We start from the raw sequence: 56686 nt of genomic DNA, 5'->3' as shown, positions 1-56686 counted from the left end.
GACAGTCTGACGCACTCCACCGACAGACGGGGCAATCGGGCGGAAGCAAGCCGAACAGATGTCGGGGTCCGGTTGTCCACAGATTTCGGCCCACCCCGCTGTTAACCGAGTCCAGTGGTCTATAGGTGTAGTGGTAGTAGTAGGGCCTGTGGATACCGTGGATAACCCTGTTTCCGCAGGTCAGGTGCGGTTTTTCGTCCACAGGTCCTGTGGACGTGGAGTGTGGACAACCGGGGCTCGCTGTGGACAGCGGAGCGTTACCCACAGGGCACTCTGAGTATCCACAGGTTATCCCCAGCCCCGTCCCCAGATCATGGACGGGTTATCCACGGGGCCCGGTCAACTTCACGTGACGCCTTTCACACCGGGCGGTGAACAGTCGCTGCACGTTGTCGAACTGTGGATGCAGCTGTGGAGAACCTGGGGATAACCGACCCTTTCCTGGGGACAGGCGGTGGATAACCCATTTGGCGGTCTGACGGTCCGCCAACTGTCCACACCCTGTGGATAACTGTTGTGCACAAGTCCCCAGGCACCTGACCTGCGGGGAAGAGCGTAGCCGCGTCGGCCCTGTGGAGGAATTCTGGATAACCCGGGACTCCCCGGGTTGTGGACGGGGAGAAACCACCCGGTCCTGTGGATTGCCGCTCCACGAGCCCGACCTGTTCGAATTGACGGTCAGATGTTCGGTGCGGCCGCCGGCCTGGCGAAGCGTCGGCTGCCGGGATACTGCCCCGCCGGATCGCATTCCACACACGACAAAGGGGAGCCAGGATCCCTGACTCCCCTTCAACGGGCGCTGCTGCGGCCCGTACGGCTAGCTCTTGATGCGGTTGGTCAGCTCCGTCACCTGGTTGTAGATGGACCGCCGCTCGGCCATCAGCGAGCGGATCTTCCGGTCCGCGTGCATCACCGTGGTGTGGTCACGTCCGCCGAACTGGGCGCCGATCTTGGGCAGCGACAGGTCGGTGAGCTCCCGGCACAGGTACATGGCGATCTGGCGGGCCGTCACCAGCACCCGGCTGCGCGAGGAGCCGCAGAGGTCGTCCACACCCAGCCCGAAGTACGCGGCCGTCTGCTGCATGATGACCTGCGCCGTGATCTCCGGCCCCGCGTCCTCGTCCCCGCCGGGGATCAGGTCCTTGAGGACGATCCCGGCGAGCTCCAGGTCCACAGGGGCCCGGTTGAGGTTGGCGAAGGCGGTCACCCGGATCAGGGCGCCCTCCAGCTCGCGGATGTTGCGGGTGATCCGGGACGCGATGAACTCCAACACGTCGGCCGGAGCGTTGAGTTGCTCCTGGATCGCCTTCTTCCGCAGGATCGCGATCCGGGTCTCCAGCTCCGGCGGGGTGACGTCGGTGATCAGCCCCCACTCGAAGCGGTTGCGGAGCCGGTCCTCCAGGGTGATCAGCTGCTTGGGCGGCCGGTCCGAGGACAGCACGATCTGCTTGTTGGCGTTGTGCAGCGTGTTGAAGGTGTGGAAGAACTCCTCCTGCGTGGACTCCTTGCTCGCCAGGAACTGGACGTCGTCCACGAGCAGGATGTCCATGTCCCGGTACCGCTTGCGGAACGCGTCCGCCTTGCCGTCCCGGATCGAGTTGATGAACTCGTTGGTGAACTCCTCGGAGCTCACGTACCGCACCCGGGTGCCCGGGAAGAGGCTGCGCGAGTAGTGCCCGATGGCGTGCAGGAGGTGGGTCTTGCCCAGACCGGACTCGCCGTAGATGAAGAGCGGGTTGTACGCCTTGGCCGGGGCCTCGGCGACCGCCACTGCCGCCGCGTGCGCGAAGCGGTTGGACGCGCCGATCACGAAGGTGTCGAAGAGGTACTTCGGGTTGAGCCGGGCCGCAGGCTCGTCCTTGCGTGCTCCGCCGGCCGGTGGAGCACCGGGCGGCGCGGGCACGCCGGGGCTCGGGGTGCGCTCGGGCAGGCCAGCGCCCGTGCGCCCGGGGGGACCGGCCTGCGGCCTGGTCTCGGGCAGCAGAGCGCCCGGCTCGGGCTGCCCTGCCGGGGGGCGTGGGGGAGCGGGCGGCAGCCGCCGCGGCGCCGCCGGGCGGGGCCGGTCCTCCGAGGACGTCCCGTAGGCGCCGCCGAACAGGTCGCCCTGTGCGGCGGTGGTGCCCTCCCGGGAGGTCGGCTCCTCGCCGCGGTACGGGGGCTCCCAGCCGCCGGCTCCTTCGCCCTGCCGCTGACCCTGGCCGTGCCAGGAGGGCTGCTCGCCGCCGTACGGAGCGGGCCGCTCCTCATAGCCGGCGGTGTCGTACCGGCCGCGCTCGTAGCCCTGGTCGGGCGCGGGTGCGGACTCGTACGGGCGGCCGTAGCCCGGCGCGGGGTAGGTCTCGGCGGTGGGCCAGCGGCCGGGCTCGGCGGTGGGGCCGCCGTACTCCGGCTCCTCGCGGTAGGGCTGCTGCCATTCCTGGGCCGGCGGCTCGGCCGCGGCCGGGGGTTCGGCCGCGGCCGGGGGTTCGACGGGGGCGGACGTCCCGGCGGGCGGGACGGCGTTGGCGTCCACCATCACCGCGATCCGCACCGGGCGCCCGAACTCACGGCTCAGCGCCTCGCTCAGCTGCGGCAGCAGCCGGCCTTCCAGCACCTGCTTGGCGAACTCGTTGGGCGCCGCGAGCAGGGCGGTGTCGTGCATCATCCACATCGGCTGGGTGCGTCGCACCCACGTCTTGTCCTTGTCCCCGACGCTCGTGTCGTTGACCAGTCGCTCGACGACCCTCGCCCAGACCACGACGAGATCGCTGTTGCTGTCAGCCACTGGTGCACGCTCTCTCGTTCCCCGGATCGGGGGTGTCAAAGGACTCGGGTGCCGGTGGTCCGATCGATGAACAAACCCGACAAGTCCTGCAACGGTAGTCAGCGGACAGAGCTGATTCAAGTTGTTGTCCACAGGCTGTGGGTGAGCCGACTCCGGGTGTGGAGACGGCTGCGGAGCGTTGAACGGGCCTTGTGGCGCTTGGCCAGTATCATGATCGAGAGCTTCCGGAGGCGATCCGGGCGGGCGGTTGGCGACGGTCCGGTTTGACCCTCCACCCCCGTCCCGCGTACCGTAACCAGGTCGAGTTGTCGATGGCCGCTGCCGCATGTCCGCGGGTCCACCCGCTTCCAGAAGGCGCGCAGCACGGGCGCCGTGGATTGCCTCAACCCCCAGCCGACCTGGGACGTTGTGGCCAGATTTCCCACTGAGGGGAGATCGCGCGGACGCACGGTGACGGCCAAGCGATTCCCCGTCATCCTTCGATTCATCCCAGGAGCCCCCGAGTGAGCAAGCGCACCTTCCAGCCGAACAACCGTCGTCGCGCGAAGACCCACGGCTTCCGGCTGCGGATGCGTACCCGCGCCGGCCGCGCCATCCTGGCTGCCCGCCGTGGCAAGGGCCGCAGCAGCATCTCCGCCTGATCCGCGCAGGGTCTGCAGTGCTGCCCTCCGAGAATCGGCTGCGGCGGCGCCAGGACTTCGCGACCGCGGTGAAACGCGGTCGTCGGGCCGGTCGGCCCCTCCTGGTCGTCCATCTCAACAGAGATGGTGAGACCAAGGGGCAGACCGACCGGAACAGCGACTCCCGCCCGCACGTCGCCGAGGGGCTTCCTTCGGCGCGTGCGGGTTTCGTCGTGAGCAAGGCCGTCGGTCCGGCGGTCGTGCGCAATCTGGTCAAGCGTCGGCTGCGTCACCTTGTCCGTGAGCGTCTGCTCCGGCTGCCCGCAGGTAGCCTGATAGTGGTACGCGCGCTGCCCCCTGCCGGGACGGCTTCGTACCTTGATCTCGAGCACGACCTGGATGCGGCGCTTCGGCGGTTGCTCCGGGCGGAGCCGACCGGCAGCGTGCCGACAGGAGCAGGGCGATGAAGTACCTGCTGATGGGGCTGATCAGGCTCTACCAGTGGACCATCAGTCCGCTGCTCGGCCCGGTCTGCCGGTACTACCCCTCGTGCTCGCACTACGGGTACGAGGCGGTGCGGGTGCACGGCGCGGTGAAGGGAACTGGCCTGACCGCGTGGCGCATTCTGCGCTGCAATCCCTGGTCGCCCGGCGGGGTCGATCATGTACCGCCGCGCAAGCACCCGGTCTGGCACCGTCGGTTGCGCGATCTGCTGAGCCCGAAGAGCGGGACCGCCGGGCCTGAGCCGGTGGCCAAGCCCGATGTCCAAGGAGTCTGACCGGTGACCTGGTCCTTCCTCAACCCCCTGTACACCGCGGTGTCCTGGATCATTGTCCAGTTCCACTCGCTGTACAGCCACGTCTTCGACCCGAACGGCGGTTGGGCCTGGGGTCTCGCGATTGCCTCCATGGTGGTCGTCATCCGGATCTGTCTGATCCCGCTTTTCGTGAAGCAGATCAAGGCGACCCGGGCCATGCAGGCGATCCAGCCGAAGATGAAGGCCATCCAGGAGCGCTACAAGAACGACAAGCAGCGCCAGTCCGAAGAGATGATGAAGCTGTACAAGGAGGCGGGTACCAACCCGTTCTCCAGCTGCCTTCCCATCCTCGTGCAGGCGCCGTTCTTCACCGCTCTCTACGGTGTGCTGGCCTCCGTCGCCGACAACAAGCCGATCGGTGTCATCAAGGGCGACCTGCTGAACAGTGCGCAGCAGGCGCACATCTTCGGTGCTCCGCTGTCGGCCACCTTCCTGGGCTCCACCGAGACGAGCGTCAAGGTCGTCACTGCGGTGATGATCATCCTGATGTCGCTGTCGCAGTTCATCACGCAGCGCCAGCTGATGACGAAGAACATGGACCTCACGGTCAAGACCCCGTTCATGCAGCAGCAGAAGATGCTGATGTACGTGTTCCCGATCATGTTCGCCGTGATGGGCATCAACTTCCCGGTCGGTGTGCTGGTCTACTGGCTGACCACCAACGTCTGGTCGATGGGTCAGCAGCTGATCGTCATCCGCAACAACCCGACGCCGGGCAGCAAGGCCTGGGACGAGCGGCAGGCCCGCCTGAAGAAGGCCGGACGGCTCAACCCGGACGGCAGCGTCAAGAAGGCCGGGCTGCTCTCGATCATCTCCGGTGGTGGCGGCGGCAAGAGCGCCGCTGCGACGGCGGAGCAGACGGTGGAGGAGTCCGTTCAGGTCCGCCGCCAGCAGCCGCGGAAGCTGACCAAGGCCCAGCGTCAGCACGCGGGTGTCCACCCGCAGGGCGCCGCCCAGCCGACCAGCCTGACCAAGGAGCCCGAGCCGCAGGATGCGGTTCCGGCGGAGTCGGGTGCCGCGGGCAAGGCGGCCGGCAAGCCGGTGGCCAAGCAGACCCCGGCCAAGCAGACCACGGCCAAGTCGGGCGCGAGGCAGCAGCCGAAGCGAGGCGGGCAGCAGGGCGGCCAGCGGCCGAAGAAGAAGTCCTGACACCGGCCCTGACCGTCGAATGCAGCCGCAGATCTTCGTTCTCGGCCCCACCCGAGGGCCCATCCCCGAAGGAGTCCATCAGTGACGGAAGGCACCACCTCTGCTGTCGAGGCCGTGGCCGAGGCCGAGGCTGCGACCGGCGCGGGCGCCGCTGACAGCCTCGTCTCCCGCCTGGAGCAGGAGGGCGACATCGCAGCCGACTACCTGGAGGGTCTGCTCGACATCGCGGACCTCGACGGTGACATCGACATGGATGTGGAGGGCGACCGTGCCCTGGTGTCCATCGTCGGTGAGGGCAACGACCGCGCCCTGCAGCGTCTGGTCGGCCAGGACGGCGAGGTGCTGGAGGCCCTGCAGGAGCTGACCCGGCTGGCCGTTCACCGGGAGACCGGTGAGCGCAGCCGCCTCATGCTGGACATTGCGGGGTTCCGGGCGCGTAAGCGGTCCGAGCTCGCGGCGCTGGGCACCAAGGCGGCCGAGCAGGCGAAGAGCACGGGCGAGCAGGTGAAGCTCCGTCCGATGACGCCGTTCGAGCGCAAGGTCGTCCACGACGCCGTGGCCGCGGCAGGTCTGCGCAGTGAGTCGGAGGGCGAGGAGCCCCAGCGCTGTGTGGTCGTGCTGCCGGCCTGACGCCGGAGGCGGTCTGCCGACCGACCCCGTCCGCTTCGTGCGGGCGGGGTCGTCGTCCCTTCGGGGGTCGGGCGGGTGGGGGCGGCGAGTGTCACATGTGCGGTGTTTCACGTGAAACATGGCTCACGTGAAACAGTGAGGAGTGCGGGTCGGTGGAGACGGTGAGCGGAGAGGCTGAGATGGACACGGACGGCGTGGCGACCGAGGGCACCCCGGCGGAGGGTGGGCCCCAGGGTCTGCCCGATGTGCCGGCCGTGGCGCAGGAGATCTTCGGGGAGCGTCTCCCGGCGGCCGTGCGCTACACCGAGCTGCTGGCGACGGCGGGTGTGCAGCGTGGGCTGATCGGCCCGCGCGAGGTGCCCCGGCTCTGGGACCGCCATGTGCTCAACTGCGCGGTGCTCGCCGAGCTCCTTCCGCCCAACGCCTCGCTGTGCGACGTCGGCTCCGGGGCCGGACTGCCGGGTATCCCGGTGGCCATGGCCCGGCCGGACGTCTCGGTGACGCTGCTCGAGCCGCTGCTGCGGCGGACCACCTTCCTGGAGGAGGTGGTCCGGGAGCTCGGTCTGGACAATGTGACGGTGCTGCGCGGCCGCGCCGAGGAGATGGTCGGCAAGCTCTCGGTGGACATCGTGACCGCCCGGGCGGTGGCTCCGATGGACCGGCTGGCCGGCTGGGGTCTGCCGCTGCTGCGGCCGTACGGGCAGATGCTGGCACTCAAGGGGGACACGGCGGAGCAGGAGCTGGCGGACTCGCGTTCGGCGCTGACCAAGCTGGGTGCCGTGAAGTGGTCGGTGATCTCGGTGGGCGAGGGGACTCTGGAGACCTCGACCCGGGTGGTCCGGGTCGAGGCGGGCGAGAGCCCGGGCGGGGTGCGGGCGGCGACCCGGCGGGCGAAGGCGGCGAGGGCCGGCCGGACGGCCAAGCCGGGAGACGGCGGCCGGGCCGGCGGTCGCCGACGGCGCTGAGCGAACGGCGGTACGGAGAGCGGGTGGTCCTCGGACTGCTCGCTCTTCGGCATTTGTGCTGCTTACAGGCAGTCGGAGTGTCGCACCGTCAGATTTCCGACATTGCGGGCATGGTGTTTCACGTGAAACGTCGCTCCCTGCTTTCTGGCAGTTTCGATCAGCGGCTCCGCCGCGGGCTCCACCGCATCCGGGCGGCGACTGTTGCCGCTCCGGTTTCACGTGAAACACTGACCCCCATGCAGGACTCGGAGACCATCGACCAGATCGATGACACGCCTATCGCGCGCGCTGCCCAGGCCGCAGTGCAGGCCATCGGGCGGGCCGGCGAGGGGCTGCCCAGACCGGCCGCAACACGGGTGATCGTGGTGGCCAACCAGAAGGGCGGGGTGGGGAAGACCACCACGACCGTCAACCTGGCCGCCTCACTGGCCCTGCACGGGCTGCGTGTCCTGGTGGTCGACCTCGACCCGCAGGGCAATGCCTCCACCGCGCTCGGGATCGACCACCACGCCGAGGTGCCGTCGATCTACGACGTCCTGGTGGAGGGCAAGCCGCTCGCCGACGTGGTGCAGCCGGTCAGGGACGTCGAGGGGCTGTTCTGCTGCCCGGCGACCATCGACCTGGCGGGCGCCGAGATCGAACTGGTCTCGCTGGTGGCCCGCGAGAGCCGGCTGCAGCGCGCGATCGCCGCGTACGAGCAGCCGCTCGACTACATCCTGATCGACTGCCCGCCCTCGCTGGGGCTGCTGACGGTCAACGCTCTGGTCGCGGGGCAGGAGGTGCTGATCCCGATCCAGTGCGAGTACTACGCGTTGGAGGGGCTGGGTCAGCTGCTGCGCAACGTCGAGCTGGTCCGTGCGCACCTCAACCCCACGCTGCACGTCTCCACCATCCTGCTCACCATGTACGACGCCCGTACCCGGCTGGCTGCCCAGGTGGCGGAGGAGGTCAGGACGCACTTCGCCCAGGAAGTGCTGCGGACGGCCATCCCGCGCTCGGTGCGTATCTCCGAGGCGCCGAGCTACGGGCAGACCGTGCTCACCTACGATCCGGGTTCCACCGGTGCGCTCTCCTACCTGGAGGCGGCGCGTGAGCTCGCGCTCCGGGCAACTGGGGTGGAGGGCCTCGGCGCGGACGGCGTCGGTGTGGACGGCCTCGGTTCGGAGGGTCTCGGCTCGGTGGGGCAGCAGCGGGGCGCGAGTGGCGCTCCGACTGCCCCGATGGCACAGCACGGCACGATGGAGGACAACCGGTGAGTGGTGGGCGCAGAGGTCTGGGACGAGGGCTCGGGGCACTGATCCCGGCGGCGACGCCTGCCGCAGGTCCGGGTGCGGCCACGGTGGCTCCGGCCCGTACGGGCGGGGCGCCGGCTGTGGTGGGCGTCGGCGGGTCGTCGCCCGCGGCCGTGCCGCTGCTGCCGACGGACCGCGGCACGGTGGCGGCGAAGGTCGCGGCCGAGAGTGTGCGGGAACTGTCCGGTCTGCCGGGGCGGAGCGTCCTGGAGGCTGCGCTGGCCCCGGTCGAGGGTGCCCGGTTCGCCGAACTCCCGCTGGACTCCATCACCCCGAACCCACGGCAGCCGCGTGAGGTCTTCGACGAGGACAAGCTGGCCGAGCTGGTCGCCTCCATCAAGGAGGTGGGCCTGCTGCAGCCGGTGGTGGTCCGTCAGGTCGGTGCCGAGCGCTTCGAGCTGATCATGGGCGAGCGGCGCTGGCGGGCCTCCCGGGAGGCCGGTCTGGAGCTGATCCCCGCGATCGTCCGGGCCACCGAGGACGACAAGCTGCTGCTGGACGCACTGCTGGAGAACCTCCACCGCGCGGAGCTCAATCCGCTGGAGGAGGCGGCCGCGTACGACCAGCTGCTGCGGGACTTCTCCTGCACCCACGACGAGCTGGCCGACCGGATCGGCCGCTCGCGCTCGCATGTCTCCAACACGCTGCGGCTGCTGAAGCTCTCCCCGGCGGTGCAGCGGCGGGTGGCGGCGGGCGTCCTGACGGCGGGCCACGCCCGTGCGCTGCTGGGTGTGCCGGACAGCGAGCGGCAGGACCAGCTGGCCCGCCGGATCATCGCGGAGGGGCTCTCGGTGCGGACCACCGAGGAGATCGTCGCGGTGATGGACCAGGACGAGAAGCCGCAGCGCTCGGCGGGCCCGAAGGCCGGCAAGCTGCTCTCCCCGGCCTTCAACGACCTGGCCGGACGGCTCTCGGACCGCTTCGACACCCGGGTGAAGGTCGAGGTCTCCCAGCGCAACGGGAAGTTGGGCAAGGGCAAGGTGGTTCTGGAGTTCGCCTCGGTGGAGGATCTCAACCGGATCCTGGACAGTCTGGCGCCCGGCGAGGAGGGCCTGCGGCTGTCGCAGAGCTGAGCGGGGCGATGACTCCGCCAGGTAGGTGCATGTTTCAGGTGAGCGCTGTTTCACGTGAAACATGCACCTACTGTGTTTTGGGAGGAAGCTCGGTGGTGACGCCGCTCGGGGCTGAGGCAGCTCGGGGCTGAGAAGGAGGTGCCGGACGTGGGACGCAGGATCGCTCCGCTGACGCTGGACAACCTTGCGGATCTCCCGACGACCTGCCGCGCCTGTGTGTTCTGGGAGCTGGACCCCGTGAGCGCCAAGGCCGCGGTGGAGTCGGGAAAGCCGGAGCTGGAGAAGGAGAGCTGGATCTCGGCGGTGCTGCTGGAGTGGGGCTCCTGCGGCCGGATCGTCTACGTGGACGAGATCCCGGTGGGCTATGTGCTCTACGCGCCCCCCGCGTACGTGCCGCGCTCACAGGCGTTTCCGACCAGCCCGGTCTCCCCGGACGCGGTGCAGCTGATGATCAGCCGGGTGCTGCCCGGGTACCAACGGCAGGGGATCGGCCGGGTGTTGGTCCAGACGGTGGCCAAGGACCTGGTCGGCCGGGGCTTCAAGGCGATCGAGGCCTTCGGGGCGGTGGGCCGGGAGATCCCGAGCTGTGTGCTGCCGGCCGACCATCTGCTGGCGGTGGGCTTCAAGACGGTCCGGCCGCACCACCGCTACCCGCGGCTGCGTCTGGAGGCGCGCACCACACTCTCCTGGAAGGGTGATGTGGAGGTGGCGCTGGAACGGCTGCTCGGCGGGGCGCGCAAGGAACCGGCGCTGCGTCCCTTCTGAGTCCGGCCGCAGGCGAGGCTGCGGCCGATCTGACCGCTGAGGGAAGAGACGGACTGAGGCGGGCCCCCGATTGGATCGGGGGCCCGCCTCAGTCGTCGTACCGTCGGCCGATGCCTAGATGAAGTCGGCGAGCTCGCGGAGCAGCGCGGCCTTCGGGCGGGCGCCGGTGATGGTCTTCACGACCTCGCCGCCCTGGTAGACGTTGAGCGTCGGGATCGAGATCACGTTGTAGGTGGCCGCGGTCTGCTGGTTGGCGTCGACGTCCAGCTTGGCGATGGTGAGCTTGTCGCCGTGCTCGGCGGCGATCTCCTCGAGGATCGGGGCGACCTGGCGGCAGGGGCCGCACCAGGTGGCCCAGAAGTCGACCAGGACGGGCTTGTCGCTCTTCAGAACCTCGGCATCGAAGGTCGCGTCGGTCACAGTGATGGTGGCGCCGGCCACGGGAACTCCTAAGGGTCACATACGAGGTGGTACCTGGCGCGAGTTCGTCGGCTCGGCACCTTTGGGGTGGACAACAACCGGGAGGGCTGTTCTGTTTCGGCGGGGGCGGCTGTTTCACGTGAAACAGGCTCAGCCGAGCTGTGTTTCACGTGAAACAGCGAACAGCCGCCCCCGAGGGTTCGGGGCTGGTGCTCAGACCGCCACGACGGCGGCCTGGGCCTCCAGGTCGGCCAGCGAGGCCAGGTAGCGCTCGGCGTCCAGAGCGGCGGAGCAGCCGGTGCCCGCCGCGGTGATCGCCTGGCGGTAGGTGTGGTCGACGACATCGCCGGCCGCGAAGACGCCCGGGATGTTGGTGCGGGTGGAGGGCGCCTCGACCTTGAGGTAGCCCTCGGCGTCCAGGTCGAGCTGGCCGGTGAAGAGATCGGTGCGCGGGTCGTGGCCGATCGCGATGAAGAGGCCGGTGACGGGCAGCTCGCGCTTCTCGCCGGTGGTGGTGTCGCGGAGGGTGACCCCGGTCAGCTTCGGGTCGCCGTGGATCTCCTCGACCGCGCTGTCCCAGGCGAAGCTGATCTTCGGGTCGGCGAAGGCGCGCTCCTGCATGGCCTTGGAGGCGCGCAGGGTGTCGCGGCGGTGGATGACCGTGACGCTGCGGGCGAAGCGCGAGAGGAAGGTCGCCTCCTCGAGCGCGGTGTCGCCGCCGCCGACCACGGCGATGTCCTGGTCGCGGAAGAAGAAGCCGTCGCAGGTGGCGCACCAGGAGACCCCCCGGCCCGAGAGCGCGTCCTCGCGGGGCAGGCCCAGCTTGCGGTGCTGCGAGCCGGTGGTGACGATCACGGCGCGGGCCCGGTGGACCGTGCCCTCGGAGTCGGTCACGGTCTTGATGTCACCGGTCAGGTCGACGGCGACGATGTCGTCCGGCACGAGCTCGGCGCCGAACCGCTCGGCCTGGGCACGCATGTTGTCCATCAGCTCGGGGCCCATGATGCCTTCCCGGAAACCGGGGAAGTTCTCGACCTCGGTGGTGTTCATCAGGGCACCGCCGGCCGTCACCGCTCCCTCGAAGACCAGAGGCTTGAGGGAGGCTCGGGCGGTGTAGAGCGCAGCCGTGTACCCGGCGGGGCCGGAGCCGATGATGATCACGTTACGGACGTCGCTCACTGCATCTCCTGGTTCGCATCGCGACCCGCACATTGGCGGGGAGGGCGGTCCTGCTCCGCCGCCCGGGACAACGACTCACCAGTGTCGCTCATTCCCGAGCCTCCGTGCAGCAGGCGCCCGCAGAGTGGGCCGGGGGAAGGGGCGGGGAGAGGTGGCGAGTGGGACGGGGCAGTCAGTGGGTCGGGACGGTGCGGTGAAGCAGGACGGTGGCGCCCGGGCAGTCGGGGGTCACCAGGTAGACGTCGACCTGGCCGGGCTGGTCCGCGAGCGGGTACACCAGGGCGGTGACGGCCTCCGTCCCGTAGCGGCCGGAGCCGACGGCGAGAGGTGTCTCGGTGGTGTGGCCGGTGGCGGCGGGGAGGCAGCTTGGCACCTCGGTGCGGGCGGCGGCGCTGGAGTCTCCGGTCCTGGGCTGGACGCCGTAGGTCTGGGCCTCCGGGGTGGGCTTGGCGGCGGAGAGCAGTTGCCGGATCTGTTCGCCGAGGTGGTCCTCGCGGTAGACCGGGCCGCCCTGGGCGAGGGCCGGGTGCTGCTTGGCCACGCCTCCGTTGGCGGCCGTGGCCGTCGCGTCGCCGCCGCCTCCGGGGTGGCTCTGCTGGACCACCAGCACGCCCAGCGTGAGGGTCGCGGCCAGAGCCGCCGCACCCAGGAGGATGCGGCCACGCCTCCGTCGGCGCCGACCGGGGCCGCTGCCGGTGAGGGTGCCGGGGCCGGTGGAGTGGGTGGTGCGGCTCGGCGGGGCGGAGACGGCGTTGCGGGTCAACCGGGCGGCCTCGACGGGTGCCGCCCCCACCGCCAGGGCGGCGTCGATCCGCTCGGCCACGTCGGCCGGCATCGGGGGAGTCTCCGTGCTGCTGAGGAGCTCCCGTACCTCGGCGAGGGCGGCGTAGGTGTCGGCGCACTCCGCGCAGTCGGCGAGGTGCTGCCGGAGGGCCGGGAGATCAGCCGGGTCGGTGAGCTCCTCGGAGAGGTCGGCCAGCAGGTCGATGCCGGGGTGCGGGTCCGAGCCGTCGGCGGTGGGCCAGGAGGGGGTGCGGGACGTCATCGCGAAGTCACATCTCCTTCCAGGACCTGACGGGGGAGCTTGGAGCCCTCTCCTGGGACGGCGCGGGTGCCGGGTGGGTTCCCCGGCTCGCGGGGCGGCGGTGCTGTTTCACGTGAAACAGCGCCGTCCGGTGTTTCACGGCCGTCCGGTGTTTCACGTGAAACCGACGTGCCGCCGTCCGCCCGCAGGTGACGTACGAGCGGCAGCAGCTTGGCCCGGCCTCGCGCACAGCGGCTCTTGACGGTGCCGACCGGCACCCCGAGCAGCTCGGCCGCCTCCGCAACGCCGTACCCCTGCATGTCGACCAGGACCAGCGCGGCGCGCTGCTCGACGGGGAGGGTCGCGAGGGAGGCGGTGATCTCACGCTGGAGCTCCGCCCGGACGACCACGGCCTCGGTCGGCTCGGCGCTGCCGAGCGCGGAGTCCAGGTGCTGCGGGTTCTCGTCCAGCGAGCCCGCCTGCCGGCCGGCGGCGCGGCGGGCCCGGTCGAGGCAGGCGTTGACGACGATCCGGTGCAGCCAGGTGGTGACGGCCGACCGCCCCTGGAAGGTGTGGGCGGCGCGGAACGCGGACACCAGCGCGTCCTGCAGGGCGTCGGCGGCCTCCTCGCGGTCGCCCAGGGTGCGGAGCGCGACGGCCCAGAGCCGGTCGCGGTGGCGGTGGACGAGGACACCGAAGGCCTCCGGGTCACCGGCGGTGTGCCGGGCCATCAGCTCGGCGTCCGATCGCTCCTCCGCCATGTCCACCCCCTCGCGCGGTCGGGTCAGCCCGTGACCTTGATCTCGGCGATCTGACCCCGGTAACGGCCGTCCCCATCCTTGGGGATGCTGGTCAGCCAGATCAAGAGGTAGCGCGTGGTCAGCGGGTGCTCGGGGTTGAGGTCGACCTCGGTGCCCGAGTTCTTGGCGACCGCCGTGCCGAGGCTGTTGAGTCCGGACTTGCTGACCGGGGGAGCGGTTGCGTCCTTGGGCGCGGCCCGCAGTTCGACCTTGGTGTTCCCGAGGAACTGCACATGGACCGAGCCGACCTGCTGCACCGAGCCGAGGTCGACCAGGAGGCCGGTGCCTTCCTTGAAGGAGCCGCCGAGGTCGTCGTTGTACGCCGAGGTCTGCCAGACGGTCGCGGGGTCGCCGTCGATGGCCCGGGCGGCCTCCTCGGCGTGCTCCGGCCCGTCCCCGAGCGCGTTGAACTGCTGGACGCCGGCGATCGTGAGCGGGTGGCCGGGCACTGCGACGCTCGGCGCCGAGGAGGTCTGAACGGTCCCGGGGTGGCTGGTGGCCTTGTCCTTGGAGCCGTTCAGGTGGGTGACCAGCTGCCAGGAGGCGACGCCGATGGCTGCCAGGGCCACGGTCGAGGCGGTCCACTTGAGCAGCCTGCGCATACGGCGGCGCGGCCGCGGCCGGACCTCGGTGGCGAGCGGGGCGGGGGGAAGCGTCTGGGTGGGGTGGGAGTGGGTGGAGCGGGTCTGTGCGGCCCGGGGCGGGGTGTAGCGGGGCGGGGTGAAGGCGGGCGGTGCGGGCGGCTCGGGCTGACGGATCTTCGGCATCAGCGCGATCGCCTTGGCCAGCTGCTCGGGGCTGGTGATCGGGTTCTGGTGGTGCGGCGGGTGCTCGCACAGGGCACGTGCGGCGATCTCCGAGAGACCCTTGTGGACGCCCGCCTTGACCTGGTCGGGGGGCACACAGCCGAGGCTCCTGGGCAGCCCCTGGAGGTCGTACCGGTCCTCGGGGTACGGCCAACGGTGCGTCAGCGCCGCGTACAGCAGGGCGCCGATCGCGCGGGTGTCGGCAACGGCGGCGGCCTCGTCGGGGAGCCCTCGGAGTGCGGCCTCGACGGCGATGCCGTTGATCCGGTACTGGCCGGTCTCGGTCCGCAGGACGCACCTGGGGGTGAGGCGCAGGTGGGCCTGGCCGCGGCGGTGCGCGGCGGCGATGGCGTCGGTGACCTGACGTGCCATCTGGTAGGCGTTGTAGGGCTCCATGGGCCCGTCGGCGAGCAGCTGCGCCAGATCGGTGGCGCCGGGGAGCCACTCGCGGATGACGTAGACCAGTTCGCCCTCCTGCACGGCATCGAGGACCTGCACGAAGCGCGGGTCGCCGAGCAGTGCGGCGGCCTTGGCCGCGGCGAGGACCGACTTGGCCCGCTGGTGCCCGGCTGCGAGCAGGTGGACGCCGACGGCGCGGCGGAGCTTCTCGTCGACGGCGCGCCAGCTGCTGAAGGTCTCCGCCTGGGTGATGCACTCCTCCAGGCGGTAGCGGCCGGCGATCTTGTCGCCGCTGTGCCGGAGCGGCGCCGGCAGGACGACCGGGAGGGCGCCGGTGTCCGGGTCGGCGGGGGCGAGCTTGTCCAGTGCCTTGTCCAGAGCCTTGTCCGGGGTCTTGCCGGCGGCCGGGGACGGGGCCGATTCGGGGGTGGCGGACTTCTTGGCGGCGGCGCGTCCGGCGGCTCCGGCGGCCAGCTCGGCGGCGATCTCGGTGGCCGAGAGCGGGGCGGTCGCCTCGGCGGGTTCCTCCGGGTCGGCCGTTTCCCCGGCTTCGACGTTCTCTTCGGTGTCGGTGTCGGTGTCGGTGTCGGTGCCGGTGCCGGTCGCGGTCTCGGTCTCGGTCTCGGGGTCGGCGTCGCTCGCGGCCTTGATCTCGGCTGCGGCGGCGTCCTCCGGGTCCGTCTTCGCGCCCGTGGCCTCCTCGACGTCCATGGCGTTCTCCGCGTCGGTGGCGTTCTCCGCAGGGGTGTCCCCCGGAGCATCTCCCGGAGTGTCCTCCAGGGCGTCTCCCGGCTGGTCGTCCGGTGTGTCGTCCGGGATGTCTCCGAGTGCCATGGCCAGTGCCGCCTCGTCCGCCACGGACGTGTCGACAACTGCCTTGGTGCCATCAGCCACCGTGGTCCTGCCTCCCCTTGTATCGCCCCGGTTCCCAGAAAGTCGGCAGGAGGCCCAGCCCCTCGGGGCAGAGTCGTGCCAGGACAATTGTGCCCACCTTTCCTCCCCTGGTACGACCGCTGAGCGGGTCGACTGGTTGCCTGCCGGTGTCCGGCAAGGGCTTCTGCCTGCGGCTGGGCCGGAATCGACGGCGATCGCCGACTCCGGCCCGGGGTCCGCCACCTGAGGGAGCGGGAGATCATCGGTGGATCCTGGTTGACGCCAGGTCAGTCTGCAGCAGGGAGAACGGCTCAGCGGCCGAGCCGGCTGCGCACCATCCCGATCATCGCGTTGAGCTCCTCGATCCGCATCCTCCTGGCGATCACCACGAAGACGGCCAGCTGCAGCCCGCCGGCCACGAGCAGTGTGATGACGCTGCCCGACCAGCCTTCCACCTGCCCGTTGACCAGCAACGCGGCTCCGATCCCGACCGCCGCGGCGGGCACCGAGGCGATGGCGAGCCGGACGTACGTCTTGGCGATCCGCTTGGTGTCCAGCCCGCCGATCTTCGCCTTGAGCTTGGGAACCGCCACGGCCACGCCCACCGCGTAGGAAGCGCCGTAGCCGAGCGCCATACCGGTCACCGCCCACTGGGCGGGAAGGACCAGGTAGCAGATCACCGCGGTGCCCGCCTGGCAGACCGCGACCCACACGGTGTTGGAGAACGGGGTGCGGGTGTCCTCGTACGCGTAGAAGCCGCGCAGCAGGACGTACTGGACGGAGTACGGGATCAGGCCGAGCGCGAAGGCGGAGAGCATGAAGCCGACCGCGGTCGTCCCGTGCGCCACCGCGCCGCCGTTGCCGAGTCCGTAGATCGCGCTGCCGATCACCGGGCCGAGGGCCAGGAAGAGGAACGCGGAGGGCACGATCGCGACGGCCGAGGTGCGCAGCCCGTACGAGAGATCGTCGCGGACGGCTCCGGCGTCGGCGTCGGCGGCGGAGCGGGAGAGCCGGGGGAGGACGGCGCTCATCACCGAGACGGTGATCACGGCCATCGGCAGCTGCCAGATCAGCAGGGCGTTGGAGTAGGCGGCGAGGCCGACGCCCAGGTGCCCGGTGGACTCTGCGGCCGCGCCGGCGGCGGTGGCGAGCTGGGTGACGACCAGGTAGCCGGCCTGGTTGGCGAGGACGAAGAGGAAGGTCCACTTGGCGAGCCGGGCGGCCTTGCCGAGGCCGTGGCCGCGCCAGTCGAAGCGGGGCTTGAAGTGGAAGCCGGAGGCCCGCAGGTACGGGATCATCGCCAGCGCCTGGACGGAGAGGCCGAGCAGGGTGCCGATGCCGAGCAGCCGGATGCCCTCGGGCGAGACGGTCTCCGGGGTGACCTCGCTGTGCTCGAAGGTGCCGAAGACCCAGATGTACATCCCGAAGGTGAAGATCACCACGATGTTGTTGAGGACCGGGGTCCACATCATGGCGCCGAAACGGCCGCGCGCGTTGAGAATCTGACCCATCACCACATGGACGCCCATGAAGAAGATGGTCGGCAGGCAGTACCGGGCCAGTGCCACCGTGGTGTCGGCGCTCTCCGGGTTCCGCATCAGCGAGTGCGAGATCAGCTGGACCAGCAGCGGGGCGGCGACCACCGCCACCGCGGCGACCCCGGCCAGGCCCGTCATCACCAGGGTCAGCAGGCGGTTGGCGTAGGCCGTGCCACCGTCCTCGTCGTGCTTCATGCTGCGGACCAGCTGGGGCACGAAGACGGCGTTCAGCGCGCCGCCGCCGATCAGGATGTACAGCAGGGTGGGCAGGGTGTTGGCGGCGTTGTACGAGTCGCCCATGGTGCCGACGCCGATGGCGGCGGCGATCACCATCGTGCGGAGGAAGCCGGTGCCCCGGGAGACCAGGGTGCCCGCGGCCATGATCGCGCTGGAGTTGAGCAGGCCGGCGACCTTGCCGGCGCCACCCCCGCCGTTGGTGCCCGGCTCGGCGGGCGCGGGCTCGTCCGGCACGGAGACCGCCGGGGGCACCTGCACGGCCGCCACCTGAAGGTTGGCCTCCTCCTCGGAGAGCGGCGGGTCGAACTCGATGGGCGGGACGAAGGGCGGCTTCTCGGACGGCTCGTCCGGCTTCCGGGTGCTGAGCAGGGCATCCACGCCGACGTACTCGGTGGTCTCGGTGTTCCACGGCGAGCCCTCGCGCACCCGCTCGGTGCCGGGGGCCTCGGGGGCGTCGGAGCCGGTACCCATGCCGGCCCAGCGGGGTGCTGGGGCGGTCAGGCTGGGCTCCGGGTGCTCGCTCGGCTGCTCCTCCGGGTGGCCGTTCGGCTGAGGGGGTACGGCGGGTCCCGCCGCCCGCAGGCCGTACGGGTCCTGGTCGGCAGAGCTGCCGTAGGGGTCGGCGGCGTACGGGTCCTGCGCGTAGGTGTCCGCCACGTACCAGTCGGCGGGTGCGGGGTCCGCGGGTTGCGGACCGCCCGTGGGGGCGGCTCCGGCGGCGCGGTCGTCCGCCTGGCTACGGCCCTGGCCCCTGCCCTGTGCTCGCTCCTCGCGCGGCCCGCTCATGCCACCTCTTCGATGCTCGGGATCGGCTGCCCTGGCGGGGCGTCCTCAGTGACCCACCTTCTCATCACCGGCGACCCGATCCTCGGCATCTGCGGCGCTCTCCGGGTCCGAGTCGGCCTCCGTTCCGGGGGCGTCGACCGGGCCGGGCACGGCGTCCGCGGTAGTGTCCGAGCCGGCGTCCCCGGCGGTGTGAGAGCCGGAGTCGACGTCGGTCTCCGAGCCCGCGCGCGAGCGCGCGTCCGAGCCGGATTCAGTGTCGGCGTCCGCCTCCGGGTCCGAGTCGTCCGGGTCGACGGACCGCTTCTTGCGCTGCAGGTAGAAGCGCGCCGCGGCGAGCAGGATCAGCACCACACCGCCGCCGATCACGTACAGCACGCCCTGGGTCACCGAGGTGACCTCGACGGTGAACGACACGGCCTTGCCGTACGGCTGGGGGTCCGGCCCGGTGGTCCAGAGCTGCGCGGTCATCTGCACCGGGCCGTTGCTCTGCGCCTTGGCCGGGAAGCGCAGGGTGCGGCTGGTGGTCGCGTCGAGCACCACCGTCTCCGGCAGACCGACCACGTCGAGGCGGTTCAGCTGGCCCGAGGTGAGCCTCAGCTGCAGGTTGCCGACGGCCTGGTTCAGGTCGTTCTTGACGCTCACCAGCAGGGTGCCGTTGTCACCTGGGAGAGTGATGACGCTCTTGGCCGGGACCTTGACCGCGGAGATCAGGTTGTCCAGGTACTCCTGCACCCCGGCCCGGTACGCGTTGCCCGCGCTCGCTTTGTCGCGCCACCCGGTGGACATCGACCGCACCATCGCCGCGCTGAACGGGCCGCGTACCCGCTGCGGCTGGGTGAGGATCCGCATCAGCTGGTCCAGCCGGGTCTGCATGCCCATCACATCGCCGAGCGCCGAGCCGGACACCTCCGAGCCGCGCAGCTCGTTCGGGTAGTCGGCCGGGCCGGGCACCGAGGAGTTCGCGTCGGGGTCGGGCGCGGCGGTGGCGACGGCGTCGAGCTTGACCTGGTTGATCCAGGCGCCCTTCTGGGCGGCGCCGAGAGCGGCGGCCAGCGCGGTGGCGGTTCCGACGGTGAGCCCGCGCGGCGGCATGACGAGCAGGTTGCGCTGGTCCTGGGGCCGCTGCTCGGTGATCATCTTGGTCTCGGCGAGGAAGCGCTGGGTCGCCGCCGTCTGCGCCTGCTGGGTGCTCAGGTCGCCCTGGAAGGGCTCGGAGACGGTGTGGTCCGCGACCACGGCGGTCTGGCCGTTGCCGATCGAGCGGGCCGAGTTGGGGGTGTAGGGCAGCGAACCCGGCTCCGGCATGCTCGTGCCGTCGACCAGCACCAGGGTGTCCCCCGCGGTCCGCGCGGTGGCCGCGATCTGCTGGTCCAGGGCGCCCTGGTACGGCCACGCGACATCGGGCCGGACATCCACCGAGAGCCGGCCCTCGGCGGTCACCTGGCCGGCCGTGCCGGCCTTGCGCAGAGTGGTGTCCATACCGTTCAGGTCGGCGCCGTTGTGGGCGATCGAAGCGATGTCCGGGTCGGCGTACGGCAGCGAGACGACCTCGGAGCCGGAGGCGGCCACCGCCTGGCGGAGCTTGGCGAGCCAGGCCGTCGCGACGTCCTTGCCGGTGCCCGCGACGGTGTTCTCCTCCTTCGCCGACTCGCCGGCCGTCCCCGGCTTCTGCACCCGGTACGGCTTGGTCATCGCGTACACGGTGTCCAGCAGGTCCGGGTCGACCACCCAGGTCAGCCCCGGCAGCGTGCTGCCGATCGTGACCAGCTTGTAGAGCCGCCCCTCGGGCGCCAGCTCGGCGGCCAGGCCGTCGTCGCGCAGCACCGGCATCTGGTCGTTGTCGGGCATGGTCTGGGCGACCAGCTCGGGCGTGTGGGTGAGCGGCCAGAGGGTGGCGACCTGGGTCGCCCTGGAGGTCGGCTCGGCGTTGTAGGGCAGGAAGGTACGGGCGATGCCGAGGGCGTGCATGCGCTCGTTGTCGGCGGTGCCGCCCCAGACGTCCACGGCGAGCTCGTACACGCCGGCCTTGCTGATCGTGAGGTCCGCCGGTGTGACCTGGAGGGTGAACGGGCGGCTCTGGCCGGCGCCGATGTCACCGAGGGCGGCCTGCGGGCTCTGCAGGTCGGACCCGTCCTGGGTGGAAGGGTTGTTGCGGGACGCGACCAGGGCGATGTCGCTCCTGGTGCGCAGCGACTTGCCGCCGAGCGGGACCCGTACCGCGGCGTGAGCGGATTTGAGCTCGCCGCCGCCGGCGTTGACCACCCGGCCCGTGATCGTGATGGGATCGTTCTGTCCGGCCACCGTCGGGGTGACGGTGTCGATCGCCACCGACGCCGGGTAGTCGGCCGAGGCCTCGGCGAAACCGGTACGGCCGGGGGCGGCGGCGAGGGCGGGCGGGGCGGCCGAGAGCAGCACGGCGCTGCCCGCCGCCAGCGCGGCGAGCCGCTTGACCACACGCCCGGTGCGTCCGGTTCGTCCGAACGCTGTCAGCCCCGAGTGCCGTGCCGGCTCGCTCACGCGCTTTGCCCTCGCCGTTCTCGATCGTTGGTCGATCAGCTCATGAATAGGTACAGCATGAACAGCCGTACGGCCCGGCCATCGGCCGGCGCCGAACCGGGGCACCGACGCCGAACCGAGGCACCGATGCCGAACCGGGGCAGCGCACCGGACCGGAGCGGCCCGCCCCGCCGAGCTAGAAGTGCTCCCCGGCATGGTAACGAGGCTGTCAGGTTTGCAGTGTTGCGGGCCGGAAGCTGTGCGCAGCAAAACGGACGGGCGCCGGGGGAGGCCGGGCACGTACCCTTGTGAGCCGTGTCCACTGCCAATGAGCCCATCGCCAATCATTCCAGCACTGCCACCCCCGCCACAGTCCCAGGGTTGAGCGAGGCGCAGGCCCTGGGCCTCCAGGAGCTGCTCCGCGTCTCCCCGGTCGCCGACGAGATCGCCCGCCGCTTCCAGGCGGCCGGCCACCGGCTGGCCCTGGTCGGCGGCTCGGTGCGCGACGCGCTGCTGGGCCGGCTCGGCAACGACCTCGACTTCACCACCGACGCCCGCCCCGAGCAGGTGCTCAAGCTGGTCCGCGGCTGGGCCGACGCGGTCTGGGACGTCGGTATCGCCTTCGGCACGGTGGGCGCCCGCAAGGACACGTCCGACGGCAGCTTCCTGATCGAGATCACCACGTACCGCTCCGAGGCGTACGACCGCACCTCGCGCAAGCCCGAGGTGACGTACGGCGACACCATCGAGCAGGACCTGGTCCGCCGTGACTTCACCGTCAACGCGATGGCCGTCGACCTGCCCGGACGCGGCTTCGTCGACCCGCACCACGGCCTGGACGATCTCGAGGCGCGCGTGCTGCGGACGCCGGCGACCCCGGAGGAGTCCTTCTCCGACGACCCGCTGCGGATGATGCGGGCCGCGCGCTTCGCCGCTCAGCTGGACTTCACCCCGGTCCCCGAGGTGGTCGTGGCGATGACCGCGATGGCCGAGCGGATCACCATCGTCTCCGCCGAGCGGGTGCAGGCCGAGCTGAACAAGCTGCTGCTCGCGGACCACCCGGTGAAGGGACTGCGGCTGCTGGTCGACACCGGCCTCGCCGACCACGTCCTGCCGGAGCTGCCCGCGCTGCGGCTGGAGAGCGACGAGCACCACCGCCACAAGGACGTCTACGAGCACTCGCTCACCGTCCTCGAGCAGGCCATCGCCCTGGAGCAGGACGGCCCGGACCTGACCCTGCGGCTGGCCGCGCTGCTGCACGACATCGGCAAGCCGCGCACCCGGCGCTTCGAGCTGGACGGCCGGGTGTCCTTCCACCACCACGAGGTCGTCGGCGCCAAGATGACCCGCAAGCGGATGCGGGAACTCAAGTACTCCAAGGAGCTCATCGACGAGGTCTCCCGCCTGGTCGAGCTGCACCTGCGCTTCCACGGGTACGGCAGCGGCGAGTGGACGGACTCCGCGGTCCGCCGGTACATCACCGATGCCGGGCCGCTGCTGGAGCGTCTGCACAAGCTGACCCGCTCCGACTGCACCACCCGCAACCGCAAGAAGGCGGCCGCCCTGTCCCGCACCTACGACTCGCTGGAGAAGCGGATCGAGGAGCTCAGGGAGCAGGAGGAGCTGGACGCCATCCGCCCGGCGCTGGACGGCAACCAGATCATGGAGCTGCTCGGCCTGAAGCCGGGCCCGCAGGTCGGCAAGGCGTACAAGCACCTGCTGGAGTTGCGTCTGGAGCACGGGCCGATGGAGCACGAGGCGGCGGTCGCGGTGCTCAAGGAGTGGTGGGCGGGGCAGCAGTGACGGCTGGGGCGTGAGTCGCTTTAGCACTTCCGCTCGATCGTGTATTGCCGGGCAGTAGGTGTGACTGGCTGATCAACGGTGGCGTTGCTCCATCCGAGGGAGGGGACGGTCTCCTCTCTCGGAAGGAGCGAGTGATCATGTCTGTGGAAGCCGTGTTGCTGGAGTCCCCGACCATGCGGGCCCGGGTGGCCGAGCGGGTCGAGGTGCTGGACCGGGTGAGGGCGCTCATGCTGCTCCCGGACGGGGTGCACGTGACCACCGAGAGCGTGGCGGCGTACTTCGACGTGAGCGAGAAGGCCGTCTACTCGCTGGTCGTCGACCACCGGGCCGAGCTGACCTCGAACGGCTACCGGGTGGCCACGGGCAGCCGACTGGCCTCCTTGAAGGAGGTCTGTGGGATCCAGTCCCGTGCCCGGTCCATCGCGCTCTTCACCCGGCGCACCGTGCTGAACGTCGCGATGCTCCTCCGGGACAGCGACATCGCACGTCAGGTGCGGTGCCACCTGCTGGACGCGGAGCAGGCCGGGCGGAGCGCCCCGGTGGTCCAGCCTGTGGAAAACCTCGTCCAGCCGCTCGAGGGGACGATCGACGCGGCCGTGGCGCGGATCGCCGAGAACGTGGTGCGGGGCGTCGTCGCCACGGCGGTGATCCCGGTACTCAACTCCCTCGTCGCGGAGGTCGGCAGCAACAGCCGCAAGCTGGACGCGATGGCCGACCGCGTCGACCGGCTGGAGCGCATCGTGCTGGACGACGACGAGAAGGCCGTCGCCCGCCGTCGGCTCCGGTTGCTGCGCGCCCTGGACGAAGGCGCCGAGGAGGGCCTGGAGGAGCTCCCGGTCTGACCGGGAGCCAGGGCGCCGCCCCCGGTGGCTCAGGACTTCTTGGCCGCCGGGGAGCCGCCCTTGACCGGGCCGAGGCACAGGACGTACTTGGTCTTGTGGTAGCGGCGGCCGGTGCTGCTCCAGTACGTCGAGGTGGTGCCGGGCGTCTGCTTGCAGCGGTTGGTGTCGTTGGTGTCGTTGATCTTCGCCAGCACGACGTAGTCGGCCTTGGGATCGCTGCAGGCGATCTTGTCCACGCTGTTGCTGCCCTTGGCGTCGACGCAGTCCCCGATCTTGGCCTTGGCGGGGTTGCTGCCGGACATGAGGAAGCCGACCAGCAGCATCACGAGGCCGAGCCCCACGCCGACCATCCGGGCGATCGCACGGAAGCCCGGCTTGGGCTTGGCGGGTGCGGCCGGAGGCGCGGGCGGCGGCGGGTACTGGGGCTGGCCGTACGGCGGTTGCTGCTGCTGTTGCCCGTAGGGCTGCTGCCCGTACGCCGGGGGCTGTCCGTAGGCCGGAGGCTGGGCGTAGCCGGGCTGGGGCGCGGGCGGCTGCCCGTACGCGGGAGGCTGGCCGTACGCCGGCGGCGGGGGAGGAGGAGCCGGGTATCCGTACGCCGGAGGCTGGCCGTAGGGCTGCTGGGGCGGCTGAGGCTGGTTCGGCGGATATCCGTACTGGGGTTGGCCGTACGGATTCGGCGGTGTGCTCATCAGTCCCCCCGGGCAGCTGTGGTCGCGATCCGTACCCTATCGAGTCAACGGTCCGTCAGGACCGGCCAGGGTGGGTTCCGGTGCCCGGCGGGCGGCGCGGGCGTAGAGCACGGCGGTGAGCGCGTACACCAGCGAGACGCCCACCACGACCGGCACCGAGCGGCCGTTCAGCGGCAGGACCAGCGCGGTCACCGCCGCCGCCGCGACGAAGGCGAGGTTGAACAGGACGTCGTAGATGGCGAAGACCCGGCCGCGGAAGTCGTCCTCGACCGACTCCTGGACGAGCGTGTCCGCGCAGATCTTGGTGCCCTGGGTGACCACCCCGAGCAGCAGCGCCGCGGCCATGCTCGGCCCGACCGTGAAGAGCAGTCCCAGGGCCGGTACGAAGACGGCTGCCGAGGCCGAACACACCGTCAGCCAGCCCGAGAGCCCGAGCCGGCGGGTGCACCAGGGGCTGATGACGGCGGCCAGGAAGAACCCCACCGCCGAGACGGCGACCGCCTTGCCGAGAGTGGCCAGCCCGGCCGCACTGTCGGCGGGGTCGTTGAAGGTGTACCGCGACAGCATCAGCACCACCACGACCAGCACGCCGTAGCAGAACCGGGTCACCGTGACGGCGGCCAGTGCGAGCACCGCAGGGCGGCAGTCCCGCACCAGGTGCCGGACCCCGTCGGTCAGTTCGCGCGCCGCTTCGCCGAGGGCCCGGTGCAGAGCGGGGCGCTCGGGGTGGTGGTCGGGCCCCAGCAGGCCGGGCGCCATCCGCTGGGCTGCCAGTGCGGCGCTGAGGTAGAGCACGGCGGCCACGCTCACCAGGGCGGCATCCGCCTGGTTGCCCGGCGGCAGCACCTGGTGGACCAGGAAGCCGAGGCCACCACCGCAGGCGGCGGCGACCGTGCCGAGGGTGGGGGAGATGGCGTTGGCCGTGACCAGCTGCTCCTGGCCGACAACGCGGGGGAGCGCCGCAGACAGACCGGCCAGGATGAAGCGGTTGAGCGCCGTTACCAGCAGGGCGGCACCGAAGAAGAGCCAGACGGGGGCGTTGACGAGCAACAGCCCCCCGGTGACCAGACCGAGCCCGCAGCGGGCCAGGTTGCCCAGGTAGAGGACCTGGCGGCGCCGCCAGCGGTCCAGCAGCACCCCGGCGAACGGCCCGATCACCGAGAACGGCAGCAGCAGGACCGCGAGCACCGAGGCGATGTCGGCGGGGCTGGCCTGGCGCTCCGGCGAGAAGATCACGTAGGAGGCCAGCGAGACCTGGAAGACGCCGTCGGAGAGCTGGGAGAGCATCCGGGCGGTCAGCAGGCGGCGGAAGTCGCGCCCGCGGAGCAACCCGCCCAGGGTGGCACGCGGCGGTACTCGGGTGCTGCCGTGCGCGGTACTGCCGTTCTCCGTGAGAGCCACCCGCTCAGGGTGCCATGTCGACGGCCGATGTTTCACGTGAAACATCGGCCGGAAAAAGCCCCGAGGGGCCCCGGTACGGAACCGGGACCCCTCGGAGGCCTGAGGAGCTTGTCGAGCGGTCAGCTCAACGCTTGTCGAGCTATCAGCTCAACGCTCAGCGCTCGACCTCGCCGCGGATGAACTTCTCCACGTTCTCGCGGGCCTCGTCGTCGAAGTACTGCACCGGCGGGGACTTCATGAAGTACGAGGACGCCGACAGGATCGGGCCGCCGATGCCGCGGTCCTTGGCGATCTTCGCGGCGCGCACGGCGTCGATGATGACACCGGCCGAGTTCGGGGAGTCCCAGACCTCGAGCTTGTACTCGAGGTTCAGCGGGACGTTGCCGAACGCGCGGCCCTCGAGGCGGACGTACGCCCACTTGCGGTCGTCGAGCCACGCGACGTAGTCGGACGGGCCGATGTGGACGTTCTTCGAGCCCAGCTCGCGGTCGCGGACCTGGGAGGTGACGGCCTGGGTCTTCGAGATCTTCTTCGACTCGAGGCGGTCGCGCTCGAGCATGTTCTTGAAGTCCATGTTGCCGCCGACGTTCAGCTGCATGGTGCGCTCGAGCAGGACACCGCGGTCCTCGAAGAGCTTCGCCATCACGCGGTGCGTGATGGTGGCGCCCACCTGGGACTTGATGTCGTCACCGACGATCGGCACGCCGGCCTCGGTGAACTTGTCCGCCCACTCCTTGGTGCCGGCGATGAACACCGGGAGGGCGTTCACGAAGGCGACCTTGGCGTCGATGGCGCACTGCGCGTAGAACTTCGCAGCGTCCTCGGAGCCGACGGGCAGGTAGCAGACGAGCACGTCGACCTGGCGGTCCTTGAGGACCTGCACGACGTCGACCGGCTCCTCGGCGGACTGCTCGATGGTCTCGAGGTAGTACTTGCCGAGGCCGTCGAGCGTGTGGCCGCGCTGCACGGTGACGCCGGTCGGCGGCACGTCGCAGATCTTGATGGTGTTGTTCTCGCTGGCGCCGATGGCGTCAGCCAGGTCGAAGCCGACCTTCTTGGCATCGACATCGAACGCCGCAACGAACTCGACGTCCTTGACGTGGTACTCGCCGAACTGCACGTGCATCAGGCCGGGGACCTTACCGGCCGGGTCGGCGTCCTTGTAGAACTCGACACCCTGCACCAGCGACGCGGCGCAGTTGCCGACGCCCACGATGGCTACGCGAACCGAACCCATTCCGGTTGCTCCCTGTGATCTCATGAGGCCCGCCTCACCGGCGGTTCTCGCTCAACTTCTGTTCTGACTTGTAGACGGGCGCGATGCGCCCACTCCTGCCGCGCGCACAGGGCGAACGCGGAGTCAGCGCTCCTGTCCGGAGCGCCCCGGGCGGTCGTGCGGTGGCCTCGGCGGGTCCGAGGACCCGGCCTCCTGGCCACGGCCGTCCGAAGTCTTGGATTCACCGGTGGGCGCGCCGTTGCGCCCCGTCCGGTTGGCTCGCTCGGTCTCGATCAGCTCGTTCAGCCAGCGGACCTCGCGCTCCACCGACTCGAGACCGTGCCGCTGGAGCTCGAGCGTGTAGTCGTCGAACCTCTCGCGGGTACGGGCGATCGAGCTGCGCATCCGCTCCAGCCGCTCCTCGAGCCGGCTGCGCCGCCCCTCGAGGACGCGCATCCGCACGGCTCGGTCGGTCTGACCGAAGAAGGCGAAGTGCACGCCGAAGTGCTCGTCCTCCCAGGCGTCCGGGCCCGAGTCGGCGAGCAGCTCCTCGAAGCGCTGCTTGCCCTCGGCGGACAGCCGGTAGACGATTTTCGACCGCTTGCCGTTGAGCGCGGTGGCCGGGACGTACTCGACGTCCGGGTTGTCCTCGACCAGGAAACCCTGGGCCACCAGGCTCTTCAGACAGGGGTAGAGCGTCCCGTACGAGAAGGCGCGGAACGAGCCGAGCAGGACGTTGAGCCGCTTGCGCAGCTCGTAGCCGTGCATCGGGGCGTCATGGAGCAGGCCGAGGACGGCGAACTCCAGCACTCCTGAGCGCCTGCTCATGCCGTCCCGCCTCCTTCCCCGACGACTCCCACCGGGGGTTCCCCGGTGCTATGCCGTTCCGATGTATCGGCTCGATATATCGAGAACAGTAAACCTGGGTCACGGAACGGGCAAGGGGGACGCGGGTGAATGTGATCACAGGATTCCGACGACCCCTCAGTCGACAGCGCGTCAAGCGCCACTCGGGTCCACTTGGCAACGGGCATGTAATGATCTGGAGCCATTTTGCGGCTCTTGGCAGGTGATGCCCGATTAGTACTCATTTACGGGTGCGTACGCTGTCGCGTGTGCACGAGGACCACCTCCGGGGTTAAGGCGGTTGCGGGCATCGGAAGTGAACCCTGCCTTCAGGCCCTAGACGGTCTGACCGAGGAGTTGCTGGAAGATGAGCGAACACCGGCGAAGGTCGCCCAACCCGGGCGGCGGTGAGCAGCCTCCGGGCCGTCGGGCCGACGGGGGACGCCCGTACGCCTACGGGACCCCGCCCGAGGGTGCGCCCTCGTACGACCGTCCCGGAGGCGCCAGGCCCGGTGCCGGCGGGCGGGAGACGGCCCGGCAGCCCCGGCTGACCAGGGCCGAGATGCGCAAGCAGGCCCAGAAGGGCGGCAAGCGCGGTGCGGCCGAGCCGGCGACCGGGCGCGGCGGCAAGCCGGGCATGAAGCGGTTCATCGACTACCCCAGGTACGGCAAGTCCGGGGTGCGTCGCTGGCTGCCGTCCTGGAAGCAGCTGCTGACGGTCTTCCTCATCTTCTTCGGTGGCGGGGTGGCCGCCGTCGGCGTCGCGTACGCACTGACGCCGGTCCCCGACGTCAAGGACCTGGTGCACGACCAGAACAACATCTACTACTGGGCCGACGGCCAGGAGATGACCAGGCAGGGCACCACCAACCGCCAGGTCGTCAAGCTCGGGGACATAAGCAAACCGGCCCAGAACGCCGTGGTCGCAGCCGAGAACGAGAGCTTCTGGAACGACACGGGCATCGACCCCAAGGGCATCGCCCGGGCCGTCTACAACATGGCCACCGGCGGCGAGACCCAGGGCGGCTCGACCATCACCCAGCAGTACGTGAAGAACGCCTACCTCAGCCAGGACCAGACGCTGAGCCGTAAGGCCAAGGAGTTCTTCATCACCCTGAAGATCAACCAGAGCAAGGGCAAGGAGGACATCCTCGAGGGCTACCTGAACACCAGCTGGTTCGGCCGCGGTGCCACCGGCATCCAGGCCGCGGCGCAGGCGTACTACGGCGTGGACGCCAGCAAGATCGACGCCTGCCAGGGTGCGATGCTGGCCGGTCTGCTCAAGGGCGCCGGCCTGTACGACCCCACCCTCAGCCCCGCCAACCACGCCCGGGCGGAGGACCGCTGGAAGTGGATCCTCGACCGGATGGTGATCACCAAGACGCTCACCCCCGAGGACCGGGCCAAGTGCGGCAAGTTCCCCGAGCCGACCCCGCAGAAGGCTCCGGCGAGCATGAACGGTGAGATCAGCTACCTGGTCGAGATGGCCAACAACTTCGTGCAGACCAAGGACAAGACGATCACGGATCTCGTGCTCGGCAAGGGCGGCTTCCAGATCTACACCACGTTCCAGCGGGACAAGGTGGACGCCCTGAAGAAGGCCGTCGACGACTTCCAGGCCGCCACCTTGCATCCGGACAAGCACGAACAGGACAAGTTCGTCCAGGTCGGCGCGGCCTCGGTGCTCCCGAACGACGGAGCGATCGTCGCCATCTACGGCGGCCCCGGCGTGGAGAACAAGCACTACACCAACAACGCGGACGCCGGCGGTATCCCGGTCGGCTCGACCTTCAAGCCCTTCGTGCTGGCCACCGCGATGCAGAACGGCGTGCTCAGCCAGACCGGTGACGACGGCAAGCCGAAGCGGATCAACGCGGAGAGCCGCTACCTCGCCGACAACATGGCCCCGATCTACAAGGCTGACGGCTCCCCGGCGATCGGCGACGACGGCAAGCCCTACCACCAGAGGAACAGCGGCGGGGGTACGAAGGGCTTCGTCACGCTCAAGACGGCCATGCAGTACTCGTACAACGTGCCGTTCGTCCAGCTGGGCCAGGACGTGGGCGGCAAGAACGTCGAGAAGATGGTGAAGGCGCTGGGCCTGAAGGCGGGCCTCGTCGACTCCTCGACCCTCACGTACCCGCTCGGCACCTCCACTCCGAGTGCGATCCGGATGGCCTCCGCGTACTCGGTGTTCGCCGCGCGCGGTCAGCAGACCGACCCCTACTCGGTGGTCAAGGTCCTCAAGGACGGCGTCGAGAAGCCCGGCTTCGCCAAGCCGCAGTCCAAGGCGGTGCTGGACCAGGCGGTGGCGGACAACATCACCGACGTTCTGGAGAACGTGGCCAAGAACGGTACCGGTAAGGCCGCCACCAGCTCCCTGGGCTTCCCGGTGGCGGGCAAGACCGGCACCACCGACGCCGGCACCTCGGCCTGGTGGGTCGGCTACACCACGAAGCTGGTGACCTCGGTCGGTATGTGGCGTGAGGAGCCGGGCAAGCCCGGCCTGCTCTCGCTGGACGGCACCGCCGGCAAGGACGAGGTCCACGGTGGTGACTTCCCGGCCGACATCTTCGCCCGCTACATGAGGACGGTGATGAACGGTCAGAAGGGCGAGCCCTTCCCGGACCCGGAGCCGTTCGGCGACCAGGTCGACTCCTCGGGTGCCCCGTCCACGGCGTCCCCGTCGGCCTCGGCCTCCGAAAGCGCGTCCACCGCCCCGACGACCACGGCGCCGTCGGCCACGACCAGCGCCAGCAAGTCGGCCGACCCGACCACCTCGCCGACCGCGACCCCGTCCTGCTTCCTGGGCTTCTGCCCCACGAACACCAAGAAGCCCACGGGCAAGCCGGACCAGTCACCGACCGACACCTCGACACCGTCGGCCGGCGCAGCGGCGAACAACACCGGCGCGGGCTAGGCCAGGTCTGACAATTCCCGCCGGGCGCACGGCGAATTGTCAGACCGGGCCTGGGCCCGGTCCCGATCGACGACCACCCGGTGGCGGCTCTCCTCGGAGGGCCGCCACCGGCGTCTGTGCCGGCCCCGGCCGGGCCGCCGGTGTGTTTTCCGGGGTCTCCTCGTCCGCCCAGGAATGGTGCGGCATCATGTCCGCCATGACGTCGAGCGCGAGTGACGAAACCGCCGGGCCCGCGATCGCGGTGCCCGAGGGCCCGCTGCCCAACACCGTGGTCGTCCCGGCCGACGAGGACCCGGTCGCGGCCGCCGGCAGCGAGGTGCTCGGCGGCCCGCCCGGACGGCGGGCGCTGCTCGGTGTCTCGTGGTGGATCCCGGCCCGGTTCCTGGCCCTGACGGTCGTCGTCACGTACATCCTGGGCATGGTGCAGAAGCTGCCCTGCTACAACGGCGGCTGGTTCCGTGGGGCCACCGCCCAGTACACCCACGCCTGCTACAGCGACATCCCGCACCTGTTCACCGGGCGCGGCTTCGCCGCCGGGCTGCACCCGTACGTCGACATGCTGCCGCAGCCCACGCCCGACATGCAGTACCTGGAGTACCCGGTGCTCACCGGGTTCTTCATGCAGATCGCCGCCTGGCTGACACCGCCCGGCGGCAGCACCGAGACCCGCGAACAGTGGTTCTGGATGGTCAACGCCGCGATGCTGCTGATCTGCGCGGTGGTCGTGGTGGTCGCCCTCTCCCGCACCCACCGGCGCCGCCCCTGGGACGCGCTGCTCTTCGCGCTCGCCCCGTGCCTGGCGCTGGACTCCACCATCAACTGGGACCTGCTCGCCGTCGCCCTCACCGCCGTCGCGATGGCGTACTGGTCGGGCAGCAGGCCGGTCTGGGCCGGTGTCTTCATCGGACTCGCCACCGCCGCCAAGCTCTACCCCGTGCTGCTGCTCGGCCCGCTGCTGGTGCTCTGCTGGCGGGCCGGCCGCTGGCGCGCCTTCGGGCAGGCGGCCGCCGCCGCGGTCGGGGCCTGGCTGCTGGTCGACCTGCCGATCATGCTGGCCAACTGGAAGGGCTGGGCGACCTTCTACACCTTCAGCCAGACCCGCAAGGAGGACTACGGCTCGTTCTGGCTGATCCTGATGCAGGACCGGGGCAAGCAGCTGGAGACCCTCAACATCTGGATCGGGGGCCTGCTCGTCCTCAGCTGCCTGGGCATCGGCTGGCTGGCCGTCTCCGCCCCCCGCCGGCCGCGCTTCGCCCAGCTGGCCTTCCTGGTGGTGGCCGCCTTCATCCTGACCAACAAGGTGTACTCACCGCAGTACGTGCTCTGGCTGATCCCGCTCGCCGCGCTGGCCCGCCCGCGCTGGCGGGACTTCCTGATCTGGCAGGGCTGCGAGGTGCTGTACTTCCTCGGCGTCTGGTCCTACCTGGCCTACACCGGCGACTCCAAGCAGCACGGCATCGGGCAGGACTGGTACCACTTCGCCATCGTGCTGCACCTGCTCGGCACGCTCTACCTCTGCGTGATGGTGATCCGCGACATCCTGCTGCCGGAGCGCGACCCGGTCCGCTGGGACGGCAGTGACGATCCCTCGGGCGGGGTGCTCGACCACGCGCCGGACGTCTTCGTCCTGGGCACCGCCCGCCGGCTCCGCGAGGAGGAGACGTACGCGGGGTTCGCCCTGCCGGGCGAGATGGAGTGGCTGCCTCCGGGGGAGCACGTCGACCGCTAGGCCCTGTCAGGCCGACGGGCTCAGCGGAGCACGACCCGGTCGAAGTGCGTCGTGGTGTGCCGGACGTTCAGCGACAGCTCGTCGCCGATCGAAGGGGCCTTCGTGTCGCCGGGCAGGAAGAGGATGCTCACCTGCATGTGCGGCGGCTCGGCGAACCAGAGCTGCCTGCCCGCCCAGGCGTACGGCGAGAGGGTGCGGTTCACGGTGGCGAGCCCGGCCCGGGCCAGGCCCTTGGCCCGCGGCACCATGCCGTGCACGTACTTGGGCGCCTCCAGCCCGACGCCGTGCGCCGTACCGCCGGTGACCACCAGGAGGTGGCCGTCGGACGGCGCCTTGTGCTGGCGGTAGCCGTAGCGGTCGCCCCTGGCGACCGGGGTGACGTCCAGGACGGTGGCCCGGCTCTCCAGCGCGCCGATCTCGCCCAGCCAGAGCCGGGTGCCGATCCGCGAGCGGAAGAAGGTGGCGGGGAACTGCCGGGCCAGCCGGGCCAGGTCCGCCGAGCCGAGGTGGCTCAGGAAGACCGTGCGGGCCGGCAGCCCGGCCGCTCCGATGGCCCGCACCCAATGCGCGACCTCGGCGACCGGGTCGGAGCCGTCCGGCCGGTCCAGTGGCAGGTGCAGCGCGAAGCCTTCGAGAGTCACCGAGTCCACCGGGAGCCTGCCGAGGTCGGCCGGGCCGATGCCGTGCCGCCGCATGCTGGTCATGCACTCCACCACCACCCGTGAGCCGGGCGGCAGCGCCCGCAGCGCCTCGACGTGCGCCACGGTTCTCAGCACTCTTCGCGGCAGCTCCGGCGACTCCTCACCGGTCCGGTACGGGGTGAGCACCAGCAGCTCGCCCTCGTACCGCCCGGCCGCGTCGGCGGCCTCGTAGGCCGTCCCCACCGCCAGGCAGTCCACCCGGCCGTCGGCCGCCCGCAGCAGCCCCGCCTCCCCGGCCAGCAGGCCGTTCCCGAAGCCGTAACCGTTGCCCTTGGCCACCGGTACCAGGCCGGGGAACTCGGCCAGCACCGCCCGCTGGTGAGCGCGCCAGCGTGCGGCGTCCACGTACAGCGACAGGGTCATCGGTCTCTCCCGTGGGTTGGGGCTCAGCGGCGGGACATGTAGAGGTCCAACGCCTTGTGGAGCAGCTTGTTGAGCGGGAAGTCCCACTCCCCGAGGTACTCGGCGGCCTGGCCGCCGGTGCCCACCTTGAACTGGATCAGCCCGAAGAGGTGGTCGTCCTCGTCGAGCGTGTCGCTGATGCCGCGCAGGTCGTACAGGCTCGCGCCGAGCGCGTACGCGTCGCGCATCATCCGCCACTGGATCGCGTTGGACGGCTTGACCTCGCGCTTGTGGTTGGCCGAGGCGCCGTAGGAGTACCAGACGTGCTCACCGACCGTCAGCATCGTGGTGGCCGCCAGCGGTTCGCCCTCGTGGTACGCGACGTAGAGGCGCATCCGGTTCGGGTCCTCGGCGACGAGCGCCTTCCACATCCGCTGGAAGTAGGCCAGCGGGCGCGGGGTGAAGTGGTCGCGCTCGGCGGTGACCACGTACAGCTGATGGAAGACGGCGAGGTCCTCGTAGCCGCCCTGGACCACCTCGACGCCGCTCTTCTCGGCCTTTTTGATGTTGCGGCGCCAGAGCTGGTTGAAGCCCTTCTGGACGTCGTCCAGCGAGCGGTTGGCCAGCGGCACCTGGAACACGTACCGGGGCTGGACGTCGCCGAAGCCGGCCCCGCCGTCCTCGCCCTGCAGCCAGCCGGCCTTGCGCAGCCGGTCGGCCACCTCGAAGGCCCGCGGCTCGTACCAGTCGGGGTCGAGGTCGCGCAGCCGCTTGGCGGTCCCGCCGGAGATGGCCTCCTTGATGGTCGGGGCGTCCCAGCGGCGGATCACCACCGGCGGGCCCATCTTCACCGAGAACGCGCCCTGCGCCTTGAGGTGGGCCAGCATCGGCTCCAGCCACTGGTCGAGCTCCCGGTCGAACCAGTCGATCACCGGGCCCTCGGGCAGGTACGCCAGGTAGCGCTTGACCTTGGGAAGCTGCCGGTAGAGCACCAGCCCGGCGCCGACCAGCTCGCCCGAGCCGTCGAACCAGCCGAGGCTCTCGGTGCGCCACTCGGCCTTGACGTCCCCCCAGGACGGCACCTGCATGTGGCTGGCCGACGAGCGCGTCCTGATGAACGCCAGGTGCTCCTCACGGGTGATCGTCCTCAGGCGCAGGCTCATGCTGGGGTGCTCCTCCTCGGTCGGCCGGTAGGGGTGACCCTATCGCCCGAATGGTCCGTTTCGGGCGGGCCGGGCTGGACGTGCCGGGCAGACATGGCGGCGCCCTCCTCGCGGACCTGTGCACAGGTATGTACGGGAGGAGGGCGCCGGAGGTTACGCCGCTTGCACGGCTTTCCCCGGACGGATCAGAGCGCGCGTGTCACCACACGCCCCCGAAGAACCCCCCGTGGGCCATGCCGATGCCGAGCCCGAACGCCGAAGCGACCAGTGCGATGACCAGGACGAACCGTTCGGCCGTGGTGACCGAGATGAACTGGCCCCACAGGCCGGTGACGACACCGGCCAGGCCGGTCCACGAGCTCATGATGTGGAGGTTGTAGAAGAACGAGCTGACGAACGACAGCAGGCCGAAGACGACGGTCAGCCCGACGAGGGTGTTCTCCTTCGGGTGCGGCCGGCCGTCGGTGTTGAGGGTGAGCTGCGGGAATCGGCGGATGGTCTGTGCCATGAGGACCCACCTCCTGGTGGAGGACACGCGGACGGGCTGGACACCCGTTCTGTACAGATTCCCGCCGTTACGCCCTGGATCACAACCGGTATGCATTTTGTTCGGCCGGATGGGTGCGGGTAGGCTGTGCGGTCTGCACTGGTGTAGTTGTGCCCCCGTCTGCCCTTAGCCGGGCCGGAGGCCGACTGTCGGACCTGGCCGCTACGGTGGCCGTACGTCGTCACTGCACCGGTGCCGACGCTGCACAACCCTCCTGCCACGGAAAGACCGTGGCCGCTGAGTCCAAAGGAGGTGGGTTACTCATGCGTCACTACGAGCTGATGGTCATCCTCGACCCCTCGGTCGAGGAGCGCGCTGTCGCCCCCCTGATCGAGAACTTCCTCACCGTCGTCCGCAACGGCGGCGGCAACGTGGAGAAGGTCGACACCTGGGGTCGTCGCCGTCTGGCTTACGAGATCAACAAGCAGTCCGAGGGCATCTACTCGGTCATCGACCTCAAGGCCACGCCTGAGGTCGTCAAGGAGCTCGACCGCCAGCTTGGCCTGAGCGAGTCGGTTCTGCGGACCAAGGTCCTGCGCCCGGACACCCACTGAGTCGTCTCTGATGCCTTCGGGCGTCGGGTGACTCACGTCCGATGTTTCACGTGAAACATCCGGACGAGCACCGCAGAACTCCTTTCCGAGAGGTCATCACCACCATGGCAGGCGAGACCGTCATCACCCTCGTCGGCAATCTCGTCGACGACCCCGAGCTGCGCTTCACCCCTTCGGGTGCCGCGGTCGCCAAGTTCCGCATCGCGTCCACGCCGCGGACCTTCGACCGTCAGACCAACGAGTGGAAGGACGGCGAGAGCCTCTTCCTCACGTGCAACGTCTGGCGTCAGCCCGCGGAGAACGTCGCCGAGTCGCTGCAGCGCGGCATGCGCGTCATCGTGCAGGGCCGACTGCGCCAGCGGTCTTACGAGACCAAGGAAGGCGAGAAGCGGACGGTCTTCGAGGTCGAGGTCGACGAGGTCGGCCCGAGCCTGCGTTCGGCGACCGCCAAGGTCACCCGGGCCAACCGGTCCGGCGGCCAGGGCGGCCCCGGTGGCGGCGGCTTCGGTGGCGGCAACGGCGGCGGCGGGTACGGCGGCGGCCAGCAGGGTGGCGGCGGCTGGGGCGGTAGCTCCGGCGGCGGTCAGTCCGCTCCGTCCGACGACCCGTGGGCGTCCAGCGCTCCCGCCCCTGGTGGAAACCAGGGTGGTGGCGGCGGCTGGGGTGCCCCGGCCGGTGGCGGCTACTCGGAAGAGCCTCCGTTCTAAGCGGTGCGCGCCGGGCCCTCGGGCCCAGGCATGCTGAGAGATTTCGTGCGATCCGCGCGGTGCCCCGGCACCTGTGGGTCGTGAACCCCAAATGGAGCACATGATGGCGAAGCCGCCTGCTCGCAAGCCGAAGAAGAAGGTTTGCGTCTTCTGCAAGGACAAGGTCAACTACGTTGACTACAAGGACACGAACCTGCTGCGGAAGTTCATCTCCGACCGCGGCAAGATCCGTGCCCGCCGGGTGACCGGCAACTGCACCCAGCACCAGCGTGACGTCGCCACGGCCGTGAAGAACAGCCGTGAGATGGCACTCCTGCCCTACACCTCCACCACGCGCTAAGAGAGGGTGACCGAAGAATGAAGATCATCCTCACTCACGAGGTCCCCGGTCTCGGCGGCGCCGGCGAGGTCGTCGAGGTCAAGGACGGCTACGCCCGTAACTTCCTGGTCCCGCGTGGCTTCGCCATCCGCTGGACCAAGGGCGGCCAGAAGGACGTCGACGCCATCCGTCGCGCCCGTAAGGTCCACGCCATCCAGACCCTCGAGGCCGCCAACGAGGTCAAGGCGAAGCTCGAGGGCCTGCAGGTCAAGCTGGCCGTTCGCTCCGGCGACGCCGGCCGCCTGTTCGGCTCGGTGACCCAGGCCGACGTCGTCGAGGCCATCAAGGCCGCCGACGGCCCGGTCGTGGACAAGCGCGCCGTCGCGATCGCCTCGCCGATCAAGACCGTGGGCACCCACAAGGTCTCGGTCAAGCTGCACGCCGACGTCCAGGCCAACCTCGACGTCGCCGTCGTCGCTGCCTGAGCTCTGCGCTAGCCGCGCCTGAGGGCCGGACTCCCTTCGGGGGGTCCGGCCCTCAGGTTTTGCGCTGCCCGGCTTCTGCGGGCTCTTTTCCGGCCGACGCCGTGGTCAGACCCGCACGGCTCCGGTGACCAGCCAGCTGCCGGTCCGCGTGCGCAGGCCCAGGAACAGCGCCCGTACCAGCATGAACAGGTTCATCGCCCACCACAGCGCCATCAGGCCGCCGCCGAGCGCCGGCACCGCCCAGGCGACCGGGGCGAAGACAGCGAGCGTGGCCAGCATGGCCCAGGCCAGGTAGGTCCCGTCGCCGGCGCCCATCAGCACCCCGTCCAGCACGAAGACCAGACCGCCCAGCGGCTGGGTCAGGGCCGCCAGCAGCAGAACGGCGGAGAGCAGGTCCTGGACCGCCGGATCCGGGGTGAACAGCGGCACGTACAGCGGCCTGGCGACCACCATCAGCAGCCCGAGCACAATCCCCGAGCCGACCCCCCACTCGACCATCCGCCGGGTGGCCGCCCTGGTGCCCGGGACGTCCCCGGCGCCGAGGTAGCGGCCGATGATGGCCTGGCCGGCGATCGCGATGGCGTCCAGAGCGAAGGCCAGGAACCCCCAGAGCGTCATGGCGATCTGATGGGCCGCCACCTCCGCGTCGCCGAGCCGGGCGGCCACGGCGGTGGCGATCAGCAGGACGGCCCGCAGGCTCAGCGTGCGGACCATCAGCGGTCCGCCGGCCTTGGCGCAGGCCCGTATCCCTTCCGGGTCGGGGCGCAGGCGTGCCCGCTCCCGGCGGGCCCCGCGGACCACGACCAGCAGGTATGCGGCCGCCATCCCGTTCTGCGCCAGCACCGTTCCCCAGGCGGAGCCGGCCACGCCCAGGCCGACGCCGTACACCAGGCCGAGGTTGAGCAGGATGTTGGAGGCGAAGCCGCCGACGGCCACCAGCAGCGGTGTGCGGGTGTCCTGCAGGCCGCGCAGCACGCCGGTGGCGGCCAGCACCATCAGCATCGCCGGGATGCCGAGGGCGCTGATCCGGAGGTAGGTGACGGCGTACGGGGCGGCCGTCGGCGAGGCGCCCAGTGCGGTGGCGGCCTGGGGGGCCAGTGCAAGGGTCAGCACGACCACGCCGACCGAGAGCAGCAGGGCGAGCCAGATACCGTCGATGCCCTGCTGGATGGCGGCCTGGCGGTCGCCCGCCCCGATCCTGCGGGCGACGGCGGCGGTGGTCGCGTACGCCAGGAAGACGAAGACGCCGGTGGCGGCGGTGAGCGCCGCCGAGGCGACCCCGAGACCGGCCAGCTGAGCGGTGCCGAGGTGGCCGACAATGGCGGAGTCGGCCATCAGGAAGAGCGGCTCTGCGACCAGCGCCCCGAAGGCCGGGACGGCCAGGGCCAGGATCTCCCGGTCGTGCTGCCGGCGAGGCGGGGCGGAGGCGCTTGTCATGCGGTCAGAGTACTCATCCACAGGTAATAGGCGCAAGCAGCTTTGGATGCTTACTCGAAATCTTGATCGAGGGCGGGTGTCGGTGGGGTCGACGGTGGGAGACCTGAGTGTGTGAAGTATTTCTCATGCACAGCCCGTGGACGGAGTAACCGCAGGTCAGCAGGTTGACGCCAGGTAGATGGTGTGGTTATCCACAGTAGTGTCCACAGACTTGTGCACAGGTTTGAGGGAGTTCTCCACAGGTGAGGGCCCGTCATCCACATGCCCTGTGGATAACCATCTTGGCCGATCGGCGTCCAGCCCCTTAGCGTGGTCGCTTACCCACCGCTGCCGCCCGCGCGACACCTCCCTCCCGGCGCCGGATTTGTCGGTGCGGTGGCGTATGAAAGAGGGTGCGTCACCGGCAAGGCCTGCTCCAACTCGCACCACTCGCTGATCGGGGAACACGCGTGACCGGCCCCCAGTACGACGACCACGACGTACCTCCGCCACCGGAGGATGACTGGCAGCCGTCCGACGACGCCTTCCCCCCCGGCCCCTTCCCGGACGGCCCGGGAGACCGCCTGCCGGTCTCGCGCAAGAGCTCCGAGGGCGGAGGAAAGGGCGGCTTTCAGCGCGGCGGCTCCGGTGGAGCGGGTGGCTCAGGTGGTTTCGGCGGCTCGGGGGGCTTCGGGGACAAGCGCAAGCGTGACGGTGGGTCGGGCTCCGACGACACCCGCCAGGCTGTGGACGGCTTCGAGCGCGTCCCGCCGCAGGACCTCGCCGCCGAACAGTCCGTGCTGGGCGGCATGCTGCTCTCCAAGGACGCGATCGCCGACGTCGTCGAGGTGCTCAAGCCCGCCGACTACTACCGGCCCGCCCACGAGCTGATCCACGGCGCCATCCTCGACCTCTACGCCCGCGGCGAGCCGGCCGACCCCATCACCGTCGCCGGGGAGCTCACCAAGCGCGGCGAACTCACCCGGGTCGGCGGCCCCGGCTACCTGCACACCCTGGTCAACTCCGTCCCCACCGCCGCCAACGCCGAGTACTACGCCGAGATCGTCCACGAGCGCGCCGTCCTGCGCCGCCTGGTCGAGGCGGGCACCCGGATCGCCGGCATGGGTTACGCCGCCGAGGGCGACGTGGACGAGATCGTCAACGCCGCCCAGGCCGAGATCTACGCCGTCACCGAGCAGCGCACCAGCGAGGACTACGCCCCGCTCGCCGACATCATGGAGGGCGCCCTCGACGAGATCGAGGCCATCGGCTCCCGCGCAGGCCAGATGTCCGGCGTCCCCACCGGCTTCGCCGACCTCGACGCCCTCACCAACGGCCTCCACCCGGGCCAGATGATCGTCATCGCCGCACGACCCGCCATGGGTAAGTCGACGTTGGCCCTGGACTTCTCCCGGGCCTGTTCGATCACCAACGGTCTGCCGAGTGTGATCTTCTCGCTCGAAATGGGGCGCAACGAGATCGCCATGCGTCTGCTCTCCGCCGAGGCGCGGGTGGCCCTGCATCACATGCGCTCCGGAAACATGACGGACGACGACTGGACGCGGGTCGCCCGCCGGATGCCGGATGTGACGGCGGCTCCCCTCTACATCGACGACTCGCCGAACCTGTCGATGATGGAGATCCGTGCCAAGTGCCGCCGTCTGAAACAGCGGCAGGACCTCAAGCTGGTCGTCATCGACTATCTCCAGCTGATGCAGTCGGGCGGCTCGCGCCGGGCCGAGAGCCGCCAGCAGGAGGTCTCCGACATGTCGCGAAACCTCAAGCTGCTGGCCAAGGAGCTCGAGGTCCCGGTGATCGCGCTGTCCCAGCTGAACCGTGGCCCGGAGCAGCGTACGGACAAGAAGCCGATGGTCTCCGACCTGCGTGAATCGGGCTCGATCGAGCAGGACGCCGACATGGTCATCCTGCTCCACCGCGAGGACGCCTACGAGAAGGAGTCCCCCCGCGCCGGCGAGGCCGACCTGATCGTGGCCAAGCACCGTAACGGCCCCACTGCCACCATCACGGTCGCCTTCCAGGGCCACTACTCCCGCTTCGTCGACATGACCCGCGACGTGACCTGACCTTGTCGGGTCTCAAGCCTTGGCGGAATCTCACGGCAGTTGGCAGATGGATGGCAGAAATGCCACTGCCATGAGACTTGCAGTTCAGGGGCTTCACTCGTTTGGGTGGCTCGGGCGGTAGTCCGGGTCACGGGCGCTCAGCGCCTCGTCTCGTACCTGGTCAGGATCACGCCGCAGGGAAGCGTCCGCGTCTCCACCAGGTTGAGGTTCACCCAGTTGTCCAGCGCGGTGAAGAACGGCGTGCCGCCGCCCACCAGGACCGGCGCGGTGGCCAGCACGTACTCGTCAATCAGCCCGGCCCGCATGGCCGCCCCGGCGAGCGTCGCGCCGCCGATGTCCATCGGGCCGCCGTCCTCGGCCCTGAGCCGGGTGATCTCGGCGACCGCGTCGCCGGTGACCAGGCGGGTGTTCCAGTCGACCTTGTCGATCGTCGAGGAGAACACCACCTTCGACATGTCCCGCCAGCGGCGCGCGAACTCGATCTCCGCCGGGGTGGCGTTGGGCTGCTGGTCGCCGGTCGGCCAGTAGGAGCTCATCGTCTGCCACAGCTTGCGCCCGTACAGCGACAGGTCGGTCGCCTGCAACTGGTCGGACCAAAACTGGAACAGCTCGTCGCTCGGCACGCTCCAGCCGATGTCGTCGCCGGGCGCGGCGATATAGCCGTCCAGGGTCAGGTTCATGCCGTAGATCAGTTTCCGCATGGCGCCAGCCTTCCGTGAGTCGGTCTCACGCGTACAGACCGGCGCGCGGGAAACTCATCGGTGCGCGATCTGAGCTCACATGTAGTCCTCGTGCTCGGTGGCTCAGCCGCAGACTCATCGTTCCGCCGAGGAAATGGCATCGATCTGAGACTGATCTTGGGTGACATCGCGGTGAGACAACAGAGAACCAGCAGGTCACAGAAGATCGACATGTCATCGGCGGCGAGATCCTACAACCTGTAGGGTCACCGCTTCCGCCGGCAACGAACGAGAGCCGGCCCGAGGGACGCCCGAAAACCCCCGTGCAGGGGGCGTGGGGTGAGGCTACGGTGCCCCTGACGGCTACCGAGGGGCTGGACCTACTTCCGTGACGATCTACTTCTACGGTGCGGACGAGGTCCCGTACGGGTGCTTCTCCAACTTCTCCCCGCACGGCTTCTCCGCCGACGGCCTCTGGTGGCCCACGTCCGAGCACTACTTCCAGGCGCAGAAGTACGCCGGCACCGGTCATGCCGACCGGATACGGCGCGCGTCGTCGGCCCTGCAGGCCGCGGAGCTCGGCCGGACCCGTGCGCGGCCGCTGCGGCGGGACTGGGAGAAGGTCAGGGACGACGTCATGCGGCGGGCGGTCCACGGGAAGTTCTCGCAGAACCCGGAGATCAGGGAGATCCTGCTGGCCACCGGTCAGGAGGATCTCGTGGAGGACACCACCACCGACCACTACTGGGGCCGAGGTTCCACGGGTACGGGCAGGAACATGCTGGGCCGCATCCTGATGCGGACGCGGACACGGCTGGCCGTCGAGCGCGAGGGGACCGCGCGGTGATGATCCGGGAGATCCGTACGGAGCGGCTGGTCCTGGTGCCGCTGCGGGTCGAGCACGCGGAGGAGATGGCCGAGGTCATGGCGGACCCGGCGTTGTACGGCTTCACCGGCGGTGAGCCCGAGCGGCCGACGGAACTGAGGGCCCGTTACGAGCGGTGGACGGCCGGCTCGCCCGATCCGGCCGAGAGGTGGTGGAACTGGGTGGTGCGGCTCCGGGCGGAGGACCGCCTGGTGGGCTGGGTCCAGGCGACGGTCGCCACCGGGCAGGACGAGCCCGCCGCCGAGGTGGCCTGGGTGGTGGGGACGCCCTGGCAGGGCCGGGGGATCGCCACCGAGGCGGCCCGAGGCCTGGTGACATGGCTGGTCGGCCAGGGGGTCCGTACCGTGACCGCGCACGTCCACCCGGAGCACGGCGCCTCCGCCGCGGTCGCCGCCGCAGCCGGCCTCGCGCCCACCGGGGAACGGCTGGACGGCGAGGTCCGGTGGCGGCTGCGGGTGGCGGTGTAGCGTCCCGGCGGCACGGCTCAGGTGGTGGTCAGGACGATGCCGCCGCGGGTGCCGGACTCGGCGAGGCGGGCGTGAGCCTTGGCGGCTTCGGCGAGCGGGTACTCGGAGTCGACGCGCGGGGTCAGCAGGCCGGCCTCGGTGAGGGCGGCGAGCTCGGCGAGCTGTGCGCCGTCGGGGCGTACGTCGATGACGGCGACCCGGATGCCGCGCTCGGAGTCGGGCACGGTGTCGGGGCGGACGGAGACGAAGGCGCCGTCGGCCCGGACGGCGGCCAGCAGGGAGGTGCCCAGCAGGGCCGTGTCGACGGCCGCGTCCACACCGCCCTCCGGGGCCAGCTCCCGGACCGCCGCGACCGCGTCCTCGCCGCGCTCGACCCACCGGGCACCGAGACCGGTGATGAACTCCCGGTCGGCGGCCCCCGCGATGGCGATGACCTTGAGGCCGCGCCCGACCGCGAGCTGGACGGCGAACCCGCCGAGTGCGCCCGCGCCGCCGCTGACCAGCAGGGTCTGCCCCTCGGTCAGCCCGGTCAGCTCCAGTGCCTGCAGGGCCGTCAGTCCGTTCAGCGGGAGGGTGGCGGCGGCCGTCACCGACGTACCGGCCGGAGCGGGGCCGACCGCCGAGGCGGGCAGCACCGCGTAGTCGGCGTGCGTACCGTTGTGGCTCGCAAACCAGTGCGAGAGTCCGATCACGGCGTCCCCGGTACGGAAGCCGTCCACCCCCTCGCCGAGGGCGTCGACCGTTCCGGCCACGTCCCAGCCCAGTTGGTGCTGGGGCCGCTCGGGCAGGTGGTGGGCCACCGCGCCTGAGCGGACGGCCGCATCGGCCGGGTGCACGGAGACGGCCTGGGTCCGGATCCGGATCTCTCCGCGGCCCGGCTGCGGGATCTCGACCTCGGCGATCTCGATGACCTCGGGTCCACCGAAGGTCTTCACGACGACTGCGCGCATGGCTGGTTCTCCTCTTGGACGGTCCACCTGGACTGCCTTGTGCTTCCGACATCAAGACGTTCTCAGCCGTGAGCCGGGGTGTGGAGAGGACCGTTCTGCCTGGGATCGGCAGTCCCAGGCTGCGCCGGTGGCTGAATCCCCTGGTGCGTACGGCCGGCCCCGTGATGTGCTGCCACGTTATGGAGACACGTCCGGCCGGGACCGCCGGCTATCGCGAGGATGCGGGCGAACTGGCCCGGCAGTACGAGAGCGTGACGTTCGAGAAGGTGCACCGGGAGGTGCTGCACCTCTTCCCGGAGGCTCCGGCCCGGGTGCTCGACCTCGGCGCCGGGACGGGCCGGGACGCGGCCGCACTGGCGGCCCGCGGCCACACGGTGGTGGCCGTGGAGCCGACCGTCGAGCTGCGGGTGCACGAGGCGGCCGGGTTCACCTGGCTGAGCGACTCGCTGCCTGAACTCCGGGAGGTCGCAGGCAAGTTCGACCTGGTGTTGGCGACGGCCGTCTGGATGCACCTGGACCCGGCGGAGCGCGGGCGGGCGATGCGGCGGGTGTCCGAGCTGTTGGCCCCGCAGGGGCGGGTGTTGTTGCTGCTGCGGCACGGCCCGGTACCGCAGGGGCGGCGGATGCACCCGGTCTCGGCGGACGAAACGGTAGCGCTGGCAGGCGAGTTCGGCCTGGTGGAGGTGCACCGGAGCGAGCGCGCCGACGCGCACGGCCGGACCGGTGTCAGCTGGACCCATCTGGGGCTTGACCTCAAGTCGGCTTGAGGTTCCATGCTTCTCGCATGACACGGACAGAGACCAAGGCACACGCACGGATCCCCGCAGACCCCGAGGTGGCGATGCTGCGCGAGCTGCTCGGGGCGTTCGTGGACCGGGACGCGGTCGCCAGGCTGATCGACAGATACCTGGCGAGCCTGGACGAGCGGGTCTTCGACGAGGCCTGGGCCCGCTCGTTCTTCACGGAGGACGTCCGGCTGGAGTTCCCCGTCGGGAGCCGTACGGGGCGTGCGGGGCTCGCAGAGTTCCAGGCGGCGGCGATGGCGAAGTTCGGGCGGACGCTGCACGTCGGCTCGAACCACGCCATCGCGGTGCACGGGGACCGGGCCACACTGAGCTTCAACCTGCTGGCCGCGCACGTCCATTCGGACGCCGCCCATGCCGAGCGCGGCTACGCCCCGGGCACCCACTTCGACATCGGCGGCCGGATGGACGGCGAAGCCGAGCGGACCGAGAGCGGTTGGCGGCTGAGCCGGCTCGCCCTGCAGCTGGTGTGGACGACCGGTGAGCCCCCGGCTGCTACAGCGTGACCGTGGCGCGGAAGACCGTGGCGCCGGGGCCGGACAGCTCGGTGCCGCCGCCGGTGGCGGGGAGGAAGGCGGACTCGCCACGGGCCAGCGTGAGGGTGCTGCCATCGGTGTGCGCGAGCCGGACGGCGCCCTCGGTGCAGAGCAGGATCTGCGGGGCGTCGCCGTCGACCCGCCGGGGCTCGGGGCCGAGGACGAAGCGGGACAGCCGGAACTCGTCGATCGGCACCGGGTACAGCTGCTCGCCGGCGCCGTCGGTGACCGGCCGCAGGACGTCGGGCTGCCCGCCCCTGAACTCGACCACGCGCAGCAGCTCGGGGACGTCCACGTGCTTGGGCGTCAGGCCGCCGCGCAGCACGTTGTCGGAGTTGGCCAGGATCTCGACGCCGATGCCGCGCAGGTACGCGTGCGGGACGCCCGCGCCCAGGTAGAGCGCTTCGCCGGGCTGGAGCCGTACGTAGTTCAGCAGCAGGGCGGCGAGCAGGCCGGTGTCGCCGGGGAACTCCCGGGCCGCGTACGCGTAGGCGGAGAACTCCCCGCCCGGGGCGGCCGCGGCGGCCCGCTCGACGGCCGCGGCGACCTCGGTCACCGCGGCGGTGGCGGCGGCCCCCGTCAGCGACAGGATGGTGGCGAGCGCCTCGCTCAGTGCCTCGGCCTCGGGCTTGTTGCGCAGCAGCTCGACCAGCGGGGCGAGCACCGGGGCGCCCAGCGACTCCATGAGGTCGGCGGCCGCGGCGGGCGTGCGGAAGCCGCAGAGGCCCTCGAACTCGTCGAGTGCGCAGATGAGTTCGGGCTTGTGGTTGGCGTCCTTGTAGTTGCGGTGCGGGGCGTCGACCGGGACGCCCCGGGACTCCTCGTCGGCGAAACCGGCCTTGGCCTGCTCGAGGTCGGGGTGGGCCTGGATGGAGAGGGGGGTACCGGCGGCCAGCACCTTGAGCAGGAACGGCAGGCTCGGGCCGAACTTGGCCACGGCCGCGGCGCCGAGCTCGGCCGTCGGGTCCTCGGCGATCAGCTCCGCGAGCGAACGCGGGCCGCTGCCCCGGTCGACCCGGGACGGTGAGCCGGGGTGTGCGCCCATCCAGAGTTCCGCCTGCGGTTCGCCGGTCGCTTCCTGACCCAGAAGCTCGGGGATGGCGGTGACCGATCCCCACGCGTAGGGGCGGACGGTGTTGACGAGCCTGTCCATGGGCGCGGTCCTGTCTGTTCTCTGGGTCGTGTTGCGGCGATCCGGTGGAGCTGAAGGAGACGACCCTAACCGACCGTCCGTACGGCCTGGTGAACGGAACATGATCCGTACGGACGGTCGGCTGCGGTCTCAGGCGCGGACGAGGGCGAGGACGGCGTCGCGGACCTCGGCCATCTTCCCGGGGTCGCGGGCCTCGACGTTCAGGCGGAGCAGCGGTTCGGTGTTGGAGGCGCGGAGGTTGAACCACCAGTCCTTGCCGGCGATGGTCAGGCCGTCCAGTTCGTCGACGGTGACGTCCTCGAGCGAGGCGTAGGTGGTGCGGACGGCGGCGGTGCGGTCGGCCTGGTCGGCGACGGTGCTGTTGATCTCGCCGGAGGCGGCGTAGCGGTCGTACTCGGCGGTGAGGGCGGACAGGGTGCCGGTCTGGCCGCCGAGGGCGGCGAGGACGTGGAGGGCGGCGAGCATGCCGGTGTCGGCGCGCCAGAAGTCGCGGAAGTAGTAGTGGGCGGAGTGTTCGCCGCCGAAGACGGCGTCCGTGGTGGCCATCTCCTGCTTGATGAAGGAGTGGCCGACGCGGGTGCGCACCGGGGTGGCGCCGAGTTCGCGGACCACCTCGGGGACGGTCCAGGAGGTGATCAGGTTGTGGATGATGGTGGGGTTGTGCTCGCCGGCGGCCTTGGCGCGGGCGATCTCCCGGGCGGCGACCAGGGCGGTGATCGCGGAGGGGGAGACCGGTTCGCCGCGCTCGTCGACGACGAAGCAGCGGTCGGCGTCGCCGTCGAAGGCCAGGCCGATGTCCGCGCCGGTCTCGACGACCTTGGCCTGCAGGTCGACCAGGTTGGCCGGGTCCAGCGGGTTGGCCTCGTGGTTGGGGAACGTGCCGTCCAGCTCGAAGTACAGGTCGACCAGGTCGATCGGCAGCCCGTCGAACACGGTCGGCACGGTGTGCCCGCCCATGCCGTTGCCGGCGTCGACGACGACCTTCAGCGGCCGGATCGCGGACAGGTCCACCAGGCCCAGCAGGTGGTCGGCGTAGCCGCGCAGGGTGTCCTGGGAGGAGAGCGAGCCCGGCTTCACGTCCACCGGCGGGATGGTCACGGTGTCGTCCGCGGCGGTCCAGGACTCCACCAGCTCCCGGACCTGGGACAGCCCGGTGTCCTGGCCGACCGGCGCCGCGCCGGCACGGCAGAGCTTGATGCCGTTGTACTGCGCGGGGTTGTGCGAGGCGGTGAACATCGCCCCGGGCAGGTCCAGCTTCCCGGACGCGTAGTACAGCTGGTCGGTGGAGCACAGCCCGATCTCCACCACGTCCGCGCCGTACGCGGCGGCGCCCTCCGCGAACGCCCGCGACAGCGACGGCGAGGACGGACGCATGTCATGCCCCACCACGATCGCCGACGCACCCACCACCCGCACGAACGCCGCACCGAACGCCCGAGCCAACGACTCGTCCCACTGATCCGGCACCACACCCCGGACGTCGTACGCCTTCACCAACTGCTTCAGGTCCCGCACTGCTGGCTCCACCCTGCTCGGTGCGGCATGGGCCGCACGCTGTCGGTCGACACCAGCGGGCAGGCTCCGGCCCCATCGGGCCTGCGTGCGTCGGGGGAAGGCGCAGCGGGCGGCGAGGCCGGACGCGAGCGACCGGTTGCTTCGCGACCCACGGGTGTTCAGGTTGAGCAGGAAGACTACCTGGTGAGGGCCGGACGGCCGGGCGGTGCAGGCCAGGCCTGGCGGTCGGCCGGGAATGCGGGCCGTTGTAGCATGCCCATTCTTGCTGCCTGTTCCCAGCTGCTTCGAAAGGCACAGACGTGACTGCCCCTGAGGAGAGCACCTTCGCCGATCTCGGCAAGGTGCTGGTGATCATCCCGACCTACAACGAGGCCGAGAACGTCGAGCGGATCACCTCCCGGGTCCGTACCGCCGTCCCCGAGGTCCACGTCCTGGTGGCCGACGACAACAGCCCCGACGGCACCGGCGAACTCGCCGACAAGATCGCCGCCGAGGACGACCACGTCCACGTCATGCACCGCAAGGGCAAGGAAGGCCTCGGCGCCGCCTACCTGGCCGGCTTCCGCTGGGGCATCGACAACGGCTACGACGTCCTCGTCGAGATGGACGCCGACGGCTCCCACCAGCCCGAGGAACTCCACCGCCTGCTCACCGCCCTGCGCACCGCCGACCTCGTCCAGGGCTCCCGCTGGGTCCCCGGCGGCAAGGTCGTCAACTGGCCCAAGTCCCGCCTGCTGATCTCCCGCGGCGGCTCCCTCTACTCCCGCCTCATGCTCGGCGTCCCCATCAAGGACGTCACCGGCGGCTACCGCGCCTTCCGCAAGGAGACCCTCCTCGGCCTCGGCATGGACGAGGTCGCCTCCGCCGGCTACTGCTTCCAGGTCGACCTCGCCTGGCGCACCGTGAAGGCCGGCTTCAAGGTCGTCGAGGTCCCCATCACCTTCGTCGAACGCGAATTCGGCGCCTCCAAGATGAGCCGCGCCATCCTCGTCGAAGCCCTCTGGCGCGTCACCGGCTGGGGCATCGGATCCCGCATCCAGAAGCTCACCGGAAAGAAGTAACGCCGTACCGACCACGCCCGCCCTGACGTACCGTCAGGGCGGGCGTGGTGTGTTCGGAGGCGTCCCGCCCCTACGGTGCTGTCGTGACCGGACCGAAGGCACGTTGGTGGGACGCTCTGCCGTTGCCTGCCCTGATCTGGGGCAGTTCTTCCTCAAGGTCGCGGTCGGCGTGATGCCCGCCCGCGTACGTGGCGCTGGGGCGGATCGCGATCGGCGCCGGGCCTAGCCCTGCTCGTCGCAGACGGCCGGGGTCGGGGGCAGGTGGACCTCGGCCCAGTTGCGGAGCTCCGCGAGCGCGGGCCGCAGGGCCCGGCCGGACTCGGTGAGGTGGTAGCTGACCCGCAGCGGCGGGCCCTCGTCGACGGTACGCACCACCAGTCCGGCCTCGGCCAGCTCGGTGAGTCGGTCGGAGAGCATCCGTTCGCTGATGCCGGGGATCGCCCGGCGCAGCTCGGAGAAGTAGCCCGGGCTCTGGCTGAGTACGGCCACGATCAGGCCGGTCCAGCGCTTACCGAGCAGGGCGAAGACCCGGGTGAGCGCCATGTCCACCCCGGTGCACGCCGTGTGCGCCTGCTGTGCCGCTTCCTGAGCCATGTCATACAGCGTACTGCCCTCGCGCTAGTGACGAAAGAAAAGTAAGCTGCTACGTTAGATGAAGCTGCCAACGAAAGAGCAGCAACTTTCCGAATGGAGGCTCCCATGTCCACACTGCTGCACATCGACTCGTCCGCGCTCACCGAGGGTTCCGTCTCGCGTGAGGTCTCCGCGACCTTCCGCAAGGAGTGGGAGGCCCAGAACCCCGAGGGCACGGTGATCTACCGCGACCTCGCTGCCACCCCCGTGCCGCACCTGTCCGCCGACGGCATCACCGCCTCCTACGTGCCGGCCGAGCACCGCACTCCCGAGCAGCAGGCCGCACTCGCCCTGCGCGAGGAGCTGATCAGCGAGCTGGAGCAGGCCGACGCGGTGGTGATCGGCACCCCGATGTACAACTTCACGATCCCGTCCAGCCTGAAGGCCTGGCTCGACCAGGTGATCCTGATGGGCCGCACCGCCGGTGAGCAGCCCTCCGCGGCCGGTACCTCCGTGACGGTGGTCTCGGCGCGTGGCGGTTCCTACGCGGCGGGTACGCCGCGGGAGAGCTTCGAGTTCGTCACCACCTACCTGGAGAAGGTGCTGACCGGCATGCTGGGCCTGGAGGTCGACTTCGTCCTCCCCGAGTTCACCCTCGCCCGGGTCAACCCGGCGCTCGCCGACTTCATCGACACCGCCGACGCCTCCAAGGCGCAGGCGCACCAGGACGCGGTCGAGAAGGCCAAGGCGCTCAGCGCCAAGCTGGCGGCCTGACGCCCTCCGGCACCCGGGCGGTGGCGCGGGCGGTGTGGTCGGCCACACCGCCCGGGCGCGCCTAACCGGCAATCGAGGGTCGTTGCTCCCAAGCTGGTCCCGTACATGGGCCCGGTCCGGGCCCCCGAGCCGACCAGGGAGCCGATGTGACGCCGTCCCCGCCCGACGAGACCGCCGGAGCCGACCCGGCCGGCCGCGGTACGGGGATCCCGGCCGCCGGCCCACTGCAGATCGAGGTCTTCACCGGACCCGAGGCGGCCTTCTTCGCGACGTCCAGCCTGATCATGGGCGAGCGCACCGCCATCCTCGTCGACGCCCAGCTCACCCGCAGCGCCGGCCGGGAACTCGCCGAGTGGATCGCGGGCAAGAACCGCCAGCTGCTGGCCATCGTCATCACCCACCAGCACCCGGACCACTACTTCGGCGCCGAGGAGGTGCTGCGGCTCTTCCCCAGGGCGCAGCTGCTCGCCGCGCCACCGGTCGTCGACGCCATCGCGCGGACGGGCGCCGCCAAGGTGGCGCAGTGGAAGCCGGTGTACGGGGACGACATCCCCGACCAGCCGCTGCTGCCCGCGCCCCTGCTGCCGCAGCCGCTGATGATCGACCGCCAGCTGATCCGCGTGCTGCACCTGGGCCAGGGCGACTGCGAGGCCTCGACCCTCGCCCACATCCCCAGCCTGCGTACCGTGGTGGCCGGTGACTTCGTCTACAACGGCACGCACGTCTGGACGGCCGACACCGACCCAGTCCAGCGCGTCGAGTGGATCAACAACCTGGCCCGGATCGCCGACCTCGGCATCGACCGGGTGATCGCCGGGCACCGGGCACCCGGCGCGGACGACGACGCGATGCGGGTGCTCTCCTTCACCGGCGAGTACCTCCAGGACTTCGACCGCGCGCTCGCCGAGCACCCCGGCGACCCCGAGGGGCTCACGGCGGCGGTGAACGAGCGCTACGGCGGCCTGACCCTCCCCGCCATCCTGGAACTCGGTGCGTCGGCCAACACCGCCCGCATCACCCTGGCCTCCCACCAGCCGGACGAGGACGGCATCATCGACGCCGAGATCATCGAGGATCCCTGATCCCCGGCGGGCCGATACTTGCACCATGACGGCGTACGACGCGATGGTGCTGGCCGGCGGTGCGGCACGCAGGCTCGGCGGGGCGGACAAACCCGCGCTGGCGGTCGGCGGCCGGACCCTGCTCGACCGGGTCCTCGCGGTCTGCTCCGACGCCGGGACGACGGTGGTGGTCGGCCCGCAGCGGGAGACCGTACGCGGCGGCCTGCGCTGGACGCGTGAGCAGCCGCCGGGCGGCGGCCCGGTCGCGGCCGTCGCCGCCGGGCTCCGGTACGTGACCGCGGAACGGGTCCTGCTGCTCGCCGCCGACCTGCCCTTCATCGACCGGCCGACCGTCACCCGGCTGCTCGCCGCCCTCGACGAGGACGAGGGGGAGACCGAGGTGGCCCTGCTGGTCGACGCGGCCGGGCGTGACCAGCCGCTGGCCGCCGCGTACCGGACCGCCCCGCTGCGCGCCTCGCTCGCCGCCCTCGGCGACCCGGCCGGGCTGCCGCTGCGTCGGCTCACCGCGCCGCTGCGCGCCGTACGGCTGGCGGACCTGGACGGAGTGGCGTACGACTGCGACACCTGGGAGGAACTTGCCCAGGCCCGCGAACGCGAACGCGCCGAGGCGAGGCCCGACTGTTGACCTGGGCAGCCGGGCGACCACAACAGGGGCGCGAGAACTGCGCGACGCGGGAGGCTGCGGGCTGTTGCCTTCCGACCTCGCGCAGTTCCTCGCGCCCCTGGGCGGTGCAACTGGATCGGGTGCCTAAGAGTCCCTGCTCACCAGCCGTCAGGCCCCGGAGTGAGCGAAACGACGCGCGATACTCACGGCCGGAACACCTCCGCGTGGCGCTGGATCGGGCAGCATGGGGCCATGGACCGCACGCTGGATGACTGGATCGCCGAGGTCAGCGCCGAGCTGGGCATCGACCTCGACGTGGACGTGCCCGGGCTGCTCGACCTCGCCCGCGTGGTCGCGCACGGGGTGGCCCGCCCGGCCGCGCCGCTGACCGCCTTCCTGGTCGGCTACGCCGCCGCCCAGCAGGGCGGCGGGCCGGCCGCCGTCGCGGCGGCCAACGCCCGTACGACCGTGCTCGCCGAGCGCTGGGCCGCAGCGGACCCGGCGTGAGCGCGCTCACCGAGGTGCCCGCGATGGCGCCCCCGCCCACTGCCGGGACGCTGCACGACGGACCGTGGCCGCAGGCCCGCCGTGCCGCCCGCCTGGCGGCCCGTCAGCCGCTGCCCGCCATCGAGGCGGAGCTGGCGGCCGCCCTCGGCCACACCCTGGCCGCGCCGCTCGCCGCGCTCACCGACCTCCCCGCCTTCGACACCTCCGCGATGGACGGCTGGGCCGTCTCCGGGCCTGGCCCCTGGCGCCCGGCCGGCCGCGTGCTCGCCGGGCAGGACGCGGCACCCCTCGCCGACGGCGAGGCCGTGGAGATCGCCACCGGTGCCCAGCTCCCGCCGGGCGCGACCGGCGTACTGCGCCGTGAGCACGGCCGCACCGAGCACGGCCTGCTGTACGCCCTTGGCGAGGTGGCCCCCGGCCAGGACGTCCGCCCGCGCGGCCAGGAGTGCCGAGGGGGCGAAGCGCTGCTCCCGGCCGGTACGCCCGTCACCCCGGCCGTGCTCGGCCTCGCCGCGGCCTGCGGGCACGACCGGCTCACCGTCCACCGCCGCCCCACCGTCGAGCTCCTCCTTCTGGGCGACGAGCTCCTCGACTCCGGGCTGCCGCAGACCGGGCGGGTCCGCGACGCGCTCGGTCCGATGCTCGCCCCGTGGCTGAGCGCCGCCGGGGCGGAGCTGACCGGCCGGCGCCAGGTCAGGGACGACTTCGGACTGCTCCGGGACGCCGTCCGGCACTCGCCCGCCGACGTCGTGATCACCACGGGCGGCACCGCGGCCGGCCCGGTCGACTTCCTGCACGCCGCGCTGGAGGCTTCCGGAGCTCACCTGCTGGTCGACGGCGTCGCCGTCCGCCCCGGCCACCCGATGCTGCTCGCCGAACTCCCGGGAGGCCGCCACCTGGTGGGCCTGCCGGGCAACCCGCTGGCCGCCGTCGCGGGGGCCGTCACCCTCGCCCTCCCGCTGCTGCACGGCCTCTCCGGCCGTCCGGGGCCCGACCTGCGGACGGAACCCGCCGCCGTCGACCTCCCCGGGCACCCCACCGACACCCGGCTGCTGCCCGTCGTCCGCACCGATCAGGGCGTCGTCCCGCTCGCCTTCGACGGCCCGGCGATGCTGCGCGGTCTCGCGCTCGCCGAGGCGCTCGCGGTCGTCCCGCCCGGCGGTGTCCCGGCCGGCGGCCGGACCGAGCTGCTGCCGGCCCCTTGAGCAGGGCACGGCTGCACGCGGGCGACGAGCCGGGCCGGGACACCGACATCCTGCTGCCCGCCAGGAAGGCCGCCCCGGCGCTCCGCCAGGTCGCGCTGCGGCTGGCCATGGCCCTGGGCGTGCTGGTCGCCACCACCCTGATCGTCTGGGCGGACCACGCCGGCTACCACGACAACGCCGACGGCACGGTCGACTTCCTGGACTCCGCGTACTACGCGACGGTCACCCTCTCCACCACCGGCTACGGCGACATCACCCCGGTCAGCGACGCCGCCCGGCTCACCAACATCTTCGTGATCACCCCGCTGCGCGTGATCTTCCTGATCATCCTGGTCGGCACGACCCTCGAGGTGCTCACCGAGCGCACCCGCCAGCAGTGGCGGCTGAACCGCTGGAGGTCCACCGTGCGCGAGCACACCGTCGTCGTCGGGTACGGCACCAAGGGCCGTCACGCCGTGGCCACGCTGCTCGGACAGGGCGTCCGCAAGGACTCGATCGTGGTCGTCGACCCGCAGCGCAAGGCGATCGACCAGGCGACCGGTGACGGACTGGTCGGTGTGCTGGGTGACGCCACCCGTACCGACACCCTGCGGCGCGCCGAACTCCCCACGGCCTCCCAGGTGGTGGTCGCCCCCGAGCGCGACGACACCGCCGTCCTGATCACCCTGACGGCCCGCCAGCTCAACAAGGGCGCCACGGTCGTCGCAGCCGTACGGGAGGACGAGAACGCCCCGCTGCTGCGGCAGAGCGGCGCCGACGTGGTGGTCACCAGCTCCAGCTCGGCGGGCCGGCTGCTCGGCATGTCGATGCTCAGCCCGCACGCCGGCGCCGTGATGGAGGACCTGTTCACCTACGGCACCGGTCTGGACGTGGTCGAGCGCCCGGTCACCAGGGCCGAGGCCGGGCGCAGCCCGCGTGAGTGCGCCGACCTGGTGCTCGCGGTGGTCCGTGGCCGACGGGTGCTCAACTACACCGATCCGGAGGCCGCGACCCTGCAGCTCACCGACCGGGTCATCACCATCCAGCGGGCCGGCTCCGCCTGAGAGCCTCCGGCTCGGGGGGCGGGGCAACCACCGGGGGCTGATCGGCTGCCTGACCTGAGACAGCGGGCCGACGGGACCTGACGGCATGTCCGCGCGTAGCGTGACGGGTATGCGAGCCATCACGATTCCCCAGCCCGGCGGCCCTGAGGTGCTGACCTGGGCGGAGGTGCCCGATCCGGTGCCCGCTGCGGGCGAGGTGCTGGTCGAGGTCGCGGCGACCGCCGTCAACCGGGCCGACCTGCTGCAGCGCCAGGGCTTCTACGACCCACCCCCCGGCAGTTCCCCCTACCCCGGCCTCGAGTGCTCCGGGCGGATCGTCGCGCTCGGCCCCGGCGTGGCCGGCTGGGGCGTCGGCGACGAGGTCTGCGCGCTGCTGGCCGGCGGCGGGTACGCGGAGCGCGTCGCCGTACCGGTCGGGCAGCTGCTGCCCGTGCCGAAGGGGGTGAGCCTGGAGGAGGCCGCCGCGCTGCCCGAGGCGGCCTGCACGGTCTGGTCGAACATCTTCATGGTGGCCCACCTGCGGCCTGCCGAGACGGTCCTGGTGCACGGCGGAGCGAGCGGCATCGGGACGATGGCGATCCAGCTGGCCAAGGCGGTCGGCGCCAAGGTGCTGGTCACCGCCGGGAGCCCCGCGAAGCTGGCCCGCTGCGCCGAGCTGGGTGCGGACGTCGGTATCGACTACCGGGAGCAGGACTTCCTCGAGGCGGCCAGGGAGGCCACCGGCGGGGAGGGCGTGGACGTGATCCTCGACATCATGGGCGCCAAGTACCTGCAGCGGAACGTGGACGCCCTGGCGGTCAACGGGCGCCTGGTGATCATCGGCCTGCAGGGCGGCGTCAAGGGCGAGCTCAACCTGGGCACCCTGCTCGCCAAGCGCGCCGCCGTGGCGGCCACCTCGCTGCGGCCGCGCCCGCTGGGCGAGAAGGCGGCCATCGTGGCGGCGGTACGTGAGCATGTCTGGCCGCTGGTGGAGGCGGGCGTGGTCCGGCCCGTGGTGGACCGGGTGCTGCCCCTCACCGACGTCGCCGCCGCGCACCGGGTGCTGGAGGCGGGGGAGCAGGTGGGCAAGGTGGTGCTGCGGGTTCCGCCGGCCAGGTAGGAGCACCCGTCGGGGTACCTGTCGCCCGGGTGGCTGCGGTGTCCGAAATGCCTGGAATGCCGGAATGTGTGAGGCTGGTCCGGAGCTGTCCCGCCGCCGTCCGTGTCCCAGCGCGGTCGGCCGTCGGAAGGACTCCGTCCGTGGCTGCACTTCCGTTCGCATTCAGCGTGCTCTCCTCCGCCCTGCCGTCCGGCTGCGCCGGGCCATGCCGATGGGCGGCCGCTGCCGCCGCCGGGCTGGCCGTTCCGTTGCTGCTGGCCTTTCCGGCCGCAGCGGCGGGCGGCCCGGGGGTGGCGGCCTCCGGCAGTGTGACGGAGCGGGTTCAGGTGGCCCAGCAGCCGATCTCCGTCCCTTCGTTACCGGCCGTCGTCGTACCGCAGCTACCGCAGCTACCGTGCGTGCCGCAGCTGCCGCTGCTGCCTTCGCTGCCGGAACTTCCGCTGTTCTCCGAGCCGCCATGCCCGGAGGCCCTTACCCCCACACCCGGCCGGTCGGTCTCACCCGAGCCGCAGCCCTCGCAGTCGGCGTCGCCCTCGGCCACCCCGACGGCCTCGCCGACCGCCGGCTCCTCCGCGAGCCCGACGCCCTCCGCCTCGGCGAGCCCGTCCCCCTCGGCGGCGCCGGTCCGGCAGGTGCCCTGGCCCGCGTTCCAGCTGCCCGCTCCGGAGCTGGAGCAGGAGTCCCCGGCCGTGGACGAGGCCGGTGACCAGCCGAGCGACGAGCCACTGGCCGAGGACCTCGCCGAGGATTCCGCCGACGACGACTCGGCCGAGGCGGTGGCTGCGGCGATGCCCGCAGAGCCCCGCCCGCCGGTGGGCGGCCAGGCGGCCCAGGCGGCCAATGACGTGGTGGTCCCGCTGCGCTGGACGGACGCCTCCAACCTCCAACTCCCGCTCGGCGCGGGCCTGGCCCTGATCGGTTGCGGCCTGGCCCTGATCGGCCTGCGCCTGCGCCGCCGCTGAACGGGCGCAAAGGCCGCTGCGAAGTGGCGCGCGGACGTGGGAAGTCACGCCGAGTGGTGCCTCCGTGCGCACCCCGCTGTCAGCCGTCCGAGCTGCATCATGGACAGTCAGTTGACCCTCTCCATGCCCGAAGCATATGAAGGAGCTATGACTAAGCCGATGAACGAACGGTCACAGCCGGAGTCGTATCAGGCGTCGGGCGGACAGCCGGGGGACGGTTCGAGAGTGCTGGTCGTCGGCCCGGACGGAATGCCGATCGGCGGGGCGGCGGGCGCAGGCTTCGGCCGGCCCGGGGAGGGTGACGCGATGGAGTCCCGGGAGCTGCCCGTGACCGAGATGGTCGAGCAGCCGGCCAAGGTCATGCGGATCGGCAGCATGATCAAGCA

At 71.0% G+C, this 56686-nt stretch carries 51 protein-coding genes and 2 pseudogenes (1 of these 53 running past the window's edge); 32 read left to right on the top strand and 21 right to left on the bottom strand.

Features of this window, described 5'->3' with window-relative positions; translation table 11 throughout:
* Positions 1 to 817: 817 nt before the first annotated feature.
* Positions 818 to 2764: a chromosomal replication initiator protein DnaA gene (gene dnaA / locus FB465_RS18080; protein ID WP_145791960.1), complete on the bottom strand. Its 1947-nt coding sequence runs from the start codon at positions 2762 to 2764 to the stop codon at positions 818 to 820.
* A 503-nt stretch (positions 2765 to 3267) separates the two neighbouring features.
* Here dnaA and rpmH point away from each other — a divergent pair.
* From rpmH to FB465_RS18035, 9 genes are all read left to right on the top strand, one after another.
* Positions 3268 to 3405, top strand: coding sequence for a 50S ribosomal protein L34 (rpmH, locus tag FB465_RS18075; protein ID WP_145791958.1), 138 nt, complete (start codon positions 3268 to 3270; stop codon positions 3403 to 3405).
* Positions 3406 to 3422: 17 nt separating this feature from the next.
* Positions 3423 to 3851, top strand: a complete 429-nt coding sequence (gene rnpA, locus FB465_RS18070) for a ribonuclease P protein component (RefSeq protein WP_145791956.1) — start codon at positions 3423 to 3425, stop codon at positions 3849 to 3851.
* Entirely contained in the window at positions 3848 to 4162 is a 315-nt protein-coding gene (gene yidD, locus FB465_RS18065; protein ID WP_145791954.1) for a membrane protein insertion efficiency factor YidD, read from the top strand. The genes rnpA and yidD overlap by 4 nt, the downstream gene beginning before the upstream one ends.
* 3 nt (positions 4163 to 4165) lie before the next feature.
* Positions 4166 to 5350 carry a membrane protein insertase YidC gene (gene yidC, locus FB465_RS18060; RefSeq protein WP_145791952.1) on the top strand — a complete coding sequence of 395 codons (1185 nt, stop codon included), beginning with the start codon at positions 4166 to 4168 and terminating at the stop codon, positions 5348 to 5350.
* Between the two features lie 81 nt (positions 5351 to 5431).
* Positions 5432 to 5980 carry a Jag family protein gene (locus FB465_RS18055; RefSeq protein WP_211785812.1) on the top strand — a complete coding sequence of 183 codons (549 nt, stop codon included), beginning with the start codon at positions 5432 to 5434 and terminating at the stop codon, positions 5978 to 5980.
* Positions 5981 to 6159: 179 nt separating this feature from the next.
* Entirely contained in the window at positions 6160 to 6945 is a 786-nt protein-coding gene (gene rsmG, locus FB465_RS18050) for a 16S rRNA (guanine(527)-N(7))-methyltransferase RsmG (RefSeq protein WP_145791950.1), read from the top strand.
* A gap of 236 nt (positions 6946 to 7181) precedes the next feature.
* Positions 7182 to 8201 (top strand): ParA family protein, encoded by a 1020-nt coding sequence (locus FB465_RS18045; RefSeq protein ID WP_246192708.1) that lies wholly within the window; start codon positions 7182 to 7184, stop codon positions 8199 to 8201.
* The gene (locus tag FB465_RS18040) at positions 8198 to 9310 is read left to right on the top strand and encodes a ParB/RepB/Spo0J family partition protein (RefSeq protein WP_145791948.1); all 1113 of its coding nucleotides are present in this window, start codon (positions 8198 to 8200) and stop codon (positions 9308 to 9310) included. Before FB465_RS18045 ends, FB465_RS18040 begins: the two co-directional genes overlap by 4 nt.
* 147 nt (positions 9311 to 9457) lie before the next feature.
* A complete protein-coding gene (locus tag FB465_RS18035; RefSeq protein ID WP_145791947.1) occupies positions 9458 to 10075 on the top strand; it encodes a GNAT family N-acetyltransferase in 618 nt (205 codons plus the stop codon).
* A gap of 114 nt (positions 10076 to 10189) precedes the next feature.
* Here FB465_RS18035 and trxA read toward each other — a convergent pair whose 3' ends face one another.
* The 7 genes from trxA to FB465_RS35860 all read right to left on the bottom strand — a co-directional run bounded on the left by trxA (position 10190) and on the right by FB465_RS35860 (position 20654).
* A complete protein-coding gene (trxA, locus tag FB465_RS18030; protein WP_145791945.1) occupies positions 10190 to 10516 on the bottom strand; it encodes a thioredoxin in 327 nt (108 codons plus the stop codon).
* A gap of 192 nt (positions 10517 to 10708) precedes the next feature.
* On the bottom strand, positions 10709 to 11674 hold the full coding sequence (trxB, locus tag FB465_RS18025; RefSeq protein WP_145791943.1) for a thioredoxin-disulfide reductase: 966 nt from the start codon (positions 11672 to 11674) through the stop codon (positions 10709 to 10711).
* A 172-nt stretch (positions 11675 to 11846) separates the two neighbouring features.
* A complete protein-coding gene (locus FB465_RS18020; RefSeq protein WP_145791942.1) occupies positions 11847 to 12719 on the bottom strand; it encodes an anti-sigma factor family protein in 873 nt (290 codons plus the stop codon).
* On the bottom strand, positions 12716 to 13459 hold the full coding sequence (sigM, locus tag FB465_RS18015; protein WP_145791940.1) for an RNA polymerase sigma factor SigM: 744 nt from the start codon (positions 13457 to 13459) through the stop codon (positions 12716 to 12718). The genes FB465_RS18020 and sigM overlap by 4 nt, the downstream gene beginning before the upstream one ends.
* A 23-nt stretch (positions 13460 to 13482) precedes the next feature.
* Positions 13483 to 15597: a protein kinase family protein gene (locus FB465_RS18010; RefSeq protein WP_145791938.1), complete on the bottom strand. Its 2115-nt coding sequence runs from the start codon at positions 15595 to 15597 to the stop codon at positions 13483 to 13485.
* A 290-nt stretch (positions 15598 to 15887) separates the two neighbouring features.
* Positions 15888 to 18137, bottom strand: coding sequence for a murein biosynthesis integral membrane protein MurJ (murJ, locus tag FB465_RS18005; RefSeq protein ID WP_145791936.1), 2250 nt, complete (start codon positions 18135 to 18137; stop codon positions 15888 to 15890).
* Positions 18138 to 18182: 45 nt separating this feature from the next.
* Positions 18183 to 20654 carry a DUF6049 family protein gene (locus FB465_RS35860; protein ID WP_170290626.1) on the bottom strand — a complete coding sequence of 824 codons (2472 nt, stop codon included), beginning with the start codon at positions 20652 to 20654 and terminating at the stop codon, positions 18183 to 18185.
* Positions 20655 to 21014: 360 nt separating this feature from the next.
* On the opposite strand from FB465_RS35860, the gene FB465_RS17995 reads away from it, so the two are divergent.
* Together FB465_RS17995 and FB465_RS17990 are read left to right on the top strand one after the other, a co-directional pair.
* Positions 21015 to 22436, top strand: coding sequence for a CCA tRNA nucleotidyltransferase (locus FB465_RS17995; RefSeq protein WP_145791933.1), 1422 nt, complete (start codon positions 21015 to 21017; stop codon positions 22434 to 22436).
* A gap of 137 nt (positions 22437 to 22573) precedes the next feature.
* The gene (locus tag FB465_RS17990) at positions 22574 to 23278 is read left to right on the top strand and encodes a restriction endonuclease (RefSeq protein WP_145791931.1); all 705 of its coding nucleotides are present in this window, start codon (positions 22574 to 22576) and stop codon (positions 23276 to 23278) included.
* A gap of 29 nt (positions 23279 to 23307) precedes the next feature.
* Here FB465_RS17990 and FB465_RS17985 read toward each other — a convergent pair whose 3' ends face one another.
* The 4 genes from FB465_RS17985 to FB465_RS17970 all read right to left on the bottom strand — a co-directional run bounded on the left by FB465_RS17985 (position 23308) and on the right by FB465_RS17970 (position 27415).
* On the bottom strand, positions 23308 to 23970 hold the full coding sequence (locus FB465_RS17985; RefSeq protein ID WP_145791929.1) for an LppU/SCO3897 family protein: 663 nt from the start codon (positions 23968 to 23970) through the stop codon (positions 23308 to 23310).
* 36 nt (positions 23971 to 24006) lie between these two features.
* On the bottom strand, positions 24007 to 25308 hold the full coding sequence (locus FB465_RS17980; protein WP_246193239.1) for an MFS transporter: 1302 nt from the start codon (positions 25306 to 25308) through the stop codon (positions 24007 to 24009).
* A gap of 217 nt (positions 25309 to 25525) precedes the next feature.
* Entirely contained in the window at positions 25526 to 26608 is a 1083-nt protein-coding gene (locus FB465_RS17975) for an inositol-3-phosphate synthase (RefSeq protein ID WP_035847227.1), read from the bottom strand.
* Positions 26609 to 26731: 123 nt separating this feature from the next.
* Positions 26732 to 27415 (bottom strand): PadR family transcriptional regulator, encoded by a 684-nt coding sequence (locus FB465_RS17970; RefSeq protein ID WP_145791925.1) that lies wholly within the window; start codon positions 27413 to 27415, stop codon positions 26732 to 26734.
* Between the two features lie 385 nt (positions 27416 to 27800).
* Between FB465_RS17970 and FB465_RS17965 the strand changes: the two genes are divergently transcribed.
* A complete protein-coding gene (locus tag FB465_RS17965; RefSeq protein WP_145791923.1) occupies positions 27801 to 30353 on the top strand; it encodes a transglycosylase domain-containing protein in 2553 nt (850 codons plus the stop codon).
* Positions 30354 to 30549: 196 nt separating this feature from the next.
* Entirely contained in the window at positions 30550 to 32082 is a 1533-nt protein-coding gene (locus tag FB465_RS17960; protein ID WP_145791921.1) for a glycosyltransferase family 87 protein, read from the top strand.
* Positions 32083 to 32102: 20 nt separating this feature from the next.
* On the opposite strand, the gene FB465_RS17955 is transcribed toward FB465_RS17960, so the two are convergent.
* From FB465_RS17955 to FB465_RS17945, 3 genes are all read right to left on the bottom strand, one after another.
* Entirely contained in the window at positions 32103 to 33146 is a 1044-nt protein-coding gene (locus FB465_RS17955) for an alanine racemase (RefSeq protein ID WP_145791920.1), read from the bottom strand.
* A gap of 23 nt (positions 33147 to 33169) precedes the next feature.
* Entirely contained in the window at positions 33170 to 34288 is a 1119-nt protein-coding gene (locus tag FB465_RS17950; RefSeq protein WP_145791918.1) for a lipid II:glycine glycyltransferase FemX, read from the bottom strand.
* 199 nt (positions 34289 to 34487) lie between these two features.
* Entirely contained in the window at positions 34488 to 34796 is a 309-nt protein-coding gene (locus FB465_RS17945) for a hypothetical protein (protein WP_145791916.1), read from the bottom strand.
* A 302-nt stretch (positions 34797 to 35098) separates the two neighbouring features.
* On the opposite strand from FB465_RS17945, the gene rpsF reads away from it, so the two are divergent.
* The 4 genes from rpsF to rplI all read left to right on the top strand — a co-directional run bounded on the left by rpsF (position 35099) and on the right by rplI (position 36900).
* Positions 35099 to 35389, top strand: coding sequence for a 30S ribosomal protein S6 (gene rpsF / locus FB465_RS17940; protein WP_145791914.1), 291 nt, complete (start codon positions 35099 to 35101; stop codon positions 35387 to 35389).
* Positions 35390 to 35493: 104 nt separating this feature from the next.
* Complete coding sequence (locus FB465_RS17935) at positions 35494 to 36096, top strand: single-stranded DNA-binding protein (protein WP_145791913.1); 603 nt, start codon at positions 35494 to 35496, stop codon at positions 36094 to 36096.
* Positions 36097 to 36199: 103 nt separating this feature from the next.
* Positions 36200 to 36436 carry a 30S ribosomal protein S18 gene (gene rpsR, locus FB465_RS17930; RefSeq protein WP_030270170.1) on the top strand — a complete coding sequence of 79 codons (237 nt, stop codon included), beginning with the start codon at positions 36200 to 36202 and terminating at the stop codon, positions 36434 to 36436.
* Positions 36437 to 36453: 17 nt separating this feature from the next.
* Positions 36454 to 36900 carry a 50S ribosomal protein L9 gene (rplI, locus tag FB465_RS17925; protein WP_145791911.1) on the top strand — a complete coding sequence of 149 codons (447 nt, stop codon included), beginning with the start codon at positions 36454 to 36456 and terminating at the stop codon, positions 36898 to 36900.
* Positions 36901 to 37005: 105 nt separating this feature from the next.
* Here the strand turns inward: rplI and FB465_RS17920 are convergent, their stop codons facing one another.
* Positions 37006 to 38337 (bottom strand): MATE family efflux transporter, encoded by a 1332-nt coding sequence (locus FB465_RS17920; RefSeq protein ID WP_145791909.1) that lies wholly within the window; start codon positions 38335 to 38337, stop codon positions 37006 to 37008.
* A gap of 449 nt (positions 38338 to 38786) precedes the next feature.
* Here FB465_RS17920 and dnaB point away from each other — a divergent pair, with 449 nt between their 5' ends.
* Positions 38787 to 40400, top strand: coding sequence for a replicative DNA helicase (gene dnaB, locus FB465_RS17915; RefSeq protein ID WP_170290624.1), 1614 nt, complete (start codon positions 38787 to 38789; stop codon positions 40398 to 40400).
* 137 nt (positions 40401 to 40537) lie between these two features.
* On the opposite strand, the gene FB465_RS17910 is transcribed toward dnaB, so the two are convergent.
* Positions 40538 to 41101: a dihydrofolate reductase family protein gene (locus tag FB465_RS17910; RefSeq protein ID WP_145791908.1), complete on the bottom strand. Its 564-nt coding sequence runs from the start codon at positions 41099 to 41101 to the stop codon at positions 40538 to 40540.
* 367 nt (positions 41102 to 41468) lie between these two features.
* Here FB465_RS17910 and FB465_RS17905 point away from each other — a divergent pair, with 367 nt between their 5' ends.
* Positions 41469 to 41927: a riboflavin biosynthesis intermediates N-glycosidase gene (locus FB465_RS17905; protein WP_145791906.1), complete on the top strand. Its 459-nt coding sequence runs from the start codon at positions 41469 to 41471 to the stop codon at positions 41925 to 41927.
* Positions 41927 to 42433 carry a GNAT family N-acetyltransferase gene (locus tag FB465_RS17900; protein ID WP_145791904.1) on the top strand — a complete coding sequence of 169 codons (507 nt, stop codon included), beginning with the start codon at positions 41927 to 41929 and terminating at the stop codon, positions 42431 to 42433. Before FB465_RS17905 ends, FB465_RS17900 begins: the two co-directional genes overlap by 1 nt.
* A gap of 17 nt (positions 42434 to 42450) precedes the next feature.
* On the opposite strand, the gene FB465_RS17895 is transcribed toward FB465_RS17900, so the two are convergent.
* Positions 42451 to 43383, bottom strand: a complete 933-nt coding sequence (locus FB465_RS17895; RefSeq protein ID WP_145791902.1) for an NADP-dependent oxidoreductase — start codon at positions 43381 to 43383, stop codon at positions 42451 to 42453.
* A 179-nt stretch (positions 43384 to 43562) separates the two neighbouring features.
* Here FB465_RS17895 and FB465_RS17890 point away from each other — a divergent pair, with 179 nt between their 5' ends.
* Positions 43563 to 44150 carry a class I SAM-dependent methyltransferase gene (locus FB465_RS17890; protein ID WP_145791901.1) on the top strand — a complete coding sequence of 196 codons (588 nt, stop codon included), beginning with the start codon at positions 43563 to 43565 and terminating at the stop codon, positions 44148 to 44150.
* A gap of 17 nt (positions 44151 to 44167) precedes the next feature.
* Positions 44168 to 44692, top strand: a complete 525-nt coding sequence (locus FB465_RS17885; protein WP_211785811.1) for a nuclear transport factor 2 family protein — start codon at positions 44168 to 44170, stop codon at positions 44690 to 44692.
* Here the strand turns inward: FB465_RS17885 and manA are convergent.
* Both manA and FB465_RS17875 read right to left on the bottom strand, forming a co-directional pair.
* The gene (manA, locus tag FB465_RS17880) at positions 44682 to 45875 is read right to left on the bottom strand and encodes a mannose-6-phosphate isomerase, class I (RefSeq protein WP_145791899.1); all 1194 of its coding nucleotides are present in this window, start codon (positions 45873 to 45875) and stop codon (positions 44682 to 44684) included. The two genes, FB465_RS17885 and manA, sit on opposite strands and share 11 nt — an antisense overlap.
* Positions 45876 to 46004: 129 nt before the next feature.
* Positions 46005 to 47390, bottom strand: a complete 1386-nt coding sequence (locus FB465_RS17875) for a phosphomannomutase/phosphoglucomutase (protein WP_145790464.1) — start codon at positions 47388 to 47390, stop codon at positions 46005 to 46007.
* A 299-nt stretch (positions 47391 to 47689) separates the two neighbouring features.
* Between FB465_RS17875 and FB465_RS17870 the strand changes: the two genes are divergently transcribed.
* Complete coding sequence (locus FB465_RS17870; protein WP_145791897.1) at positions 47690 to 48451, top strand: polyprenol monophosphomannose synthase; 762 nt, start codon at positions 47690 to 47692, stop codon at positions 48449 to 48451.
* Positions 48452 to 48673: 222 nt separating this feature from the next.
* On the opposite strand, the gene FB465_RS17865 is transcribed toward FB465_RS17870, so the two are convergent.
* Positions 48674 to 49045: a winged helix-turn-helix transcriptional regulator gene (locus FB465_RS17865; protein WP_145791895.1), complete on the bottom strand. Its 372-nt coding sequence runs from the start codon at positions 49043 to 49045 to the stop codon at positions 48674 to 48676.
* A 105-nt stretch (positions 49046 to 49150) separates the two neighbouring features.
* On the opposite strand from FB465_RS17865, the gene FB465_RS17860 reads away from it, so the two are divergent.
* The 9 genes and pseudogenes from FB465_RS17860 to FB465_RS17820 form a co-directional block, all read left to right on the top strand.
* Positions 49151 to 49798, top strand: a complete 648-nt coding sequence (locus tag FB465_RS17860) for an FMN-dependent NADH-azoreductase (protein WP_145791893.1) — start codon at positions 49151 to 49153, stop codon at positions 49796 to 49798.
* Between the two features lie 146 nt (positions 49799 to 49944).
* Complete coding sequence (locus tag FB465_RS17855; RefSeq protein WP_145791892.1) at positions 49945 to 50880, top strand: MBL fold metallo-hydrolase; 936 nt, start codon at positions 49945 to 49947, stop codon at positions 50878 to 50880.
* Positions 50881 to 50905: 25 nt separating this feature from the next.
* Positions 50906 to 51481: pseudogene (mobA, locus tag FB465_RS17850) on the top strand (molybdenum cofactor guanylyltransferase); the annotation flags it as partial.
* A 267-nt stretch (positions 51482 to 51748) separates the two neighbouring features.
* Positions 51749 to 51991: pseudogene (locus FB465_RS17845) on the top strand (DUF6457 domain-containing protein); the annotation flags it as partial.
* A 23-nt stretch (positions 51992 to 52014) separates the two neighbouring features.
* On the top strand, positions 52015 to 53196 hold the full coding sequence (locus FB465_RS17840; RefSeq protein ID WP_145797415.1) for a molybdopterin molybdotransferase MoeA: 1182 nt from the start codon (positions 52015 to 52017) through the stop codon (positions 53194 to 53196).
* Positions 53197 to 53303: 107 nt separating this feature from the next.
* Positions 53304 to 54239: a potassium channel family protein gene (locus tag FB465_RS17835; RefSeq protein WP_145797414.1), complete on the top strand. Its 936-nt coding sequence runs from the start codon at positions 53304 to 53306 to the stop codon at positions 54237 to 54239.
* Between the two features lie 109 nt (positions 54240 to 54348).
* The gene (locus FB465_RS17830; RefSeq protein ID WP_145791886.1) at positions 54349 to 55338 is read left to right on the top strand and encodes an NAD(P)H-quinone oxidoreductase; all 990 of its coding nucleotides are present in this window, start codon (positions 54349 to 54351) and stop codon (positions 55336 to 55338) included.
* A 140-nt stretch (positions 55339 to 55478) separates the two neighbouring features.
* Positions 55479 to 56300, top strand: a complete 822-nt coding sequence (locus FB465_RS17825; protein ID WP_145791884.1) for a hypothetical protein — start codon at positions 55479 to 55481, stop codon at positions 56298 to 56300.
* Between the two features lie 147 nt (positions 56301 to 56447).
* On the top strand, positions 56448 to 56686 hold the 5' portion of the coding sequence (locus FB465_RS17820; protein ID WP_145791883.1) for a bacterial proteasome activator family protein. The gene runs 379 nt beyond the window's last position; the window shows 239 of its 618 coding nt (coding positions 1-239); it begins with the start codon at positions 56448 to 56450; the stop codon falls past the right edge of the window.

It is taken from the genome of Kitasatospora atroaurantiaca, assembly GCF_007828955.1.
Lineage (GTDB): Bacteria > Actinomycetota > Actinomycetes > Streptomycetales > Streptomycetaceae > Kitasatospora > Kitasatospora atroaurantiaca.
Note: the sequence above shows the minus strand (reverse complement) of the source record. Positions and strands in the feature narration are given on the sequence as shown.

What these genes read in the sequence shown, in the direction of transcription:
- rsmG (WP_145791950.1), top strand. Translation starts at nt 6,160, where the DNA reads ATGGACACGGACGGCGTGGCGACCGAGGGCACCCCGGCGGAGGGTGGG.
- FB465_RS17970 (WP_145791925.1), bottom strand. Translation starts at nt 27,415, where the DNA reads ATGAGCAGGCGCTCAGGAGTGCTGGAGTTCGCCGTCCTCGGCCTGCTC.
- FB465_RS17950 (WP_145791918.1), bottom strand. Translation starts at nt 34,288, where the DNA reads ATGAGCCTGCGCCTGAGGACGATCACCCGTGAGGAGCACCTGGCGTTC.
- FB465_RS17860 (WP_145791893.1), top strand. Translation starts at nt 49,151, where the DNA reads ATGTCCACACTGCTGCACATCGACTCGTCCGCGCTCACCGAGGGTTCC.
- FB465_RS17900 (WP_145791904.1), top strand. Translation starts at nt 41,927, where the DNA reads ATGATCCGGGAGATCCGTACGGAGCGGCTGGTCCTGGTGCCGCTGCGG.
- FB465_RS17895 (WP_145791902.1), bottom strand. Translation starts at nt 43,383, where the DNA reads ATGCGCGCAGTCGTCGTGAAGACCTTCGGTGGACCCGAGGTCATCGAG.
- FB465_RS17990 (WP_145791931.1), top strand. Translation starts at nt 22,574, where the DNA reads ATGTCTGTGGAAGCCGTGTTGCTGGAGTCCCCGACCATGCGGGCCCGG.
- FB465_RS17885 (WP_211785811.1), top strand. Translation starts at nt 44,168, where the DNA reads ATGACACGGACAGAGACCAAGGCACACGCACGGATCCCCGCAGACCCC.
- FB465_RS17840 (WP_145797415.1), top strand. Translation starts at nt 52,015, where the DNA reads ATGGCGCCCCCGCCCACTGCCGGGACGCTGCACGACGGACCGTGGCCG.
- FB465_RS17920 (WP_145791909.1), bottom strand. Translation starts at nt 38,337, where the DNA reads ATGACAAGCGCCTCCGCCCCGCCTCGCCGGCAGCACGACCGGGAGATC.
- murJ (WP_145791936.1), bottom strand. Translation starts at nt 18,137, where the DNA reads ATGAGCGGGCCGCGCGAGGAGCGAGCACAGGGCAGGGGCCAGGGCCGT.
- FB465_RS17865 (WP_145791895.1), bottom strand. Translation starts at nt 49,045, where the DNA reads ATGGCTCAGGAAGCGGCACAGCAGGCGCACACGGCGTGCACCGGGGTG.
- sigM (WP_145791940.1), bottom strand. Translation starts at nt 13,459, where the DNA reads ATGGCGGAGGAGCGATCGGACGCCGAGCTGATGGCCCGGCACACCGCC.
- FB465_RS18045 (WP_246192708.1), top strand. Translation starts at nt 7,182, where the DNA reads ATGCAGGACTCGGAGACCATCGACCAGATCGATGACACGCCTATCGCG.
- FB465_RS17985 (WP_145791929.1), bottom strand. Translation starts at nt 23,970, where the DNA reads ATGAGCACACCGCCGAATCCGTACGGCCAACCCCAGTACGGATATCCG.
- FB465_RS17910 (WP_145791908.1), bottom strand. Translation starts at nt 41,101, where the DNA reads ATGCGGAAACTGATCTACGGCATGAACCTGACCCTGGACGGCTATATC.
- rplI (WP_145791911.1), top strand. Translation starts at nt 36,454, where the DNA reads ATGAAGATCATCCTCACTCACGAGGTCCCCGGTCTCGGCGGCGCCGGC.
- rpsR (WP_030270170.1), top strand. Translation starts at nt 36,200, where the DNA reads ATGGCGAAGCCGCCTGCTCGCAAGCCGAAGAAGAAGGTTTGCGTCTTC.
- FB465_RS18020 (WP_145791942.1), bottom strand. Translation starts at nt 12,719, where the DNA reads ATGACGTCCCGCACCCCCTCCTGGCCCACCGCCGACGGCTCGGACCCG.
- manA (WP_145791899.1), bottom strand. Translation starts at nt 45,875, where the DNA reads ATGGACAGGCTCGTCAACACCGTCCGCCCCTACGCGTGGGGATCGGTC.
- FB465_RS17945 (WP_145791916.1), bottom strand. Translation starts at nt 34,796, where the DNA reads ATGGCACAGACCATCCGCCGATTCCCGCAGCTCACCCTCAACACCGAC.
- FB465_RS17965 (WP_145791923.1), top strand. Translation starts at nt 27,801, where the DNA reads ATGAGCGAACACCGGCGAAGGTCGCCCAACCCGGGCGGCGGTGAGCAG.
- FB465_RS17890 (WP_145791901.1), top strand. Translation starts at nt 43,563, where the DNA reads ATGGAGACACGTCCGGCCGGGACCGCCGGCTATCGCGAGGATGCGGGC.
- FB465_RS17975 (WP_035847227.1), bottom strand. Translation starts at nt 26,608, where the DNA reads ATGGGTTCGGTTCGCGTAGCCATCGTGGGCGTCGGCAACTGCGCCGCG.
- FB465_RS17830 (WP_145791886.1), top strand. Translation starts at nt 54,349, where the DNA reads ATGCGAGCCATCACGATTCCCCAGCCCGGCGGCCCTGAGGTGCTGACC.
- yidD (WP_145791954.1), top strand. Translation starts at nt 3,848, where the DNA reads ATGAAGTACCTGCTGATGGGGCTGATCAGGCTCTACCAGTGGACCATC.
- FB465_RS17835 (WP_145797414.1), top strand. Translation starts at nt 53,304, where the DNA reads ATGGCCCTGGGCGTGCTGGTCGCCACCACCCTGATCGTCTGGGCGGAC.
- FB465_RS17955 (WP_145791920.1), bottom strand. Translation starts at nt 33,146, where the DNA reads ATGACCCTGTCGCTGTACGTGGACGCCGCACGCTGGCGCGCTCACCAG.
- FB465_RS17960 (WP_145791921.1), top strand. Translation starts at nt 30,550, where the DNA reads ATGACGTCGAGCGCGAGTGACGAAACCGCCGGGCCCGCGATCGCGGTG.
- rpsF (WP_145791914.1), top strand. Translation starts at nt 35,099, where the DNA reads ATGCGTCACTACGAGCTGATGGTCATCCTCGACCCCTCGGTCGAGGAG.
- FB465_RS17935 (WP_145791913.1), top strand. Translation starts at nt 35,494, where the DNA reads ATGGCAGGCGAGACCGTCATCACCCTCGTCGGCAATCTCGTCGACGAC.